This is a genomic window from Pelomonas cellulosilytica, assembly GCF_021353265.1.
GTDB lineage: Bacteria > Pseudomonadota > Gammaproteobacteria > Burkholderiales > Burkholderiaceae_C > Pelomonas > Pelomonas cellulosilytica.
The window spans coordinates 1-43,076 of record NZ_JAJTWU010000018.1 but is presented as its reverse complement, the minus strand read 5'-3'; the positions used below and the strand labels follow the sequence as shown (position 1 = coordinate 43,076).

The 43,076-nt window shown below is 68.9% G+C and carries 38 protein-coding genes; 17 read left to right on the top strand and 21 right to left on the bottom strand.

Annotation, left to right across the window (positions count from 1 at the left end; genetic code table 11):
* Window positions 1–423: 423 nt before the first annotated feature.
* The 3 genes from LXT13_RS27640 to LXT13_RS27630 form a co-directional block, all read right to left on the bottom strand.
* Window positions 424–1,572, bottom strand: a complete 1,149-nt coding sequence (locus LXT13_RS27640) for an IS110 family RNA-guided transposase (protein ID WP_233375613.1) — start codon at window positions 1,570–1,572, stop codon at window positions 424–426.
* Window positions 1,573–1,878: 306 nt separating this feature from the next.
* Window positions 1,879–2,214, bottom strand: a complete 336-nt coding sequence (locus tag LXT13_RS27635) for a hypothetical protein (RefSeq protein ID WP_233375612.1) — start codon at window positions 2,212–2,214, stop codon at window positions 1,879–1,881.
* Window positions 2,215–2,251: 37 nt separating this feature from the next.
* Entirely contained in the window at window positions 2,252–2,929 is a 678-nt protein-coding gene (locus LXT13_RS27630) for a hemerythrin domain-containing protein (protein ID WP_233375611.1), read from the bottom strand.
* Between the two features lie 222 nt (window positions 2,930–3,151).
* Here LXT13_RS27630 and LXT13_RS27625 point away from each other — a divergent pair, with 222 nt between their 5' ends.
* A complete protein-coding gene (locus LXT13_RS27625) occupies window positions 3,152–3,628 on the top strand; it encodes a hypothetical protein (protein ID WP_233375609.1) in 477 nt (158 codons plus the stop codon).
* A gap of 318 nt (window positions 3,629–3,946) precedes the next feature.
* Here LXT13_RS27625 and LXT13_RS27620 read toward each other — a convergent pair whose 3' ends face one another.
* The 11 genes from LXT13_RS27620 to LXT13_RS27570 form a co-directional block, all read right to left on the bottom strand.
* A complete protein-coding gene (locus LXT13_RS27620; RefSeq protein WP_233375608.1) occupies window positions 3,947–4,378 on the bottom strand; it encodes a copper chaperone PCu(A)C in 432 nt (143 codons plus the stop codon).
* A gap of 363 nt (window positions 4,379–4,741) precedes the next feature.
* Window positions 4,742–8,218, bottom strand: coding sequence for a hypothetical protein (locus LXT13_RS27615; RefSeq protein ID WP_233375605.1), 3,477 nt, complete (start codon window positions 8,216–8,218; stop codon window positions 4,742–4,744).
* Window positions 8,209–10,440: a TonB-dependent receptor gene (locus LXT13_RS27610; protein ID WP_233375603.1), complete on the bottom strand. Its 2,232-nt coding sequence runs from the start codon at window positions 10,438–10,440 to the stop codon at window positions 8,209–8,211. Before LXT13_RS27610 ends, LXT13_RS27615 begins: the two co-directional genes overlap by 10 nt.
* 4 nt (window positions 10,441–10,444) lie before the next feature.
* Window positions 10,445–11,185, bottom strand: a complete 741-nt coding sequence (locus LXT13_RS27605; protein WP_233375601.1) for a PEP-CTERM sorting domain-containing protein — start codon at window positions 11,183–11,185, stop codon at window positions 10,445–10,447.
* A gap of 18 nt (window positions 11,186–11,203) precedes the next feature.
* Window positions 11,204–12,064: a PEP-CTERM sorting domain-containing protein gene (locus LXT13_RS27600; RefSeq protein WP_233375600.1), complete on the bottom strand. Its 861-nt coding sequence runs from the start codon at window positions 12,062–12,064 to the stop codon at window positions 11,204–11,206.
* Between the two features lie 75 nt (window positions 12,065–12,139).
* A complete protein-coding gene (locus LXT13_RS27595; RefSeq protein WP_233375598.1) occupies window positions 12,140–12,538 on the bottom strand; it encodes a DUF2946 domain-containing protein in 399 nt (132 codons plus the stop codon).
* Between the two features lie 129 nt (window positions 12,539–12,667).
* Window positions 12,668–12,934, bottom strand: coding sequence for a hypothetical protein (locus LXT13_RS27590; protein WP_233375596.1), 267 nt, complete (start codon window positions 12,932–12,934; stop codon window positions 12,668–12,670).
* An 86-nt stretch (window positions 12,935–13,020) separates the two neighbouring features.
* Window positions 13,021–13,431 (bottom strand): DUF2946 family protein, encoded by a 411-nt coding sequence (locus LXT13_RS27585; RefSeq protein WP_233375595.1) that lies wholly within the window; start codon window positions 13,429–13,431, stop codon window positions 13,021–13,023.
* A 77-nt stretch (window positions 13,432–13,508) separates the two neighbouring features.
* On the bottom strand, window positions 13,509–14,033 hold the full coding sequence (locus tag LXT13_RS27580; protein ID WP_233375594.1) for a YcnI family copper-binding membrane protein: 525 nt from the start codon (window positions 14,031–14,033) through the stop codon (window positions 13,509–13,511).
* Between the two features lie 10 nt (window positions 14,034–14,043).
* Window positions 14,044–16,512 (bottom strand): TonB-dependent receptor, encoded by a 2,469-nt coding sequence (locus tag LXT13_RS27575; protein WP_233375592.1) that lies wholly within the window; start codon window positions 16,510–16,512, stop codon window positions 14,044–14,046.
* A gap of 84 nt (window positions 16,513–16,596) precedes the next feature.
* Window positions 16,597–16,989, bottom strand: a complete 393-nt coding sequence (locus tag LXT13_RS27570; protein WP_233375591.1) for a DUF2946 family protein — start codon at window positions 16,987–16,989, stop codon at window positions 16,597–16,599.
* 168 nt (window positions 16,990–17,157) lie between these two features.
* On the opposite strand from LXT13_RS27570, the gene LXT13_RS27565 reads away from it, so the two are divergent.
* Window positions 17,158–17,706 carry a TlpA family protein disulfide reductase gene (locus LXT13_RS27565; RefSeq protein WP_233375589.1) on the top strand — a complete coding sequence of 183 codons (549 nt, stop codon included), beginning with the start codon at window positions 17,158–17,160 and terminating at the stop codon, window positions 17,704–17,706.
* A 27-nt stretch (window positions 17,707–17,733) separates the two neighbouring features.
* Here the strand turns inward: LXT13_RS27565 and LXT13_RS27560 are convergent, their stop codons facing one another.
* Genes LXT13_RS27560 through puuE form a run of 3 tightly spaced genes read right to left on the bottom strand, consistent with a single transcriptional unit; the run spans window position 17,734 to window position 21,746 of the window.
* Window positions 17,734–18,969, bottom strand: coding sequence for a M20/M25/M40 family metallo-hydrolase (locus tag LXT13_RS27560; RefSeq protein ID WP_233375588.1), 1,236 nt, complete (start codon window positions 18,967–18,969; stop codon window positions 17,734–17,736).
* Window positions 18,970–19,004: 35 nt separating this feature from the next.
* Window positions 19,005–20,777 carry a 2-oxo-4-hydroxy-4-carboxy-5-ureidoimidazoline decarboxylase gene (gene uraD / locus LXT13_RS27555; protein WP_233375586.1) on the bottom strand — a complete coding sequence of 591 codons (1,773 nt, stop codon included), beginning with the start codon at window positions 20,775–20,777 and terminating at the stop codon, window positions 19,005–19,007.
* Between the two features lie 12 nt (window positions 20,778–20,789).
* On the bottom strand, window positions 20,790–21,746 hold the full coding sequence (gene puuE / locus LXT13_RS27550; RefSeq protein WP_233375585.1) for an allantoinase PuuE: 957 nt from the start codon (window positions 21,744–21,746) through the stop codon (window positions 20,790–20,792).
* Between the two features lie 38 nt (window positions 21,747–21,784).
* On the opposite strand from puuE, the gene uraH reads away from it, so the two are divergent.
* Genes uraH through xdhC form a run of 3 tightly spaced genes read left to right on the top strand, consistent with a single transcriptional unit; the run spans window position 21,785 to window position 23,150 of the window.
* Window positions 21,785–22,138: a hydroxyisourate hydrolase gene (gene uraH / locus LXT13_RS27545; protein ID WP_233375584.1), complete on the top strand. Its 354-nt coding sequence runs from the start codon at window positions 21,785–21,787 to the stop codon at window positions 22,136–22,138.
* 2 nt (window positions 22,139–22,140) lie between these two features.
* Entirely contained in the window at window positions 22,141–22,341 is a 201-nt protein-coding gene (locus tag LXT13_RS27540; RefSeq protein WP_233375582.1) for a hypothetical protein, read from the top strand.
* Window positions 22,342–22,373: 32 nt separating this feature from the next.
* The gene (gene xdhC, locus LXT13_RS27535) at window positions 22,374–23,150 is read left to right on the top strand and encodes a xanthine dehydrogenase accessory protein XdhC (protein WP_233375581.1); all 777 of its coding nucleotides are present in this window, start codon (window positions 22,374–22,376) and stop codon (window positions 23,148–23,150) included.
* On the opposite strand, the gene LXT13_RS27530 is transcribed toward xdhC, so the two are convergent.
* Window positions 23,095–23,925 carry a substrate-binding periplasmic protein gene (locus tag LXT13_RS27530; protein ID WP_233375579.1) on the bottom strand — a complete coding sequence of 277 codons (831 nt, stop codon included), beginning with the start codon at window positions 23,923–23,925 and terminating at the stop codon, window positions 23,095–23,097. The two genes, xdhC and LXT13_RS27530, sit on opposite strands and share 56 nt — an antisense overlap.
* Before the next feature lie 209 nt (window positions 23,926–24,134).
* Between LXT13_RS27530 and LXT13_RS27525 the strand changes: the two genes are divergently transcribed.
* From LXT13_RS27525 to LXT13_RS27495, 7 genes are all read left to right on the top strand, one after another.
* A complete protein-coding gene (locus tag LXT13_RS27525) occupies window positions 24,135–25,319 on the top strand; it encodes a urate hydroxylase PuuD (RefSeq protein ID WP_233375578.1) in 1,185 nt (394 codons plus the stop codon).
* Window positions 25,316–26,611 (top strand): glycerate kinase type-2 family protein, encoded by a 1,296-nt coding sequence (locus LXT13_RS27520; protein WP_233375577.1) that lies wholly within the window; start codon window positions 25,316–25,318, stop codon window positions 26,609–26,611. The genes LXT13_RS27525 and LXT13_RS27520 overlap by 4 nt, the downstream gene beginning before the upstream one ends.
* A gap of 69 nt (window positions 26,612–26,680) precedes the next feature.
* On the top strand, window positions 26,681–29,554 hold the full coding sequence (locus LXT13_RS27515) for a DUF3857 domain-containing protein (protein WP_233375575.1): 2,874 nt from the start codon (window positions 26,681–26,683) through the stop codon (window positions 29,552–29,554).
* An 88-nt stretch (window positions 29,555–29,642) separates the two neighbouring features.
* Window positions 29,643–30,899 (top strand): lipoprotein-releasing ABC transporter permease subunit, encoded by a 1,257-nt coding sequence (locus tag LXT13_RS27510; protein WP_233375574.1) that lies wholly within the window; start codon window positions 29,643–29,645, stop codon window positions 30,897–30,899.
* On the top strand, window positions 30,892–31,569 hold the full coding sequence (gene lolD, locus LXT13_RS27505) for a lipoprotein-releasing ABC transporter ATP-binding protein LolD (RefSeq protein ID WP_233375573.1): 678 nt from the start codon (window positions 30,892–30,894) through the stop codon (window positions 31,567–31,569). The genes LXT13_RS27510 and lolD overlap by 8 nt, the downstream gene beginning before the upstream one ends.
* A gap of 11 nt (window positions 31,570–31,580) precedes the next feature.
* The gene (purU, locus tag LXT13_RS27500) at window positions 31,581–32,435 is read left to right on the top strand and encodes a formyltetrahydrofolate deformylase (RefSeq protein WP_233375571.1); all 855 of its coding nucleotides are present in this window, start codon (window positions 31,581–31,583) and stop codon (window positions 32,433–32,435) included.
* An 11-nt stretch (window positions 32,436–32,446) separates the two neighbouring features.
* Window positions 32,447–33,271 carry a TatD family hydrolase gene (locus tag LXT13_RS27495; RefSeq protein ID WP_233375570.1) on the top strand — a complete coding sequence of 275 codons (825 nt, stop codon included), beginning with the start codon at window positions 32,447–32,449 and terminating at the stop codon, window positions 33,269–33,271.
* A gap of 174 nt (window positions 33,272–33,445) precedes the next feature.
* On the opposite strand, the gene LXT13_RS27490 is transcribed toward LXT13_RS27495, so the two are convergent.
* The 3 genes from LXT13_RS27490 to LXT13_RS27480 form a co-directional block, all read right to left on the bottom strand.
* Window positions 33,446–35,047 carry a Fic family protein gene (locus LXT13_RS27490; RefSeq protein ID WP_233375569.1) on the bottom strand — a complete coding sequence of 534 codons (1,602 nt, stop codon included), beginning with the start codon at window positions 35,045–35,047 and terminating at the stop codon, window positions 33,446–33,448.
* Window positions 35,048–35,682: 635 nt separating this feature from the next.
* Complete coding sequence (locus LXT13_RS27485) at window positions 35,683–36,504, bottom strand: MOSC domain-containing protein (RefSeq protein ID WP_233375568.1); 822 nt, start codon at window positions 36,502–36,504, stop codon at window positions 35,683–35,685.
* 4 nt (window positions 36,505–36,508) lie between these two features.
* Window positions 36,509–37,318 (bottom strand): mechanosensitive ion channel family protein, encoded by an 810-nt coding sequence (locus LXT13_RS27480; RefSeq protein WP_233375614.1) that lies wholly within the window; start codon window positions 37,316–37,318, stop codon window positions 36,509–36,511.
* 18 nt (window positions 37,319–37,336) lie between these two features.
* On the opposite strand from LXT13_RS27480, the gene LXT13_RS27475 reads away from it, so the two are divergent.
* From LXT13_RS27475 to LXT13_RS27455, 5 genes are all read left to right on the top strand, one after another.
* Complete coding sequence (locus tag LXT13_RS27475) at window positions 37,337–37,897, top strand: DNA-deoxyinosine glycosylase (RefSeq protein ID WP_233375566.1); 561 nt, start codon at window positions 37,337–37,339, stop codon at window positions 37,895–37,897.
* A 44-nt stretch (window positions 37,898–37,941) separates the two neighbouring features.
* Window positions 37,942–38,715, top strand: coding sequence for a spermine/spermidine synthase domain-containing protein (locus tag LXT13_RS27470; RefSeq protein WP_233375564.1), 774 nt, complete (start codon window positions 37,942–37,944; stop codon window positions 38,713–38,715).
* A gap of 11 nt (window positions 38,716–38,726) precedes the next feature.
* Entirely contained in the window at window positions 38,727–40,511 is a 1,785-nt protein-coding gene (tfpB, locus tag LXT13_RS27465; protein ID WP_233375563.1) for a type IV pilus assembly ATPase TfpB, read from the top strand.
* An 88-nt stretch (window positions 40,512–40,599) separates the two neighbouring features.
* Entirely contained in the window at window positions 40,600–41,064 is a 465-nt protein-coding gene (locus LXT13_RS27460) for a tripartite tricarboxylate transporter TctB family protein (RefSeq protein ID WP_233375562.1), read from the top strand.
* 12 nt (window positions 41,065–41,076) lie between these two features.
* On the top strand, window positions 41,077–42,588 hold the full coding sequence (locus tag LXT13_RS27455; RefSeq protein WP_233375560.1) for a tripartite tricarboxylate transporter permease: 1,512 nt from the start codon (window positions 41,077–41,079) through the stop codon (window positions 42,586–42,588).
* Window positions 42,589–43,076 lie beyond the last annotated feature (488 nt).

Below are 43,076 nucleotides of genomic sequence, written 5' to 3'. Positions count from 1 at the left end.
AATGCCAAGACAGCCGAAGACTACGCCGCGCTTCTGCCCTGGAACATCGACCTCAGCAACGGCTGAACCTCACCTGCTCGATTGCCTCGTGAGAGGCAAGGACGCGGTTAATTGACCGCATACGACTTGAACCCGTTGCCGGACGGGGAACGCGACGGAGCCTGAGTTGCCACCCGATGTGGATGCGCGACGGTTGATCATGCTGATATGCGAGGGTTGGCTACCTCAAGACAAGTGTTCGTCGCAGGGCTGCCTTCGGTCTAGGGTCTGAGGTCGATCCGGCCGCTTGCGCGGCGTTCACGCTCAATAACGTTTCCGGGGATTCCCTTGATGGCCGCGGCTGCGCCGCGTTCCCCGTCCGGCCGCTGGTGCAAATGCTGGTGCGTCACCTCCTTGGCGCGGTGCGCTCGTCCAGACGACCCGTCAGGCGGCCGTTGCCGTCGTCGGCTGTGGCTTGACGCCCGCCCAGCCCGAGAGCTTCACCTCACGGCCGATGGCCCACACGAACCCGGCCAGCTCGCGCGCCACGGCCACCGCGGCCTTGGTCTTCATGAGCCGGCGCGCGCTCAGGCGCTTGAACTTGTGGCACAGCCGCGTCTGTGCCTTCCACGCGATCTGCGTCACGGCCTCGGGCAGCTCGTCCTGGCGTGCCGCAATGATGGGACTGACCCGTGGGTCCATCCTGTAGTGCCAGGCCACCTCGACCAGCATGCGCCGCGCCGCGCTGTTGCCCGCCTTGGTGATGGCGCCTTGCCGGCGCTTCGATCCCGAGGAGTGCTCGTCAGGCACCAGCCCCAGATAGGCCATCAACTGGCGGGGCGACTCAAAGCGCAAGAAGTCCTGCAGTTCGGCCGCCAGTGTCATGGCGGCGATCAGCTGCACGCCGCGCAGGGCCTGCAGCGCTTGCAACAGCCCCCAGTCCGGCAGCGCGTCGCGCAACGCCTGCTCCAGCCGGGCGATGCGCTCGCCGGCCTGTGTGATGGCGTGCAGGTACTCCTGGAAGGCGATCTGCTGGGCCGTGTGGCCGAGCTTGACGTTGGCCAGCCAGCGCAGGTGCGCCGCCGTCCACGAGGACTTGCCGGCGTAGGGGATGCCGTTGCGCAGCAGCAGCGCCTTGAGCCGATGGCGGCCGTTGCGCTGCTCACGCACGGCGTCCTCGCGGGCGCGCACCAGGTCGCGCACGGACTCGTCCACCGCATCGGGCACGCGCACCGCGTGCAGGTCACCCGAGCGCGCGAGCCGGGCCAGCAGCATGGCGTCGCGCCGGTCGGTCTTGATGCGCTCGCCGGGTGGGCGGGCGATGCTGGACGGGGCCACCACTTCGCAGTGCAGGCCTTGGGCGTGCAGATGACGCTGGATGACGTACCCGCAAGGACCTGCCTCGTAGACGATGTGCAGCGGCTGACCGCGGCTGACGAGTTTGCGCAGCGCCTTGTCCAGCGAGGCGAGGTCGCCCTTGATGCTGCCGACGTGGCGGATCTCGGCGTCACGCGGCGCATCCGCCACGGCGATGTCGATGCTGTCCTTGTGCACATCCAACCCGACGAACAGGGTGCTAGATTCCTTGCCCATGGCCCGACTCCTTGCTCACTTGCAACGCCCCGGCAGACCGCCTGCCGGGTGCCTTGGTGTAGCTCTGCCGGCCTCGCGCCGGCAACCTACGGCATCGCAGGGGGCGGGCCGCCCGACGTCACGAAGCCATCTTGTCTAGCCAGCATGGCCGAGAACCCATCCAATCGCGAGTTCGCAAGCAGCGTCAGTCTGGTTGTGACGGGAAACGACCTCAACCCGGCGGACATAACCGCTGCGCTCGGAATTGAGCCCGACAGCAGTTGGCGTCGCGGCGATACCAAGCGAGCTGGCGACGACCTCGGCCCGTCAAGCCTGCCACACGCCGTAGCCGGCCTCCCGCAGGCCGATGGCCAGCTCCACCTCCATGTCGCAGGCGGCGTCGTAGGGCATCGGGTTGTAGACCTCGTAGAGCTCCGGCAGCAACCGCACGCCGTACTTCAGCACGAAGCGGTTGGCCTGCACGCCGGCCATGTGCTTGTCGAAGCGCAGGTCCGGGTCCAACCCCGTCATGCCGACGTAGACGCAGGGTTTCAGCACGTCGTGGTCCGGGTTGGCCTTGCGGAAGGCGGGCTCGTTCCACACTTGTTCGGACAGCAGTACCACGTAGACATGGTGGTGGTGGGCACGTGGGCGACGGGGCATCGCGGCGGATTGTCGGCGCCCGCCCGGCGCCGCACCATCACGCGGCGACGAGGCCCGGCACGCTCGGCCGACCCAGCGCGCCGTTGAGCTTGCGCCACGCGACGTCGTCCAGCAGCGCGCGCGCCGAATCCAGCACGGGCTGTTGCACCGGCTCGGGCAGGCCGCCAAGCACGACGGCACGCTCGGCCGGCGTCAGCGCCGGGATCATCCAGCGCAGCGTCTGGCTCATCTCCTGGGGCGGGATGCTGGACAGGATGCTGTGGTGCAGCGCCAGCAGTTCCTCATCGGTGTAAGTGGCCCACAGGGCCTCGTTGTGGACGCTCTCCTCCACGGCCATGTGCTCAAAGTTGTCGGCCACGAAGGCTGCCAGCTGCCGGTACAGCCCGTGGGCCGCGGCCGATGACGGCAGCGCGCGCAGGGCCGCGCCAGCGGCCTGCAGCGCGGCGATGGTCTCGAGGTGCTCGACATGCTCGCCCGCGATGGTCGCGCTTGTGCCGCTGCGGCGTGCTTCGATGGCGGGGTGGACGAAGCGGTTCTCCTTGTCGACGTGGTGGCGCGCGGCGTCCAGCAGCGCATCGAGTTGGGCCAGCGTGGCCCCCAGGTCGTGCGGGTCCTCCACGTCCACGCGGCCGAGCTGCTGCAGCGTGTCGGTCATGAAGAGACGCAAGGCCTTGTGGATGTGGGCATAGAGGTCGAAACGGGCGGTGGTGTTCATCGGTGTGCTTCGGTGCGGTGGATGGAAGGCCGCCAGTGTTCCGGCCGCGGCCCGGCCTGCCATCGCCCCGACGGGCCATGACCGTCGGGCCCCGGCATGACGGCGGTCATGGCTCTTTGGCAGTTTTCACACTGGCCCGTCGAGGCGATGCCCGGGCCAAGCGCGCTCGGCACAGTGCGTCCCGCCGGCTGCAACTTCGCCGCACCACCTCAGGAGACCCCGTTGAACCGCCTCACTACATCCGCCCCGCTGGGCCTGTTCACCAGCCTCGTTGCCGCATTCAGCGTCGTGGCCGCCGCCGTGCTGAGCCTGCCGGCTGACGCCGCCCCATCGTCCCAATCGCCCGGTCCGGCCACCTCACCCTGCGACGACGCGGCCGCGCTGCAGCGCCGGCTCGACGACTTCGATGCCCGCTGGAACGCCAGCGACGCCTGGGGGCTGGCGGTGCAGTTCACGACGGACGGCCGCGTGGGTACGGCCGGCGAGCCGGGCCGCGCGGCGGTCTATCGCGAGATCGTCGAGCGGCTGGGCCGGACACCGGTGCAGCGGCACACGCGCGTGCTGCGCGCCACGCCTCTGGGCGCGGCCTGCCGCGTCGACGTGCAGGTGCAGACCGTCCAGGCCAGTGGCGAGTTGCAGGAGGCGGGTGTCTTCGTGCTCGTCGCGTCGCCCGAGGGCGGCATCGCCGCCGTGCTTTGAGCCGGCCACAAAGGAAAGCCCCGGCCGGCCGGAGCCGGTCGGGGCGCAAAAGCGCTTGTCGCCGCCCGGGACACGCTCGTTCGAGCGCGTGGGGCTGCGGCGATCATCACAGCGCAGACGGCCCGTGATGCGACACCGCAGGGCGGTGACGCGGCGAGGCCGGAAGTCGTGCTCTCATGGTCGCGGGCGGTCGCGTCCCGCCTCGCCAGGGGCCGCAGCGTTGCCGGGGGCCGTGCACTGGTGACGGGCTGAATCATCGGCGCAGCCGGCCTGAACAAAGCCGCGATCAGCCAGGGGGCGGCGCGGCTTTTTGCAGCGTCAGTGCATGGCCTGGCCTGCTCGGGCCGGCGCCTGCAGCTGCAGCGTCTCGGTCTTGCCGGCGCGCTCGATCGTCAGCGTGACCGGCACCGTGTCGCCGGCTTTCACGGCGCTCCTCAGGCCCATCAACATGATGTGATAGCTCCCGGGCCTGAGGCTCACGGCCTGGCCCGCCGGCAGGTCCAGCCCGGACAGCGCACGCATGCGCATGACGCCGCCGTCCATGCGCATTTCGTGCACCTCCACGCTGGCGGCCACGGGCGAGGTGCCGCCCACCAGCCGCGCGGCGGTGGGCGACTTCAGTTCGACAAACAGGCCGGTGGCCTGCTGACCTGGCACGGTGGCGCGCACCCATGGATCGGTGGCGACGGTCTGGGCTTGGGCGGCACCAGCGGACAGGGCGAGGGCGATCAGCAGTGAGAGGCGGCGCATGGGCAGGGCTCCTGATTGGGCTTCTTGGTTGGGGTTGGGGTTGGGGGGCATGCCAGTTGTCGGCGAGGGATGAGGTGGTGGATCAGGTGGTGGATGTGGCACTCCAGTGCAGGCCATGCAAGCATCACGGGCAGGCTCCCGCCGAAGTCCGGCGTGGCCCAGGCGAGGACGAGCTTCAGCGGCCACTGCCACAGCGGCCACTGCCACGGGGGCATTGCTTCAGTTGCCGCGCGGGCGGCGTCTGCGCGCCGACCCTGCCGCGAGTGCGGTGCTGCCACCCCATCACCACGCCAGCAGGGGCGGCTGCCCACGTTGCGCAGGACAGGGCTGAATCGGAGCGTTTGCAAAGGGCTTGCCGCGGGGCTAGTGCCGCGAGATCTGCTGGGAGACGGGATAACCGCTCATCGTGCCCACGGTGCCATAGCCCGCGATGCTCGTTGCCGTCATGCACACCGCCCCCATCATCCCGCCCGGTGCGCAGTCGGCATAGGCCAGCCTGGCGATCTGGGCTGGCGTCAGTGGGGTGAACGGGTTGTCCGGTACGAAGATCAGGATCGACGAGTTCTGGATGCTGGTGGCATAGCGTGATGGAAAGCCGGCGTACACGCCACCCACGGCGACGCCTGCCTGGGGCGACCAGCCGTCGCCGCCGGCAGCGGTGGAAAACGTGCTCGTCGTGTTCTTCGCAAAACTCGCGACGAAGCTCCCGCCCAGGGCAGCGTCGCGCCACGTCTGGAGCTGGTAGGTCAGGGGCACCTGGGTCATGTCGAAGAAGGGGGCGCTGCCGATGGCGTTGCCGCTCATGGATTCGGTCAGGCGCCCGGTCAGGCCGGTGATGGCGCCCGTTGTCGAGTTCAGCATGAACGAGCCTGTGAAAATCGAGTCCCGCGGCTGCGTGTCGGGTTCGTAGAAGCGCGTCACGACATCGAACGTCGTCAGCACTTCGACGGCCGCGGAGCTGCTGCCGTTCCCTACCGCATTGCTGGCCGTCAGCGAAAACGTATAGCCAGCACAGCTGCCGGGGCAGGTCACGGCGACCGGCAGTGCGCTGGCCTGAGCCGAGAGGCCAGCCGGACTGGACGTGACGGTGTAGTGCGTGATCGCACTGCCGCCGCTGTTCACGGACGTGGCCGTGACGAGCACCTGGTTGATGCCGGTGCCCAGGCTGGCCGTGACGCCGCTGGGCACGCCGGGCGCGGACATGCCGGGAGGCAGTTGCACCGGTAGCGTCAATGTCGCCTGGGGCGCCGGGTTGTAGCTGCCGTTGCCCGCCTGGTTGGCTGCGATCAGGCAGTCCCCCAGGGTCGTGGCCGTGACGAGGCCACTGCCGGCCGCCACGCCGCAGACCGTCGGGCTCAAGCTGGCGAGGCTCACGGGGAGGCCGGAGCTGGCGGTGGCGGCCACGGTGGCGCTGCCGCCCAGCGTCAGCAGCGGCGCCGTGCCGAAGCTGATGGTCTGGTTGGGGTCGGGCGCGATGCTCAGCGATTGCGTCACGGGCGTTGCGGGGCCCCACACGCCGTTGCCTGGTTGGGTGGCGGTGACGACACAGCTGCCGGCGGCCAGGCCGGTCACCACCCCCGTTGCGGCACCCACCGAACAGGTGCTGCTCTGGCTGCCGTAGCTGACAGGCAGTCCGGAGGTGGCCACCGCACGCACGGTGCCGCTGGTGCCGACGCGCACCGCCGGGGCCGCGCCGAAGCTGATTGACTGCGGCGCCGTGCTCACGGTCAGGCTCAGCGTCGATGGCGTGGCCGCGGCCCAGATGGCGTTGCCCGGCTGGTCGGCGGCAATGCGGCAACTCCCGGGTATCGACGCGCTGACCACGCCGGTCGCCGCCACGACGCTGCACACCGACGGCGTCACGCTGCTGTAGACCACTGGCAGGCCCGAGCTGGCCGTGGCGCGAACCGTGGCACTGCTACCCGCCGTCAGCGAAGGCGGTGCCGAGAAGGTCAGGCTCTGAGGCTGGCCACTCACGTTCAGGCTCGCGATCACCTGGGCCGCGGGCGCCCAACTGCTGTCTCCAGGCTGGCTGGCGGCCACGGTACAGGTGCCGGTCATCAGGCCGGTCACGAGGCCGGTGGTGCCGCCGACGCTGCAGATGGCGCTACTCAAGCTGGCATAGACGGCCGGCAGACCGGAGCTGGCCATGGCGCGCACCGTGGTCTGGCCGTTGACGACGATGTCGGCGGCCGGGGCGAACACGAGCGACTGCGGCGCGACCGTGCTGCTGAGGGTCTGGACCACCTGGGGCGCCGCGGCCCAGAGGGTGTTGCCCGGCTGACTGGCGGCGATGGTGCAGGCGCCCACGGCGAGGCTCGTCACCAGCCCCGAGGCGGCATCGACGGTGCAGGCCGCCGGGGTCAGGCTGTTGTAGGCCACCGCCAGGCCGGAACTGGCCGTCGCGCGCACGGTCGCCGCGCCGCCCATGGCCAGCGCTGGTGCGGCGGCAAAGCTGATCGTCTGGGCCTGGCCGGCCACGGCGACGGTGAGGCTGGCCTGCGGCGCGGCTGCCCAACTGCTGTTGCCGGCCTGGTTGAGCGCCAGCGTGCAGTTGCCGATGCGCAGGCCGGTGACCGTCCCCGCCGGTGTGGTGGAGCAGGTCTGTGGCGAGGTGCTCGTGAACGTGACGGACAGCCCGGAGCTCGACGTGGCGCGTGCCACGGCCATCGCGTTCACGGTCAGGGCAGGGGCGGCAGTCAGGCTGATGGACTGCGGCATGCCGACCACGGGCAGGCTCAAGCTGGCAGGTGACGCGGCGAGCCAGGTGGCGTCGCCGGCCTGGCTGGCCTGCAGCACGCACTGGCCGGCACCGAGCGACGCGATGCTGCCGCTGGCGGCGTCGACGCCGCAGATCGCCGGGGTCAGCGAGGAGAGCGTCACGGGCAGCCCGGAGCTGGCCGTGGCCCGTGCCGTGGCCGGGCTGCCCACGGTCAAGCTGGCGGGTGTGGCGTTGAGTGTGACGGTCTGCGTTGCACGGCTGACCGACGTGGACGTCTGCGCCTGCACGGCCGCAGCCCAGCGGGTGTCCCCGGGCTGGTCGGCCGCCACGGTGCAGGTGCCGGCTGTCAGCGCCAGCAGGGCACCAGCCGTCGAGATGCTGCAGACCTCCGGCGTCAGGCTGCTCCAGTGCGGGGCCAGGCCGGAACTGGCGCTGGCCTGGGCCGAGGTGCCGGCGCCGACCAGCAGTGGCGGCAATGCGGCGAGGCTGATGCGCTGCGGCTGGCCCGAGACCGCGGTAGCCTGCATGACCATCGCGGCCGCGCTCCACTGGCCGTTGCCGGGTTGCTCCGCGGCGACGGTGCAGGTGCCCGCGGCCAGGGCCGCGATGCTGCCGCGGTCCGGGTCCACACTGCACAGGTCGGGTGTCTGGCTCGTGAAGCGCACTGTCAGACCCGAGCTGGCACTGGCCGAGGCGGTCACCGCGTCGCCGACGATGAGGGGCGGCAGGGGATCGAAGCTCAGGCTTTGGGCCCGGCCGGTCACGGGCACCACCAGCGTGGCCTGCGGCGCGGGCGCGAAACGGTCGTTGCCGCCCTGGTTGGCGGCGATGGTGCAGTCGCCGATGCTCAGCCCGCGGATCTGCCCGGTGACCGCGTCGAGCGTGCAAATGGCCGGGGTCAGGCTGCCGAGGCCGACCGGCAGACCGGAGGAGGCCGTCGCGGCCAGCGTGGCGGTGCCGCCGACCTGCAGGGTGGGGACATCGCCGAGGCGGATGCTCTGCGCGTCGTCGTGCACGCGCGGGCCGTCATCGCCGGCCGCGCCGCCACCGCAGGCCGCCAGCACGAGCGCGCAGGACAGCGCGGCACCGGTCGTGCGCATCAGGGGAATCAGAACCATAGGCTCACCGAGGTGTTGAAGGAGCGACCGGTGCCCGGCACCACCGCGCCCCATGGGATGCCGGCCGAGGTCATTGAACGGCCCTGGCCGAGGTAGGCGCCTCCCAGCGGCGACGCATAGAGCCGGTTGAAGAGGTTGTCGACAGCAAGGTCGAGTCGAGCGCGCGGCCATTCATGGCTTGCGCGCAGGTGGACCAGCGCGTAACCCGGCGTCGTCATCTCGTTGCGCACACGTGAGATGCGCTGCTTGGCCGTCACGGCCTGCAGTTCCAGCGAGCCGGTCCAGCCGCCCCGCTGGTGGGTCAGCGACAGCTTGAGGTTGTCCGGCATCAGGTTGTAGAGCCCATCGCCGGTGGCAAGGTTGTGGCCGCGAAGCACGGCCAGCACGAATGCCGTGTCCCACGTGCCGCTGTCGCCGCTTGCCAGCCGTTTGCTGCCCGACAGGTCCAGTCCGTGCATGCGTACCGGCGCGTTGGCGTACTGCAGCAGCACGAAGCCTTCAGGGGCCGTGACGTTGGCGGCGCTGCATTGCCCGAAGTCGCAACGCCTCGCGTCCATGAAGTCGCGGACGTGCGTGGCGTAGGCCGCGAGCTTGAGCGTCCAGTCTTCAGCAGCGGCGTCCTGCCACGCGACATTGGCGGCGAACGTGTGCGCGATTTCTGGACGCAGCCCCGGCTGGCCGACGTAGCCGTTGCCGTCGCCGACGAAGTTGTTCATCAACGCGGCCATCGGCTGTGTCGACCACGGATAGCGCTGGTAGAGGTTGGGCGCGTGGCCCTTGCGGGCCAGGCCGACCTCGTACGTCTGCCCGGCATTCGGGTGGTAGCGAGCGGTGAGTGCGAGGTCCAGCAACGTGTCCTGGCGGCGGTGGCGCGCGGCATTGAACGCGGCAGCCTCGCGACCCCAGATGGCGCCCAGGCCGTTGTCGTAGCCCTGCACGGTGGCCGCGTCGGTCACGACCCGATCACCCCGCAGGCCGGCCAGCGTGGTCCAGTCACTGCTCCAGCGGCCTTCCCATTCGGCAAACGCGGCCGAGCGCAGGCGCCGACCATCGTCGATGTTCCAGAACGCGTTGGGCCCCATGGAGCCGCCCACCGGCGGCCACCAGTCGTACAGCACATACGTCTGACGCTCCAGACCCACGCGCAGCACGTCGGTGTCGCTCACGTCGACGTCGGCCTCGGCCTGCGCGCCACGCGTCGTCGCCTCGGTGAGCATGGGCATGCCGTAACCATAGAAATAGCGGTCCGGTCCCATGTCCATCGCATGATTCACCCGCTGCTGCCACAGCCGGGCTTTCAGGCGGCCCCAGTCGAACTGACCGGTGTAGCGCAGGTTGGTCTGGCGGCTCTGGTTGTCCGTCATGTCCATGCGCTGGTTCGGGAAGCCTTCGAAGCCAATGTGCTGGCGACCCAGCGTGAGCTGCAGGAGGTGACCGGCATTGCGCCAGGCCAACCGCACCTCGTCGTTGCGGCCCTCGTAGGCGCTGGAGGCGACCTCGTCGCCCGGGATGACGCGGCCGTTCTCCGAGCCCGGCGCTGCGGGCTTGAAGGCCGTCGCGGCGTGGTAGTTCTGCTGGCGGGATGTCGAGGTCGAGGCGCCGAGGCTCAATTGCTCCGTTGCGAGGCTGGCCGAGACTGTCGTCCCGTGGGCGTGGCCATTGCTGCGCCAGAAGCTGGTCAGCCGGCCCTGGGTGAGCGGCGCCTCCCCGTCGCCCGCAAAGGGCGGCGGGGCGGCTTCGATCTGCACCGTGCCACCAATGCTGTCGCCGCCGACGCTGACCGGGCTGATGCCGGCATACACCGTCACACGGCCCACGCTGGAGGGGTCGATGTAGGACAGCCCCGGATTCATGTGGTTGGGGCATGCCGCCACCAGGTCCATGCCGTCGACCTGGGTCCGCAGGCGGTCGTCCGCCAGGCCGTGCACCGCCGGCAGGCTGGAGACGCCGCCGGCGCTGTAGAGGCTGACGCCAGGCAGCTCCTGAAGCAGGCGCGCGGTATCGCCCGTGGCCGAACGGCTGCGGGCGAGCTGTGCAGCGCTGCTGCGTGACGCGAAGAGGCCATCCTCCTGGGACGTGCCAATGATGACCTGGCGAGGCAGCGGCTGGACCTGCGGCGCACTGGCCGCCGCAGGAGGCGCTTCAGGCGCCGCTGCTGTCCGCAGCGACGTGGCGGCCAGGGCCAGGGCCACGGCCAGCAGCCGACAAAGAGGACGGCTCATCACGTCAGGCGCTGCGGGCGCGGCGTCGTGCCAAGGTGCCCAGCACGCCCAGGCCGGCCAGCATCAGCGCGTAGGTTTCGGGTTCCGGCACGGCAGCTGCGATGGTCTGAGACAGGGGATACCCATCCATCGTGCCGGTGGCGCCATAGCCTGCCAGGCTGGTGCCGGTCATGCAGACTGCGCCCATCATGCCGCCGCCCATCATCATGCCGCCGGGAGCGGTGGGAGTGCAGTCGGCGTAGGCCAGCTTGCTGATCTGGGCCTGGGTGAGCGCGGCCGTCGGCGTCTCAGGGACAAAGATCAGCGCATAGGCGTTGCCGGGATTCTTCGCCGGCTTGGGGAACCCGGCATAGATGCCGCCCACGTCGACGCCCGTCTGCGGCGACCAGTCGTCGGCCGGGCTGCCGCACAGCGCGGTCGAGCAGAAGGTGGTCGTCGTGCTGTTCTTGAACACGGCTGCGAAGGTGCCCCCCAGGGAGGCGTCGTACCAGCTCTGCAGCTGGTAGGTCAGCGGCAGCCACACCATGGAGGCCACGTCGTCGCCAGTCATGGACTCGCTCAACTGGCCCGTCAGGCCCGTGATGGTGTGCGTGTGCTCGTCGTAGGTGAAGCTGCCCTGGAAGATCGTGTTCTTCGGTTGGGTCTGCGGTTCGAACCACGTCGTGGTCACGGTGTAGTCGGTCTCATGGGCCTGCGCGGCGCCCAGCACGGCGAGCAGAGAGGCGGCAAATGCAATGTGTTTCATCGATGACTCCTGAGGTGATCAAAGGGAAGCGCCGAGGTGGCGGCGCAGGACCAGCAGGCCGGCGCCGACGCCCATCAGCAGCCAGGTCTGGGGTTCGGGGACGGGGGTGACCGCCGACACGCCCAGCGTCAGGGCGTAGCTCTTCGTCGAATCGGCCAGGCTCTTGCCGGCCAGGTTGTTGCCGCCGACGAAGATGGTGTAGTCGCCGGCACCCAGCGTGAACGTGCCCGACACCGTGCCGTTCGCGGTCGTGCTGGCCGCCGAGCCCTTGTAGGTGAAGGTGCTCAGCGCCGAGGGCACACCGGCCGGCTCGCCGTCGCCGCCAACCGCCCAGTTGCCCAGCGCGTTCCAGCTGCCATTGGTGGTCAGATAGCTGTAGCCGGCACCGGCCACCGCCTGGGCGAAGCTGGTGCGCCAGGCCTCGGAAGCGACGGCGAAGTCGTGGTCGGCGCTGGTCTGTGGTGGCGTGAAGGGCGACACGGCAGCCAGCCCCTGGTACACCGAGAAGGCCGGGGTCAGGCCGCTGCCGTTGCGTGCGGCTTCGGTGATGGTGACCGTCATTGCACTGTCGAGATGGAAGCGGAAGGCCTTGCCCTTGTGGCTGTCGCCCAGGTAGAGGTCGTCCGTGCCGGTGCCGCTGACGAAAGCGGCCTCGTCCGTGCGCGGCAGGGTGGCCAGCGCGCTGTTGAACACCAGGTTCAGGTCCGACGCATCGGCCCAGCCGTAGTTGCTGGTGACCGTCTGCGTGGCGATGGCAGCGGCGCTGCCGTCGGTGAGCGTGCCGAAGTTGCGGCCGCTGTAGCTGATGTGGGCGAAGCTGCAGGCCGAAGCGGCGAGCAGCGCGGCGCCTGCGACCGCCTTTGATATGCGTGTCTGCATGAGTTCTCCTGACAGGAAGTGGAGGGACGTCCGGGTGCTTGGTCATGCCGGAGGTCCGCGTGTCGAGCGATGGCGTCAAAGGACGACCCATCCGGGCCGCCTTTGGTCCACCGGAGGCGCTCGTGGCTGCGCTCGGGACCAAGGCGACACGGGCATCGCCGGCCGATCGGGCAGGGGCAGCTCCGCGGAGCGGGCCGTGGCAGCGAAGGACACGCCTGGCGTGCGCGGCAGCGACTGCATGGGCAGCTGCAATGCGCAGTACCCGCAGTGCTGGAATGCGTGGACCCACCGCGCGTCGTCCCGCGGCGCCTGCGTGTCGGTGCCCGCCTCGCGAGCGAGCGGCGAGACGCACAGGTCGGCCCAGCGCCATCCGCGGTGCAGCTCGATGGCATGCGAAATGGCAGGCGCCAGCGCCACGGCCATCAAGGTGGCGATGACCAGCCAGACTGCAGGCGTCCAGGGGCGGCGGCGCATGGTCAGCGTTGGTGCGGTGTACAGCGCGGCATGGGGGCGGGTCGTGTCGTCACCGGATCAGGGGTGTTCCGCCGCTGCAAGCACAGCGGCTGCGGTTGGCCTGCGAGGAGGCTTGCACACGCGTGCTGCTCATGCGACCCCCTCGGGCGTGGTCGCACGGACCTGCAGCTCGTCGCGGCGAGGGCGGCAGTTACAGGCCGGCAAACCGGTGTGCAGCGGCGCTGACTCGGCGGCGGGCGCTGTGCGTGCGGGGGGTGGGGTTGGGGTGGGGCGGATCTGGCCCGTGGCCACGAGATGGCCGGTCCAGGCGGTCCACAGCACCATTGCAGCAGCGGTGGCGAGATTGAGGTGAAAGGCGAACGCCATCAGGCGAGCCAGGCGGGCAGGCGTGTTCATGTCAAGTCCTGATCGGGCCGACCGAGCGGGGCGCGGTTGGCCGTGTCCAAAGAGCGCGCTGGCTGGGGGCCAGGCGGCAGCGCGGATCAGGCGTCTTGAGGGGGCGCGCGTGGCCTGCCGGGCCCCGTGACGGGCCGCAGGACCGCGCTGCGCACACGTGCTGCCGTGGTGCGGCTGAGCGTCCCGAGCGGCAGGTGCGGCGGCTGCACCACCGGCGGCGGAGCGATGCCCTGGGCGGTCAGCAGGCAGGCCCAGCACGCAGCATGGCTACCCGCTGAAGCCGGATCGGCGGGCCCGCGCCTGCTGCTGTCGTCTTCGGCGTTCGCGCGCGAAGAACCAGCCGCGCTGCAGATGTCGGCGAAGCCGCCACCCAGCCCGGCGAGCGCCATGCGCGCTGACGCAAAGGTCGCTGTTGCCTGCACACACAGCACGCACAGCACGAGCATCGCCAGCAGCAGGGGCTGGCGCTTGCGCAGGCGGTCGAAGGCGATGCTCATGCGGGGCGGAGTCAGCAACTCAGTGGCCTGGGCGGAGCCGGGAGGAGGCAAGGCCGGGTCAACGCAGCCGATGGCGTTCAGTGCGCGTGTGTCTCCGCAGAGCGGGCGGAGACGACCTTGAGCCGCACTGCCGGTGCTTTCGGTGTTTGTCCCGGCGTCGGTACGTCGGCCCAGTTCCACTCGCCTTTCACGCAGACTTGACGCACCTTGAACCAGAGGTCGCCAGGATCGGCGACAACGGTGGCGCGTACGGTGAACTCGTCGTACCAGGCATCCTGCAGGAAGTCCGCTTCGGCGTTGGCCGTCCAGCTCACCTCGGCCAATTCGTCTGCGATGGTCTTGCCGTGACTGTCATAGGGTTTGGCCAGCGGGGCGCGGGTGGTGGTCAGCGTCCAGCCAGGTTTGGGCATGGGCTTGGCGCCGCGCAGGCCATTGGGCAGCGTGACGATGATCTGCCGCGTGGCCGAGCCGTCGCAGCCGTGGCCGACGCGCAGCACGGCCTTGTACGGCTTGCCGGTTTCGGTCTCCGGGGTCTCCAGCGTGACATGGGCCTGGGTGGCGCCGGCGAGCGCGACCAGTGCGGTGGCGAAGAGGGCTTTCATGCGGATCTCCTTACAGGTCGAACTTGAGCTCAGCCGAGTAGCTGCGCTGCGGGTAGTTGTGGAAGTTCCAGTACTGGTAGTTGTTCAGGTTGTCGACGCCGAACGCGGCGCTCCACTCGCGGGTGATCTTCCACAACACGCGCACGTCGGCGGTGGCGTACTTGCTGACGCCCATGTAGGCAAAGCCGTTCACGTCGGCGTTGTTCAGCGTGCGGTACTGGTGGCCGCTGTAGCGGGCCGCGAGGCTGGCGCTCCACTGTTCGTTGAAGCGGTAGGCCGCCAGCGCCGTGGCGCGCCAGCGCGGGATGTTGGGCTGCCACTTGCCGATCGTGTCGCCCGCCGTCGAGACGAAGCCGCGGTTGGCCTTGATCTTGGAGTCGGTGTAGGTGAGGCTGGCCGACAAGTCCAAGCCCTTGAGCGCCCAGTCGGTCGTGGCGAGCGTGCCCTCCAGTCCCGTCGTGCCGATCCTGTCGATGTTCTGCACGCGGCTGATGTTCTTGTTGTTGGCGACCGGGTCGACGACGGTCTGGGAGTACAGCGAATCGCGCGTCGTCTCGGCGAACAGCGTCAATCGGGACTGCAGCGCACCCCAGGTCTGGTCGGCCGTGAGTTCGGCGGTCCAGGACTTCTCAGGCTTGAGGTTGGGGTCGTTGATGTACTCCGAGTTCGTCGTCGACGTGGCACCGTACAGCTCGCTGACGGTGGGCATGCGCACCGCGCGGCCGACCGAAGCCTTCAGGACCGTCTCCGGCGCAGCCTGCCACGACAGCGCGGCCTTGGGCGACAGGAAGTTCTCGCTGCGTGCGGCGTAGATGCGCGGCTTGGGGGTGCCGGTGGGCGAGAAGTCGGTGCGGCCATCGCGGGCCTGCCAGTGCTCGGCGCGCAGGCCCAGCACGGCCTTCCAGTCCGTGCCGATCAGCCAGGCATCCTGCGCGTAGGCAGCCTGCAGCCGGGTCTTGCCGGTCACGTTGTTGACCATGTCTCCTGGCCCGTCCGTCAGGTAGTTGCCGGTGATCCCCGAGGTCAGGTAGCTGAGCTTGTAGCTGTCCTGCTGCAGGCCGGCCTCCACCACATGATCGGTGCCCGCCGGGCGCCAGATGCCCTTGGCGGCCAGCGTGTTCCAGCCCGTGCCGTTGCCGTCGGCCAGCGTGCCGGCGCCGCCAGTCAACGCCCCCGGCTGCGGGTTGTCCGTGAAGACGCCGTTCACGGTCAGCCCGTTCTGGCGCTTTTTGTCCTTCTGATAGTCATAGAGGCTGGCGGCGACTTCCCAGTCCCATTCGCCGCCACTGTGGCTCTTGACCGAGAGACCGTGCATGACGTGTTGCAGCTTCTCGCGTGTGACGGCGAAGTCCGATGCGGTCAGCTTGGCGAACTGCTTTCCGTCAATGGCGATGACGCCCGAGTACACCGGCTTGCCGGCCGCATCGCGCAGCCAGCTCTCGGAGTTTCCCTCGGAGTCGTTGCGCCACACGCCCATCACGTAGCTGGCGCGCACCGTGGCGCTGAGGTCGTAGGCCAGCTTCAGCCTGAGATGGTCCTGCGTGGTGTTGTACTGCGTGCCGGCGCCGAGCAGGTACCACGGCGTGTTGCTGCTGTTGGGCACGAGGACGGCACCGTTGACCGGGGTGCCCGTCGTGACCGCCGTGCCCGTGCTCGCCACGCGGTTGGCGAAGGTCAGCGGCTGGCCGTCGCTGTCGGTGTGGTTGACGTTGATCCACCAGCTGAAGGCGCCGTCGCGGCTGCCCACGGACGCGCTGGCTGCCCAGGCGCGGTAGGTGTTGCTGTGGCCGTAGATCTCCGAGGACTGGCTGCTGAAGCCGACCTTGGCGTGGGCCTCGAACTTCGTCGGCATGCGGGTCTGGTAGTCCACCACCGCGCCGACCGAGTTGCCTGGGTAGGCGGCCGAGAACGGCCCGTACATGACGTCCACGCGGGCGATCTCTTCGGGGCTCACGAGCCCCCAGCGTGGCGGGAAGGACAGGCCGCCCACGCCGTTGCCGAGGTAGTTGGACAGCAGGATGCCGTCGGCGTAGACGGCCGAGCGAGCGCTGTTGCCGGTGCCGGACGCGCGACTGGACAGGATGGCGTGGTTGTAGTCGCCGATGTAGCGCTTGCGGACCAAGAGGCTCGGCAGGTATTTCAGCGCGTCTTCCGAGTCGGTCGCGTTGATGTTGCGCTCGATGTCCTCGCGTGTGACGGTCTCGCGGGTCGTCGGGATGTTGGTGGGCAGCGACGTCGGCGAGGCACCCTGCATGCGCACGAGGCCGAGCTTCGTGCGTGGGGCATTGAGGGGCGCAGCGGCGTCGATGGACGCTGCCTTGACGCTGGCGGTGGAGGTGGTAGTCGCGGTGTCGACGAGCGCCACGGGGGCATCGTCGCAGTCGCAGTCTTCACAGGCGAGGGCGGGGGCAGGGGCCAGCGCGAGGCTGGACAGGGCGGCGCAAGCGGCAGCCGCGCGCGCAAGGGCAGTCTTCTTCATGAAAGGGCAGGATCCGAGTGCACCGTCGACGGCCAGCGGCGCGACGGCAGGCGCCGGGCCTATCGGCCGCGGCGGCGTGATGACTCAGATCAGCCGGGGTGGCGCACGGGCACTGGCCGGCCGCCAGGCGTGGGCCGTGACGGGCGCCGTCCAGAAGCGCTCGGGCGCTTGCAGCGCGAGGTCGTTGCGCAACGTGGGCTCTGCCGTGGCAGGCGGGCCTGCCAGGTCGCCCAGGTGGATGTGACAAGCGGCGCAATGCCCGTTGGCCAGCAGGTCCAGCGCCTTGTCGACGGGGCTGGGATCAGCCGCCTGGGAGCTGAGCGTCGGGGCGCGGCAGATGTCCTGCCAGGTCGAGAAATCACCCCGCGCATGCGCCAGCGCGGCGCTGATGCCCGGCGCCAGCAAGCCCAGCAGGAACACGGCCAGCAGCCACGCGGCAAAGGCGCGGGGATGGCGGCGTGGGTGGGCGGCGTGCATGGGGACGGAACCTGGGGTGAACGCATTGTGCCGCCTGCCGGTACCGTCCGGGCGGTCCTAGGGGCACCGTGCGTGGCCTCGGAGGGCTCGCAGTTGCGCGAGATCAAGCTTGCCTGGCGGCCGCGGCCCTGTGTCACAGTGCACGCAGACAGTCGACAGGGAGAACCGATGCATCACGACAAGCACCGACGCGGCCTGCTGGCCTGGGGCGGGCTCATGGCGTTGACCGGCATGGGCAGCGCCCGGGCCGAGCCCGACCAGCCGGCCCCGCCGCAGAGCCTCGCGCCCGACACCCCGCTGGGCCAGACGCTGGATGGCAAGCCGCTGCGCCTGGCCGACTTCGACGGCCGGCCGGTGATCGTCTTCTTCTGGGCATCCTGGTGCCCGTACTGCCGCAATGAACTGCCGGTGCTGGAACGGCTGCAGAGCAAGACGGGTGAACGCCTGCCCATCATTGCCATCAACATTGAGGAGAAGGCGGTCTTCAAGAGGGTGCAGCGCGCGCTGGCGGAAAGCACCCGGATTACGCACACCTACGACCCCAATGAGGCGGCCGCCAAGGCCTTCGCCAAGCCCGCGTCGCTGCCCTACACGCTGCTGCTGCGCGGCGACGGCTCGGTGGCCGCCCGACAGAGCGGCTGGGACGAGAACAGCGTCAACTTCATCGTCAAGCACGTCAACGCCGTGCTGGCCGAAGCCAAGGCCGCCGAGGGCTGACGTCAGCCCGCCGGCCCGGAGCCGGCCTCAGGCGCCGGAGCGACGTTCCAGCAACTCGGCGAGCGCGCGGGCCACGACCTGCGTCGCGCGCTTCAGGTCTGCCAGCACGAGATGCTCGTCGGCCCGCTTGGCGTTGCTCTCCAGCACCGTGCGCGGGCCGGCGCCGTACAGCGCAGCCGGGATGCCCATGGCGGTGTACAGGCGCGCGTCCGTGTAGAGCGGCGTGCCGGATGTGGGAATGGGTTCGCCGAACACCGCCTCGCCGTGCTTGCGGAGCGCGGCCACCAGACGCTCGGCGCCGGCCATGGGCTTCATCGGCTGGGCCAGCAACAGGCGTTTGATGTCCACACGGATGCTCGGGCAGCGGGCCACGGCGCCCTCGATGAGCGCGCGCACCTCGGCCTCGACGACGGCCGGCTGCTCCTCGGGGATCATGCGGCGGTCCAGCTTCAGCACCACCTTGCCGGGCACGACGTTGGTGTTCGTGCCGCCATCGATGCGGCCGACGTTCAGGTAGGGGTGCGTGATGCCGGGCACGTCGGAGCGGCGCGTCTTCAGCACGTCGTTGTGGGCGTACAGCGCCGTCAGCAGCTGGTTGGCGGCCTGCAGCGCATCCACGCCGGTCTCCGGGTAGGCCGCGTGCGAGGCCTGGCCGTGCAGCGTGACCTCCAGCTGCAGGCAGCCGTTGTGGGCCGTGACGACCTGGTAGCTGAAGCCGGCGGCCAGCACGAGGTCCGGCCGCGTGACGCCCTGGCGCAGCAGCCAGCCCGGGCCCAGTTCGCCGCCGAACTCCTCGTCGTACGTGAAGTGCAGCTCCACCGCACCGCGCAGCGGCAGGCCTGAGTTCTTCAGCGCCTGCACGGCGAAGGCGTAGGTCGCGAAGTCGCTCTTGCTCACCGCGGCGGCGCGGCCGTACAGCTTGCCGTCAACGATTTCAGCGCCGTAGGGGTCATGCGTCCAGCCCTCGCCGGGAGGCACCACGTCGCCGTGGGCATTCAGCGCGATCTTGGGGCCGTACGTGCCGAAGCGCTGGCGCACGATGAGATTGGTGATGGACTGCAACCCGCCGCGCTTGACGACCGGCGCGGGCACGGCGTGCTGCTCCACTTTGAAGCCCATCTGCGTGAGCAGCTCGGCGGTGCGCTCCGCATGCGGGGCGTTGTTGCCGGGCGGGGTGTCGGTCGGGATGCGGACGAGGTCCTGCAGGAAGCGGACTTGCTCGTCGAAGTGGGCGTCGATCCAGGTGTCGGTGGGAAAGGTCATGCTGTCAGGGTCTCGCGATAGGACAAGGCGCGGCATCAGTGGCAGCGGGCCAACAACGCTTCAAACGCCCGCACCGCCAACTCCGCATCATCCACCGTCACCGACTCGAGCGGGTTGTGACTGATGCCGCCATTGCCGCCGCGCACGAACAGCATCGCCTGCGGCAGCAACTCGTGGATCTTCATCGCGTCGTGGCCGGCGCCGGAGGGCAGGCGGTGGACGGGCAGACCCAGCGTCGTGACGGCGGCTTCCCAACGGGCCTGCCACTCGGGGTCGCTCGGCGCGGCGCTGGCGGCCATCGTGGGCTTGAGCTGGTAGGTCAGGCCGCGTCGCTGGCAAATGGCATCGAGCTGGTGGTGCACGTCGACGTCCAGCGCGTCACGTGCCGCGTCGGTGGTGGCGCGCAGGTCCAGGCTGAAACGGCAGCGGCCGGGGATGACGTTGATGGAGCCGGACGGCACTTCCAGCATGCCCACCGTCGCGACGACATCCGGTGTCGAGGCCGCGCGCTGCTCGGCGAACAGGATCAGCTCCGCGACGCCGGCCGCCGCGTCGCGGCGCTGGCCCATGGGTGTCGTGCCGGCATGGCTGGCCAGCCCTATGATCTCGCCCGTGTAGCGCCGGCTGCCGTTGATGCTGGTGACGATGCCCAGCGGCAGGTCCAGGCTGTCCAGCACCGGGCCTTGCTCGATGTGCACCTCGACGAAGCCAAGGTAGCGGCTGCGGTCTCGCGTCAGCCCCGTGATGGCGGCCACCTTGCCCGGCAGGCCGGCGTTGCGCATCGCGTCGCGCAGCGACACGCCATTGGCGTCCTGCTGGTCCAGCCACGCGGGGTCGAAGCCGCCGGTCAACGCGCTGGAGGCCAGGAAGGTGGCCGGGAATCGCTGGCCTTCCTCCTCGGCAAAGCCGACCACCTCGATGCCGAACGGCAGCCGGCGGCCGGCCCGGTGCAGCTCGCGCACGGCCAGCATCGGTACGAAGATGCCCAGCCGCCCATCGAAGCGGCCGGCACGGCGCACCGTGTCGTAGTGACTGCCGGTCAGCAGGCGCTGCGCGTCGGCGGGGGCGGCGGTGCCGTGGTAGACGCCCACGACGTTGCCCACCGCGTCGCGGCCGACCTCGTCGAAGCCGCAGTCGTCCATCCACAGCATCAGCTGCTCGGCCACGGTGGTGTGTGCCGGCGTGGCGTAGGTGCAGGTGAGGTGGTCATCGTCGTCGCTGTGCATCGCCAGGCTTTCGGCCCAGTCCCACAGCTGCTGGCCCAGGTGGGGCTCGATGCCGAACCTGTCATTCAGGCGGATTTCGGCGATGCGGTGGATCTGCCGAAGGCATTCGGCGCGCTCCACGTCCGGGTGGGCGCGCAGCCGGCGTTCGAAGCTGGCGATGATTTCCTGTCGGGTCAGGCCCGTGCCGCGCGGGCCGCGCACGGCCAGGATGAAGGGCCAGCCGAAGCGCAGGTTGTAGTCGGCATTGAGCTGCTGCAGCCGGGCGAATTCGTCGGGCGTGCAGGCGGTGAGGCCGGCGGCCTGCTGCTCGTTCGTCGATTCGGCCGTCAGCTCGCCCGCCACGGCGGCCTTGCCGGCCAGCTCGGGGTGGGCGCGGATCAGCGCCAGCTGCTCGTCGACGGGCGCCTCGCGCACTGCGCGCGCCAGCGCCACCTTCAATGCCGCCAGCGTGGCAAACGGCCGGGCCGCGGCGGCGCGTTCGGCGATCCACGGCGAATGCTCGTAGATGCCGTCGAGCAGGCGGGTGAACTCGGCGGGCGGCGCCTCGTTGAGCTGCGCCAGGAAATTGGACTCTGACCCCATATGTTTATTCATTCATTCCCAGACAAAGGCCGTCCTGGCGTCAAAGGGATGTGTGGCTTTCCAGTGCCGCGCGATGTCGAGCCGGCGGCATACCCACACGCGGTCGTGTGCCTCGATGTGGTCGAGGAAGCGTTGCAGCGCGCGCATGCGCCCCGGGCGGCCGAGCAGCCGGCAGTGCACGCCGATGCTCATCATCTTCGGATGCTCGGCGCCTTCGGCGTACAGCACGTCGAAGCTGTCGCGCAGGTATTCGAAGAAGGGCTCGCCGTGGCTGAAGCCCTGCGGCAGCGCGAAGCGCATGTCGTTGCAGTCCAGCGTGTACGGCACGACGAGATGCGGGGCGAGTTCGCCGTCGGTCCGGCGCACCTGCAGCCAGAACGGCAGGTCGTCGCCGTAGTAGTCGCTGTCGTACTCGAAGCCGCCGAAGTCGGCCACGAGACGTCGTGTGGCGGGACTGTCACGGCCGGTGTACCAGCCCAGGCCGTGCGGGTCGCGGCCGAGCGTCAGGCGTTGCAGTGACGCCATCGCCTGGGCCATGTGCGCGCGTTCGGTGTCCTCGTCCACTCCCTGGTAGTGGATCCAGCGCCAACCGTGCGAGGCGATCTCGTGGTTCAGCTCGACAAAGGCCTGCGTCACGTCCGGGTGGCGCTCCAGTGCCATGCCCACGCCGAAGACGGTCAGCGGCAGCGCACGCTGCTCGAATTCCTTCAGCAGCCGCCAGACGCCCACGCGCGAGCCGTATTCGTAGATGCTCTCCATGCTGAGATGACGCGCCGGATAACTGGCCGGGTTGAACATCTCCGACAGGAACTGCTCGCTGCCGGCATCGCCGTGCAGCACGGAGTTCTCGCCGCCTTCCTCGTAGTTCAGCACGAACTGCACGGCGACGCGCGCACCGCCTGGCCACTGCGCCTGAGGTGGGGTTTCGCCGTAGCCGATCAGGTCGCGCGGGTAGCGGGGTGTGCTCATCCCTACACTTTGCATCAATCCACGCCGCCGTCACTCCCATGGGCCAACTCACCACACATGTGCTCGACACCGCCAACGGCTGCCCCGCGGCCGGCATGGGCGTTCGCCTCTACCGCTTCGATGCCGAAGGCCCCCAGTGGTTGCGCAGCCTGCAGCTGAACGCCGATGGTCGCGCCGACGGCCCGCTGCTGTCGGGGGCGGAGTTCCTGACCGGCCGCTACCGGCTGGTCTTCGAGGTGGCGGCCTACTTCGCTGCACGCGGCCAGGCGCTGCCGCAGCCGGCCTTCCTGGTCGAAGTGCCGCTGGACTTCGGCATTGCCGACGCGGCGTCGCACTACCACGTGCCGCTGCTGGTCTCGCCGTGGAGTTACTCCACCTACCGCGGAAGCTGACCGTGGCAGCGCCCGTGCACAAGCCGATTAAAGAACGCGCCCGAGGCACGCTGCTCGACGGCATCGATGTGCTGGGCATCGCCGCGTTCGGCGGCGGTGCTGCCGTGGGCGTGGCGACGGCGAAGTTCATGCTTGGGGGCTTCCTGGCCGTGCTGGCGCTGGGCGTGTTCGTGCGCCTCACACGGCGGCGTAGCTCCCGATAAGCCCGATGAGCCCGATGAGCCCGATAAGTCCAATGAGCCCGCCGCTGATCCTCGTCATCGTCGCCCGCACCAGCGGCAGCGTGCCGCGCGAGGAGGGGGCGTGGATGGCCGTGACGGCCGATGGTTTCACGGGCACGGTGGGGGGCGGTCAGTTGGAGTTCGACGCCATCGCACGCGCCCGCGCCGCGCTCGCCGGCGGCGAGCTGACAGCCGAGGTGCGCTATCCGCTCGGCCCCAGCCTCGGCCAGTGCTGCGGCGGCGTCGTGTGGCTACGTTTCGAGCACATCGACGCGGGTGAAGACCTGCAAGCCCGCCTGCCCGTGCCGCCCGCGCTGCCGGTGGCCTTGTTCGGTGCCGGTCATGTGGGACATGCCATCGCGCGCATCGCCCGAGACCTGCCGATCGCGCTGCACTGGATCGACAGCCGGTCGGACGCCTTCCCCGCGGAGCCGCCCGGTGCGGGCTGGCGCCGAGAGGCCGTGGCCCCCATTGCCGACGCCGTACCCGACCTCCCGGCCGGCGTGGCCGTCCTCATCATGACCTACAGCCACGCCGAGGACTTCGATGTCGTCGCCGCCTGCCTCAGGCGCCAGCGTGAACGCGGGGACCTGCGCTTCATCGGTCTGATAGGCAGCCGCACCAAATGGGCGAGCTTCAGGCACCGGCTGGAGGCACGCGGCTTCACCGTGGGTGAGCTGGATCAGGTCGTCTGCCCGATCGGTGTGCCCGGTGTGGCCGGCAAGCAGCCGGGCGTCATCGCCGTGGCGGTGCTGGCGCAACTGCTGACGCTGCGGGCGGCGACAGCTTGAGACTGCGCCCGCGCTGGGCTTGCAGCTGTGCGTTCTGCGAGGTGACCTCGCGTTCATAGGCGGCCCAGGCCTGCTGGATCTCGCCACGCTCGCGCATGCCGCGCAGCGCCTGCTCGAGCGCCGGCACGAGATCGGCGTGCGATTCATGGACGCCGTGGTACAGCACCGCCTGGCCCAGCGGCGTGGCGACGCGGCACAGCGTGCCTTGCGGCGTCTGCACCGGCACCTCGGACGTGCCTGGCACCGTCAACATCAGCGCGTAGTCCGCCGATCCCATGCCGACATACAGGAAGGCATCGGTGGGCGTGTTGGCGGGCAGCCTCGCGGCCTGCGGCACCAGCGCCTCTGTCGCCACCATGCCCCGCTGGTAGCTGATGCGGTGCCGGCCCAGCGACTCCGGCGGCAGCAGTGCCGGGCAGGGCGGTCGGCCGAAGGCATAGATGTCCAGCTGCAGCAGGGGTACGTCGATCTTGCGGACGATCGGCGTCTGCGAGAAGAAGGCGTCCACCCGCATCGCGACACCGTCCAGCCGGCCTGCGTTCAGCTCGACCAGCGTGCGCGTCAGCGGCCAGGGCACGAACTCCACCTGCCGGCCCAGGCCCGCATAGGCCCTGCGCAGCAGTGCCTCGGCCGGCGGGAAGGAGCTGCGTTCCACGTTGGTGGCCAGCCGGATGACGGGCGCTTCCTGCGCCGGGGTGCCAGTCGCCGCGAACAGCGTCATCAGCAGCGCAAGGGCCTGCCGGGTCGGCCTCAGGCAGCGGGGTGTTGTGGACATGGGCGCATTGTGAGCACGTGGCGCCTGTAGCGGTGGCGGCGCGGCCCCCTTCGCGTGATGCCGTGCATACCGGGGGCGGCTGGCACGGCGGCTGCATACACTCCCTCGCCAGTCGCAGCGGTGTCGGGAGACCAACTCCTGCAGACGCGACGCTTGTGAGGCCCCACAGCACCCGCCGTGGTGGGGCCGCCAGAGACCACCACCGCTTCATGGACACCTACCTGCTCGACTGGGCCAACCTGCTGCTGAGGGCGCTGCACGTCATCACCGTCATCGCGTGGATCGGCGCGTCGTTCTACTTCGTCTGGCTCGACAACCACCTCGTCCAACCTTCCGCCGACGACCTGAAGGCCAAGGGCGTGGACGGCGAGCTGTGGGCCGTGCACGGCGGCGGCTTCTACAACCCGCAGAAGTACCTCGTGGCGCCGGCCAACCTGCCGGAGAACCTCCATTGGTTCTACTGGGAGAGCTACTGGACCTGGATGAGCGGCTTCGCGCTGTTCGTCGTGCTCTACCTCGCCAACGCCAGCCAGATGCTGGTCGACCCGCGCGTGTTCGCCTGGGGTGCGCCGTGGCAGGCGGTGTGCGCGGCGCTGGCCTTCCTCCTCGTCGGCACGGCGGTGTACGACCTGGCCTGCAAGACGCTGGGCCGCACACGTGAGGGCGCTATCGGCAACGACGGCCGCGTGCTGGCCGTGGTGGCGGTGTTTGTCGTCGCGGCGAGCTGGCTGGCCTGCCACCTGTTCGCCGGGCGCGCCGCCTTCCTGATCGTCGGTGCGACGCTCGCGACGATGATGACCGCCAACGTCGCGCACTGGATCATCCCGGGCCAGCGCAAGGTCATCGCGCAGATGCGCGCCGGCCAGAAGCCCGACCCCATCCACGGCCAGCGCGGCAAGCAGCGCAGCGTGCACAACACGTATTTCGGCCTGCCTGTGCTCGCCGCGATGCTGAGCAACCACTACGGCATGCTCTACCAGCACCCGCACAACTGGGTCGTGCTGTGCGTGCTGATGGCGGCGGGCGTGGCCGTCCGCGTGTTTTTCGTCAAACGCCACAAGGGCGTGAACGACTGGCGGGCCGTGGCCGTGGCGGTGGTGCTGATGGCCGGGCTGATCACCTGGCTGGCGCCCAGCCCGCCGACGACCGCTGCCGCGACGGCGCCGGTCTCGGCGGCGCAGGTGCAGGCCGTCGTGGCCGAGCGCTGCCTGATGTGCCACCAGGGCGCGGCCGCGCAGAAGGGCGTGCGCCTGGACTCGGCCGAGGGCCTGGCGGCGCACCGGGCGCAGGTCTACCAGCAGGTCGTCGTGCAACGCGCCATGCCGATGAACAACGCCACCGGCATCACCGACGACGAGCGCGCGCTGATCGGCCGCTGGGCCAGCCAGCCATGAGCGTCGACCCGCGCGCGCTGCTGCGCCAGCTCTACGACGTGGCCGTGGCGCGCGCGCTGCCTGGCCGCGTGCTGGCGTCTCGGCTGCCGCCGCCGCCCGACCCCGCGCGGGGGCGCACGCTGGTGGTCGGCGCCGGCAAGGCGGGTGGCGCGATGGTGCAGGCGCTGGAGGCCGCCTGGCCGACGGAGGCGCCGCTGTCGGGCCTCGTCATCACCCGCTACGGCCATGTGCCGCCGGGCTTCAAGCCGCGGCGCGTCGAGCTGGTCGAGGCGGCGCATCCGGTGCCGGATGCCGCGGGCCTGGCCGCCAGCGAGAAGCTGCTGGGCCTGACGCGCGGTTTGACCGCCGACGACCTCGTCCTGTGCCTGATCTCAGGCGGCGGCTCGGCGCTGCTGAGTCTGCCGGCGCTCGGCCTGACGCTGGCCGACAAGCAGGCCGTCAACCGTGCGTTGCTGGCCAGCGGTGCGGGCATCGGCGAGATGAACAGCGTGCGCAAGCACCTGTCGGCCGTGAAGGGCGGCCGGCTCGCCGCTGCCTGTGCGCCGGCGCGCGTGGTGACGTTGATGATCAGCGACGTGCCGGGCGACGACCCGGCCGTCATCGCCTCCGGCCCGACGGCGGCCGACCCCAGCACCTGCGCCGACGCGCTGGCCGTCTGCCGACGCTACGGCATCCAGCTGCCGGCCGCGGCGCGCGAAGGCCTGGCCAGCGGAGCCTTCGAGACGCCCAAGCCCGGCGACGAGCGCCTGGCGGGGCATGAGCTGGTGATGCTGGCCACGCCGCAAATGAGCCTGGAGGCGGCCGCCGAGGCGGCTCGGGCGCAGGGTATTGACGCCCACATCCTCAGCGATGAGATGGAGGGCGAGTCGCGCGTCGTCGGCGGCGTGCACGCGGCGCTGGCCCGCGCCGCTGCCCGGCGCGGCCAGCCGTTCGCAAAGCCGTGCGTCATCTTGTCCGGCGGCGAGACGACGGTGACCGTCGACGCCCGCCGGCCCGCCGGGCGCGGCGGCCGGGCGACGGAATTCCTGCTCGGCTGTGCGCTGGCGCTGCAGGGGGAGCCCGGCGTCTATGGTTTGGCGGCCGACACTGACGGCATCGACGGCGTGGGCCCGCATGCCGGCGCGCTGCTCACACCCACCAGCCTCGGCCGTGCGCGCGCGTTGGGCCTCAACCCGCAGGCACTGCTGGACGCCCACGACAGTGCCAGCTTCTTTGCGCCGCTGGGCGACCTGCTCACGCCGGGCCCGAGTTTCACGAACGTCAACGACTTCCGCGCGCTGCTGGTGCTGTAGGCACGGCCCTGCCGGGCCAGCCCGCACAACCAGCCCGCACAATGGGGCCGTCATGCGGGGAGGATGTGGATGAGTGTGAAGTCATGGGCCGCTGCCGTGCTGGCCCTGTCGGCGGCGTTGTCGCTGGCCTGGCCGGCCGTTGCGCAGACGCCGGCGCCCAAGCCCGCCGCCGCCAAGTCGGCGGCCCGTCCCGCGGCCGCCAAGGCCGCAGCCGCCTACCCCGCCGTGCCGGCGGGTGCGGGCTACCGGTTCGGGCCCGCGCCGGCCTGGGTCAAGCCGCTGCCCGCGCTGGCGGCGCAGGCCGCGGCACCGGCCGCACCCGGCGCCAAGGCGCGGCGCGAGGTGTTGGTGGACATCCAGACCCAGCTCGCGCCCAAGTCCGCCACCGCGAGCTGGGTGCATCTGCAGCATGTCGCGCTGGAGGCGTCGACGCTGCGCGAGGTTTCCGAGCCTCAGATCAGCTTCAACCCCGCTTACCAGCAACTGGTCATCCACCAGGTGGGCGTCATCCGCGACGGCCAGCGGCTGGACCGGCTGAAAGACGCCCGCATCGAGCTGATGCGCCGCGAGCAGCAGCTGGAGCGCCAGATGATCGACGGCGTGCGCACGGCGCTGGTCGTCATCAGCGATGTGCGCGTGGGCGACATAGTCGACCTGGCCTACACCATCGAGGGGGAGAACCCGATCTTCGAAGGCCGCTTCGCAGCGCTGCTGGCGCTGGCCAGCGACGTGCCGGTGGACCGGCTGCACATCCGCATCGAGGCGCCGGCCGAGCGCAAGCTGCAGGTGCGCGGCATCGCAACGGACCTGGAGCCCGAGCGCTTCGAGGAAGGCGGGCGGCAGGTGTTGCGCATCCAGCGCGAACATGTGCCGGCTGTCGTCGAGGAGTCCGCCACGCCGCCGTGGTTCAAGGTCTACCCGGCACTGCACGTCAGCGAGTACGCCAGTTGGGCCGAGGTGGACCAGTGGGCCCAGCGCCTGTTCCAGGCCGAGCCGCCCGGTGCCGCGCTGGCTGAGCGCATCGCGGCGATCAAGGCCGAGGGCGGCTCGCCCGAGCAGCAGGTGGCCGCCGCGCTGCGCTTCGTGCAGGACGAGGTGCGCTACTTCTCCGTGAGCCTCGGCGAGAGCTCGCACCGCCCCAAGCCTGCATCGCGCACGCTGTCCGAGCGGCTGGGCGACTGCAAGGACAAGGTCGTGCTGCTCAATGCACTGCTGGGCGGCCTCGGTTTCGACGCGCGGCCGACGCTGGTCTCGATGTACCGCAACCGTGGTATCACCAACTACTTGCCGTCCCACGACCTGTTCGACCACGTCATCAGCCGTGTGCAGGTGGGTGGCAAGACGTACTTCCTCGATCCGACGATCAGTGGCCAAGGCCTGTCGCTGGAGAAGCGCGGCTACGTCGCCTATGGCGCCGGGCTCGTCGTGGCACCGGGCACGGAGGCGCCAACGCCCATCCAGCCGCCGGCGTTCGCGGTGGACAGCGTCAGCTTCCGCCAGCACTGGGACCTGAGCCAGTTGGCCAAGCCGCCTCATCTCGTCACGACGTTCACGGCCAGCGGCCTGGCGGCCGAGCGCTGGCGCGGCTATCTCGCCACAGCGGGCCTGGAGCGGCTGTCCAGCGCCATTGGCGGCTCCTACGTGAAGCTCATGCCGGGCCTCGTGAATGTCGGCCAGCCCGAGGTCAGCGATGACCGTGATGCCAACGAGTGGGTGCTGAAGATGCATTTCGACCACCCCGCCCTCGGCCGCTACCAGCGCGGTTCGCTGGAGCTGGACTTCCCGGCGGCCGAGCTGGCCGATGCGCTGCCGCTGCCCCCCGAGGCGCGGCGCCGCCAGCCCTTCATGCTGGACCCGACCCGCTCGGCCGAGCTGCGCGTCAGCGTCACCGGGCCTCGGCCCTTCACGCAGCCGCTGCCGCCGCCCCAGCAACTGGCGGACAAGCATTTCTCGTTCGCCAGCCGCGTCGAGTCCAACGGCAGCACGGTGCAGTTCGTCAACCGCGTCGAGCGGCGCGCCGACGAGGTGTTGCCGGCCGACATGGACGTCTACCGCGACCGCGTGGGGCGTGCCAGGCTGCTGCTGAACAACCTGCGCCTGCGCATCAATCTGCTGGACTTCAAGGCGCTCGAAGGCGGCTATGCCGACGTGGAGCGCCGCATGGAGCGCTACCGCGCGGGAGGCAAGCCCGACGCCTTGTGGCAGCTGGTGCAGTTCAACGAGTTCCTCCGGCTGGCTGACACGCAGCTCATCACCGCCGCCGACCCCCAGGGCCGCCTGGCGGCCCGTGCGCTGGCCGAGCGCGCCCAGGCCAACAACCAGCTGGGCGATTTCGACCGCGCGCTGGCCGACGCCGACGCCGTGCTGGCCATCACCGCCGACGGCGAGGAAGCCACGGCGGCGCTGGAAGCCCGCGGCGTGGCGTTGCTGGGCCTGGCGCGCACGGACGAAGCGCTCGCCGCGTTTAACCAGCAGGCCCAGGCCGGCCAGGCCACCGGCGCGTGGCTCGGTACCGTGCACTACCTACTGGGCGACTACGCCCGCGCCGAGGCGGCACTGCGCGACAGTGCCGCCAGCGCAAGCGGCGAGGCGCGCCTGGGGCCACTGCTGTGGCTGTACTTGGCGGCCGAGCGCCAGGGCGGGCGTGGCAAGGCTGCCATCGCCAGCGACCTCGCCAGTGCCGACGGCAGCGCCTGGAACGGCGCGCTGCTGCGTTACCTGGCCGGCACGCTGGACCGCGACGCACTGCTGCGCCTGGCGAAGGAAAAGCCCGAGCAGGAGCGGCTGCGCCTGGCCGAGGCCTATTTCTTCATCGGCCAGCAGCTCGCCGCGCAGGGCCGTCGCAACGAGGCGCTGCCCTGGTTCGAGCGCACGGTGGCGACAAAGGCCGTGCCCTACCGCGAGTACATGCTGGCGCAGTGGGAGCTCAAACAGGGCCGGTGACGCCGCCGGCCAGGTTGCCGTCCGACAGCGGCCTGCGGGGCCCCCAGTTACCATCGCCGCCCCATGACGACGCTTGCCCCACCGCCCCATGCCCTCGCCGTATGAACTCCAGGTCGGCTGGCGCTACGTGCGCGCCGGCCGCGGCGGGCGGCGCAACCGCTTCATCAGCTTCATCTCCGGTGCGTCCGTGGTGGGCATCGCGCTGGGCGTGATGGCGCTGATCGTCGTGCTGTCGGTCATGAACGGCTTCCAGAAGGAAGTGCGCGACCGCATGCTCAACGTCATCGCCCACGTCGAGCTGCTGGACTATGCCGGCCAGGCCCTGCCCGACTGGCAGGCCACCGCGGCCAAGGCGCGTGAGAACCCCGAGGTCATCGGGGCGGCGCCGTTCGTAGCCAGCCAGAGCCTCATCGCCCGCGGCGAGGACATGCGCGGCGCCGTCATCCGCGGCATCTCGCCGGCCGAGGAAGCCACCGTCACGGGCCTGGGCGCGCAGCTCAAGGACACGGCGTTCGCCAGGCTGACACCCGGCGCCTGGAACATCGTGCTCGGCGCCGAGCTGGCCCGGCAGCTGGCGGTGGGCGAAGGCGACAAGATCACCATCGTCGCGCCCGGCGGCCAGGTCACGCCGGCCGGTGTCGTGCCGCGGCTGAAAAGCTTCAACGTCGTCGGCACCTTCAACTCCGGCCACTATGAGTACGACTCCAGCCTGGCGCTGGTGCACGTCGACGACGCGGCCAAGCTGTTCCGTACCGGCGGCCCGACCGGCGTGCAGCTGAAGCTGCGCGACGTGCACGAGGCGCGCCGCGTGGCCGGCGAGCTGGCCGGCGTCATGGGCCCCGAGATTCGTGTGCGCGACTGGACGCGCGCCAACGCCGTCTGGTTCGACGCGGTGCAGATCGAGAAACGCATGATGAGCATCGTGCTGACGCTGATCGTCGCCGTGGCCGCGTTCAACCTGCTGTCCACGCTGATCATGACGGTCACCGACAAGCAGAGCGACATCGCCATCCTGCGCACGCTGGGTGCCAGCCCGCGCTCCATCATGGGGATCTTCATCGTGCAGGGCGCGGTGTCGGGTGTCATCGGCACGCTGGCCGGTGTCGTCATCGGGCTGCTGATCGCCTTCAACATCGACGTCATCGTGCCGGCCATCGAGCACCTGCTGAATACCAGCTTCCTGCCGGGCAGCGTCTACCTGATCAGCCAGATGCCCAGCGACCCGCAGTGGGGCGACATCGCACCCATCGTCGTCGTGTCGTTGCTGCTGTCGCTCGTGTTCACGCTCTACCCGAGCTGGCGCGCGAGCCGCGTGCAGCCGGCGGAGGCGCTGCGTTATGAGTGAGTTCATTCTCCAGGCCACAGGCCTGACTCGCCGCTTCGAGGAAGGCGGCCTGGACGTTACCGTACTGCGCGGCGTGGACCTGGCCGTGAAGCGCGGCGAGACGCTGGCCATCGTTGGCGCGTCGGGCTCGGGCAAGTCCACGCTGCTGCACCTGCTGGGGGGGCTCGATTCGCCGACGCAGGGCGGGGTGACGCTGATGGGCCAGTCCTTCGCGTCGATGGACGAGGCCCAGCGCGGCCGCTGGCGCAACCAGCACTTGGGCTTCGTCTACCAGTTCCACCACCTGCTACCCGAGTTCTCGGCGCTGGACAACGTCGCGATGCCGCTGCGCATCCGCCGGCAGACGCCCGCGCAGGCGCGCGAGGTGGCCGCCGAGATGCTGGCCCGCGTGGGCCTGAAGGACCGCATGCAGCACCGCCCGGCTGAGCTGTCCGGCGGCGAGCGCCAGCGCGTGGCCATTGCGCGGGCGCTCGTCACGCGGCCGGCCTGCGTGCTGGCCGATGAACCCACCGGCAACCTCGACCGCGATACGTCCGACGCTGTCTTCGCGCTGATGCTGGAGCGGGCCCGCGAACAGGGCACGGCCTTCATCCTCGTCACCCATGACCGCGACCTGGCGGCGCGCTGCGATCGGCAGCTGCGCCTGGTCGCGGGTCAGTTCCAAGCCTGAATCCCGACGCCATGAACTCGCGCTTCATCCTCAAGCTCTCCTGCCCCGACCGCGCCGGCATCGTGCATGCCGTTACCGGCGTGCTGCTGCGCGAAGGCGGCAACATCATCACGTCTCACCAGCATGGCGATGCGGACCATTCCCGCTTCTTCATGCGTATCGAGTTCGAGGCGCAGGCGCAAGAGGCGGCGCTGCAGGCCGCGTTCCAGCCGCTGGCCAGCGAGTTCGGCATGGACTGGGAGCTGGTCTCGCGGGCCCGCAAGACCCGCGTGCTGCTGCTGGTGTCCAAGCTGGGCCACTGCCTGAACGACTTGCTGTTCCGCGTGCAGACGGGGCACCTGCCGATCGAGATCCCGGCCATCGTGTCAAACCACCGCGACTTCTACCAGCTTGCGGCGTCGCACAACATCCCGTTCCACCACTTCCCGCTGCTGGGCGGCACCGACGAGCAGAAGGCTGCCCAGGAAGCCAAGGTCCGCGAAGTCATCGCCGACAACCAGATCGACCTCGTCGTGCTGGCGCGCTACATGCAGATCCTGTCGCCCGCGCTGTGCGAGCACCTGAGCGGCCGAGCCATCAACATCCACCACAGCTTCCTGCCGAGCTTCAAGGGCGCCAAGCCTTACCACCAGGCCTACGAGCGTGGCGTGAAGCTCATCGGCGCGACCGCCCACTACGTGACCAGCGACCTCGACGAGGGCCCGATCATTGAGCAGGAGGTCGCCCGCATCGACCACAGCATGCCGCCGGAGCAACTGGTGGGTATCGGCCGCGACATGGAATGCGTCGCGCTGGCGCGGGCCATCCAGTGGCATGCGGAGCACCGCGTGCTGCTGAACGGCAACCGGACGGTGGTGTTCCGCTGAAAGGCGCGGCAGTGTGGATCGACACGCACTGCCACCTCGACGCGGCCGAGTTCGACGCCGACCGTGACGCCGTCGTGGCGCGTGCCAGGGCCGCCGGCGTCACGCAAATCGTCATCCCGGCCGTCGATACGCACAACCTGGAGCGCGTGCGTGAGCTGGCTCACCAGCACGACTTCAGCTACGCGCTGGGCATCCATCCGCTGTACGTGATGAACGCGGCGCCCGACGCGCTGGACCGCCTGGCCGAGGCGCTCGCGCGGCATGCCGGTGACGAGCGGCTGGTGGCCGTCGGCGAGATCGGGTTGGACTTCTTCGTGCCCGGCCTGGACCCCGACGTGCAGCAACAGTTCTATGTCGGGCAGCTCAAGCTCGCACAGCGCGCCGGCCTGCCGGTGCTGCTGCATGTGCGCCGCAGCGCCGACAAGCTGCTGGCGGGCCTGCGCCGCGTTGGCTTCACGCACGGCGGCATCGCCCACGCGTTCAACGGCAGCGAGCAGCAGGCGCAGGCCTTCATAGAGCTGGGTTTCAAGCTCGGTTTTGGCGGCACGCTGACTTTCGAACGCTCGCAGCAGATCCGTCGCCTCGCCGCCAGCGTGCCGGACAACGCGCTGGTGCTGGAGACCGACGCGCCGGACATCCCGCCCCAGTGGCTCTACAAGACGGCCCAGCAGCGAGGGGCCGAACCGGGTCAGGGGCGCAACGAGTCGGCCGAGCTGCCCCGCATCGCCGAGAGCCTGGCGGCGGTGCGCGGGTGGACGCTGGCTCGGACCGCGGAAGTCACACGGGCGAATGCCTGCGCTGCGTTGCCCAGGTTGGCCAAGCTGGAGTCGGCGTGACGAGTCGAGGAAACGTTTGGCGCATTCGCTCTGCAGGTCGTGAGCGTCAACAGGTGGCTGCTCTTCAGCAGAGTCGCCGTCCGTCAAACCAGGTTTCCGGTTTCACGCTGAAGGGCACGAAGCCGTCATCGGTCGTCTCCAGCTGCAGCACTAGGGGACGGCTTCGCACCACCTCTATCGGGGCGCCACATCCAGGCGCGGCTCCGCGTCATCGCCTTCATCCTCGTCATCGGGCAGCAACTCAAAGGCTTTGAAGACTGCGCATTCGACGCGCTGAGCCAGATGCTCGTCGGTGAACACCCGCGGGTAAGTCCTGCGCAGCTTGCCGCTGACCTTCATATTTGTCACCAGAGAGCGGATGATCGCGGCGTAGTCTTCGTCACGACCCTCGATGATCTCCTTGAGGTTATTGCGCGCAGCCTCATAGCGCACCAGATAGACAGCTTCGTCCTTGAGACCATGCAGGATCGAATGTCGGATGACGTCGATTAGGTACTCAGACTGGACCGTGAGGTCGGCGTAACGCCAAGTAGGCTGACCTCGATTCCAGTCAACGACGTGCAGATTGGATTCGACGCCGTCCTCGTATCGCACGCCTGTGCCGAACGTGCACACCGGATTCATCGTGGCCATCAACGGCCGTGACAGTCGCTCCAGTGCAGTGTCGTAAGCAGCCCGCCGGACGGCGTTCTCACTGATGACTGCCGAGACCGGCAGTATCACGGGCGCCGGCAGGAAGCCATCGCGTCGAAGGATGTCGTTGATCAGAAAGCGCGATAGCCGGCCATTGCCATCGCCCAGCGGATGGATGTAGACAAAGCCGAAGGACAGAGCAGCCGAACGCAGCAGTGGGTTTCTCCCGCGGGTGCGGGACTCGAAGGCTCGCAGCCCATCCATCATCTCGGCCAGCCATTCATGGTGAGGCGCCAAATAGTCGATCACGGGCTCGTAGATCGAGTTGGTGTGCCCGACAAAGACCGGGGAATGGCGGATGCCTAGCTGGGCGCCTACCATCTTGTCGCCCATGATTGCCTGCTGGATCATCAGCAGGCCGTCTTCGGTGAGGGCGGACTCCAGCTTGCCGCAGTGCAAGCTCATCGCGCGCGCAAGGCGACGGATGCGGTCTTCCTCCTTGGCCTCGGACTCGATGGCGAAGCTGGCCTTGCTCTCTTTGATGGTCAGCCAATTGACCGCTCGCTCAACCGTCTCGAGCCCGAACTGGTTCACCATCTTGTCGATCTCATCGCGCAGGGGCACCGGATCTGCTCCGCCGAGCTTTCCCAGGTCGACCATCGGGCAGAAGGTGCGAGTGCCGGGCAGGTTGTTGTTGACCCGCCAGCGACGCACTTTGTCCGGTACCGTGGCGGTGAGGTATTGGGACTCGTTGAGAAGATCGACGTAGTTTCCGCCAGCATCGCCCACGCCCTCCAGCATGGAATCGGTGAGCCATTCGTACAGGAAGCCGCAACGCCGCGCGTACGCGCCGGTGGGTTCCGTGAGCGCCCATTGGGCGATGGGCGCGGGGCCGGTGACGTCGAAGAGCCGCTTCAGAAAATCCAGTTCGACGCCCTCATACTTGAGCGCGAACGTCAGGTGCCCGATCAGAGTGGCGTCTGGCTGGTAGTGTGCGGGATAGGTCTCGACCGCAAATCCGTTCGACGCAGCGCTGGAGCGCGCTGTGCCGATGACGCTTCGGACGCGAAAGGGCTGGACCGGCGCGACGCCGTACTGCTCAGACAGCCACTTATATCCGGCGTGTCCTTCTACATTTGGCATGCGGCGCCCTTAAAACAATTATTGTTGATATCTTCCGCCACAAAACGATTACGATCAACTGTGGTGCTGACACGCCGCCAAGGCCGTCCCATTCAGGGGCTGACACGGTTTAGGCATGACGCCACCGTCGCTGGGGCAATCGCGGCCGATGGTGCCGGACCCAACCACCCCTCCGGATGAGCGCCCCTGTCGGTGAACGACAGCGCCTGAGGCTTTCCCGGCGAATCCCGCCCGGCGCCAACCGAACGCGCTCAACCAACAGGGCCTCTTATCTGCTCGCCAATACGGCGTGGAGCCAGTCGCCTCGCGGACCAAGGCTGACCTGACATGTTCAGACAAAGCAGCGTCGGCAGCCCATCAACAATCGCCTGGCCGGGGGAGCCGGCTCGCGAATCGGTACTGCGGACAGGGTTGCAGAAGTTAGAGAGGGTAAGCGTCGCTGACTCGAAGCCGGGTCTCCTCGCCCAGGATGTCCGGCACCGGGGGCAAGCAGCAGTCGATCAGCGGGCCGCCGACAAGAGCCGGCCATCTGATCCGATAAGGGTCGTCTTGGCACGATGGCGTTCATGATCGGCCTTCCATCAAGAAGGCACCCGAGTTGTCACTGGAGTGCGGCCACCAGGATTGGCGGGCTTTCAACCTGCGCCGAAATCCAGACTCAGCTCGACCCGGTCGCCCACGTTGAGCCGCCCCTGGCCGCTGCCGCGCGCATAGACCCCGAATTGAACCGGTGCTCCCGGTGCCCGTTCCGCGCTGAGTTGTGTCAGTGCGTCCAGAGCAAGCGGTTGCGGCACGCCGGTCATTGGATCCACGGTGGGGACCACGCAACGCACACAGACCGATGTGCGGCTCAGCGTCAGCTCGCCGATGCGGGCCTCGGTGAGGAGGTCTTCGATGAAGGGGGGCAGGTCGTCGCCGTCCTCCGCCTGCAGCACGATATTAGGCCGGGCGCGCTCGACGAGGCCAGTCAGTGGCTGAGCAATCGCTTCCCGCCAGGCCTGCAGCGAGGCATCGCTCACGATGTGCAGCGCGTTCAGAACGGGGCGCCGCTGCGCTGCATGGCTCAGCCGCACCAGTCGAAGAAGCTCGCCGGTTGTCGCGTGCAACAGGGCCGCGGCATCGTTGCCGGCATCCCAGCAGCGCAGCGCATCGAAGTCCTGGCGCTCGCCGTTCCAGCCACGCGCGCTGATCTCCTCGCCGCCGTCCAGCGGCACCGTCAGCGAGCGGTCGCCGGCTCGCAACGTCAGCCCGCCCGGCGTGAAGGCAGCGTTGACCAGCGCCAGCCGCGGGTGCGCACCCATCCATGTCAGCTCGCCACGGGCGTCGACGATGCCCCAGGCGCGGTCGCCCGCGGGCCAGCCGTCGGTGTCCAGCGTGAGCGTGTCGGTGGCTTCGCCAGCGCAGGACTTGACGGGGTAGCGCCAGAGCGCGGCAATGCGGGCGACGAGGTCGGCCATGGCTTCAGCGGTTGCGCGGCGCGATGGGTGTCTCCGGCACAGGGTAGCCGGCGGCGCCGAAGGTGGTGACGACGGCCTTGTGCACGTCGAAGTAGACCTGCCAGTAGTGGTCGGTGTGGCAATAGGGGCGCACGCACAGCAGCGGGCCTTCGGGCGTGAATTGCAGGATCTCGATGTCCGGTGGCGGCGTGGTCAGCACGTTGGGTATGGCGGCGATGGCTGGGCGCAGCTTCTCGATGGCCTCGTGCGGGTCCACGCCGTTGGCGACTTTGGCGGTGCAATCGACGCGGCGATGCGGCAGGGCGGAGTAGTTCTGGATGCTGCCGCTGAAGACGGCGTTGTTGCCGACCAGCGTGTGCACGTTGTCCGGCGTGACGATGCTGGTGCCGAACAGGCCGATCTCCACGACGGTGCCGGTGACGCCGCCGGCCTGCACGAAATCGCCCACCTTGAAGGGCCGCAGCACCTGCATGAACACGCCGGCGGCAAAGTGCGTCAGCAGCCCGCCCCAGGCCGTGCCAATGGCCAGGCCCGCGCCGGCCAGCAGTGCGGCGAAGGAGGTGGTCTTGACGCCGAAGATGTCCAGGATGGCCAGGATCAGCACCAGGTTCAGCAGCACGCCCACGATGGAGCGCAGGTAGGTGGCCAGCGTGAAGTCGATGCGCTTGCCGCGCTCCAGCGCCGCCGAGAAGACGCGCAGCGCCAGGCCGATGAGCCAGCGGCCGACGACCCAGGCGGCGATGGCCGCCAGCACCTTCAGGCCGAAGTCCGCCCCCTGGGTGCTGAGAAACTGCCAGATCGCTTCCGTGTTCAACATGATGTGCCTCCCTTGATGACGCGTCGATCCTCGCAGGCCGCCGGTGCGCCGGCCAACCCCGCAAACCCCGAGGGCGGCCGGCTCGTCGGGCTGGCGCCGGTGTTCCGTGCCGATGCGCGGCTGCTGGTGCTGGGCAGCTTCCCTGGCGCGGCCTCGCTGCAGGCGGCGCAGTACTACGCCCATCCGCGCAATGCGTTCTGGCCGGTGATGGCGGCCCTGACTGAAGAGAGGGATCTCCCCGCGCTGCCTTACGCCGAACGGCTGCAGGTCTTGCGGCAGCATCGCATCGCACTGTGGGACGCCGTCGCCGCCTGCCGCCGCGAAGGCAGCCTGGACGCTGCCATCGAAGATGCCGAGCCGAGCGATCTGCCCGAGCTCGTGGCGCGGCTGCCTGCACTGCGCGCCATCGCCTGCAATGGCGCGCTGGCGCACAAGCAGACGTTGCTGGCCCTGCCGAGCGTCGAGCTGCCGGTGTTGCGCCTGCCATCGACGAGTCCCGCCCACGCGGGTGCGAGCCTGGCGACGAAGATCGACGCTTGGTGCGCTGCCGTGCAGTTCTATCTGGCCGGTGACTGATGGAAACGGGTGCGCCACCGCCCTTGGCCTAGGATGCGCGGCCAATGAAGAACAAGACACCGACTTGGGGCCCCGCGACGCTGAGCGAGTTCGACGGCGTGCGTTTTCTGCACCTGGACTCGATCTGGGTGCAGGGGGCAATGCGCATCCGCAAGCCCGACCAGCTGGAGCTGGAGTACATCCAGCGCATGTGCGCCTGGATGTTGTGGCGCGACACGGCAGAGCTGGGCCAGGGCCATGCGGTTCAGCTGGGACTCGGCGCCGCGGCGCTGACGCGCTTCTGCCACGGACAGCTGCGCATGCGCACGACGGCGGTGGAGATCAACCCCGAAGTCATCGCCGCCTGCCGCCAGTGGTTCCGCCTGCCGGCCAACGACGCACGTCTGAACGTCGTCAACGAGGACGCCGCCCGCTGGGTGGCCGACGACGCCCACCTGCAGACGGTGGACGTGCTCAACGTGGACCTCTACGACCATGACGCCGCGTCGCCGGTGCTGGACGACGAGGCCTTCTATGCGTCCTGCCGCGGCGTGCTCGCCGACGGCGGGCTGATGACGGTCAACCTCTTTGGCCGCAGCGCCAGTTTTGCCCGCAGTGCCGCCCGCATCGCCCGTGCGTTCGGCTCGGAACAGGTCTGGAGCTTGGCGCCGACGAAAGAGGGCAATACTGTGGTCGTTGCCGCACGTGGCGTGCAGGTACCGGTGCGCGAGGTGCTGGAGCAGCGAGCGGCCGAGATCGAATCGCGATTCAAGCTCCCCGCCCGCAAGTGGCTGCGGCTCGTCCGGCCGTTGCCGACGACCGTTCTGCAAGCGCTTTGAAGCCGACCACGATGAGCACCACCACCAAGACCAAGCCCGCAGCGTCCAGCAAGCCCGAAGGTCGCCTGGAGTGGCGGCAGTTGCTGAAATGGTTGTTGAGGGACGGGCTCATCGACGAGGCCCAGGCCATCCGCACCGAGCAGCGCCTGGGCGCGGGCGACAGCTCGCTGCACCCGCTGGTGCGGCTGGGTCATGCCAACCTTGTGCACCTGGCGACCGGCAAACCGCTGGACGTGGAGGCATTGTCCGAATGGCTGGCGGTGCGCGCTGGGCTGCCCTATCTGCGCATCGACCCGCTGAAGGTGGACGTGGGCCGCGTGGCCGACGTCATGTCGGTAGGCTATGCCGAGGCCAAGCGCTGCCTGCCCGTGCAGTTCGGCATCATGGACGTGACCATCGCGACCTCCGAGCCCTTCGACACGGGCTGGGTCGCCCAGATCGAGTCGCATGTGCGCAAGCCGGTGAAGTTGGTCGTCGCCAGCCCGCTGGAGATTGCCCGCTACACGACCGAGTTCTTCACGCTCGCCCGCTCGGTGCGCGCCGCGACCAAGGCTGGCGAGCAGAGCCAGGTGGCCAGCTTCGAACAGCTGGTGGAGCTGGGCAAGAACAACAAGCAGCTCGACGCCAACGATCAGGGCGTCGTGCAGGTGGTGGATTGGCTGTGGCAATACGCCTTCGACCAGCGCGCGTCGGACATCCACCTCGAGCCGCGCCGCGACATGGGCGTCATCCGCTTCCGCATCGACGGCGTGCTGCACACGGTCTACCAGTTGCCGCCGACGGTCATGAGCGCGATGACCTCGCGCATCAAGCTGCTGGGCCGCATGGACGTCGTCGAGAAGCGGCGCCCGCTGGACGGCCGCATCAAGACGCGCAATCCGGCCGGCGACGAGGTTGAAATGCGGCTGTCGACATTGCCGACGGCCTTCGGCGAGAAGATGGTCATGCGCATCTTCGACCCGGATACGGCCGTCAAGGATCTCGCGTCCCTTGGCTTCGGCCAGCATGACTCCGAGCGCTGGGAAGGTCTCGTCAAGCAGCCGCACGGCATCATCCTCGTGACGGGGCCTACGGGCTCCGGCAAGACGACGACGCTCTACTCGACGCTCAAGCGGCTGGCGACCGACGAGGTCAACGTGACGACGATCGAGGACCCGATCGAGATGATCGAGCCCACGTTCAACCAGACGCAGGTGCAGAACCAGCTGGACTTCGGCTTCGCCGAGGGCCTGCGCGCGCTGATGCGGCAGGACCCGGACATCATCATGGTCGGCGAGATCCGTGACCTGGAGACGGCCGAGATGGCCATCCAGGCGGCGCTGACGGGTCACCTCGTCTTCAGTACGCTGCACACCAACGATTCGGTCTCGGCCATCACCCGGCTGCAGGACCTGGGCGTGCCGAGCTACCTGCTCAGCGCCACCATCATCGGCGTGCTGGCCCAGCGCCTGGTGCGCACGCTGTGTCCGCACTGCAAGCAGCCGGACCCGCTCGTTACGCGTGAGAGCCTCAATGAACTGGTGCGGTATTGGCGGCTGGGCGGTGGCGTCAAGCCCTTCAAGCCGGTCGGCTGCCTGGAATGTCGCAACACCGGTTTCCGCGGCCGTGCGGGCCTGTATGAGCTGCTGACCGTCTCCGAAGGTGTCAAGTCCGCGCTGGGCGATCTGACGGCGCTGCGCCGCCAGGCCATGCAGGAGGGCCTACGCCCGCTGCGGCTGGCGGGTGCGATGAAGGTGGCCGAAGGCGTGACGACCGTGGAAGAAGTGCTGCGCAGCACGCCGGCCTGGGAGGGCTAATCCGGGGCGGGCCGTTTGGGGCCCGCTGACAGAATCCAGGCGGTCATTGGCCGCCCGCCTTGCGGTCCGCCGCGGAGTTGGAACACGAATGAAGATCAAGAGCCAGCGGGACTTCTGGTCCGGCCTGATGTTCCTGGGCGTCGGCGTGGCCTTCGCCTGGGGTGCCACGTCGTACACGTTCGGTGATTCGGCCCGCCCGGGGCCGGGCTACTTCCCGTTCGGCCTCGGCGTGCTGCTGGCGTTGCTGGGCGGCTTCGTGCTCTTCAAGGCGCTGACGCTGGAGTCGGAAGGGGGCGATCCGGTCGGGCCGATCGCCTGGCGGCCGTTGCTGCTGGTCGTTGCGGCCGTTGTCGTGTTCGGCCTCGCGTTGCCGCGCCTGGGGCTGGCCTGCACGCTGCCGCTGACCATCCTGGTGGCATCGCTGGCCAGCGACGAGTTCCGCTGGCGCGACGTACTGGTCAGCAGCTTGGTGCTGACCGTCGGGAGCTGGGCGCTGTTCATCCTCGGGCTGAAGCTGAACATTCCGCTCTGGCCCATCTATCTCGCGGTTTGAGGACGCGCCGACATGGATCTGCTGAACAACCTCGCGCTGGGCTTCCAGACGGCCCTCAGTGTCCAGAATCTGTTGTACGCCCTCTTCGGCGCGGTGCTGGGCACGTTGATCGGCGTGCTTCCGGGGCTCGGCCCGGTGGCGACGATCGCGATGCTGCTGCCGACGGTCTACACGCTGGATGCCACGCCGGCGCTGATCATGCTGGCCGGCATCTATTACGGCGCGCAATACGGAGGCTCGACGACGGCCATCCTCATCAACGTGCCGGGCGAGTCCAGTTCGGTCGTCACGGCCATCGACGGTTATCAGATGGCTCGCCAGGGGCGAGCCGGGGCCGCGCTGGCTGCGGCAGGCCTGGGCAGCTTCTTCGCCGGTTGCGTCGGCACGGTCGTCATCGCTGCCTTTGCGCCGCCGTTGACGGAGATGGCGTTCAAGTTCGGCGCCGCCGAGTACTTCTCGCTGATGGTGTTGGGCCTGGTTGGCGCGGTGGTGCTGGCGTCAGGCTCGCTGGTCAAGGCGATCGCGATGATCGTGCTGGGCATCCTGCTCGGTCAGATGAGCACCGACGTGGATTCCGGCATCGCGCGCTTTTCGTTCGACTTCCCGGAGATGAGCGACGGGATCGGCTTCGTCGTCATCGCGATGGGTGTATTCGGTTTCGGGGAGATCATCGCCAACCTTGGTCAGCCGGAGGAGCACCGCGAGGTGTTCACCAAGGACGTCAAGGGGCTGTGGCCGACACGGCAGGACTTCATGGAAGCCTGGCCGTCGGTACTGCGTGGCACGGCGTTGGGATCGGTGCTCGGCGTGCTGCCTGGGGGCGGCGCGCTGCTCGCGTCGTTCGCAGCCTACACACTGGAGAAGAAGGCGGTGCGAAATCCGCGTGTGCCGTTCGGCAAGGGCGCCATCCAGGGCGTGGCCGGTCCGGAGAGCGCCAACAACGCCGGCGCGCAGACCAGCTTCATCCCGATGCTGACGCTGGGCATTCCGCCCAATGCGGTGATGGCGCTGATGATCGGTGCGATGACGATCAAGGGCATCCAGCCCGGTCCGCAGGTCATGACGAACAACCCGCAGCTGTTCTGGGGGCTGATCGCGTCGATGTGGATCGGCAACCTGATGCTCATCGTGCTGAACCTGCCGCTGATCGGTATCTGGATCAAGTTGCTGACGGTGCCCTACCGCTTCCTGTTCCCGGCCATCGTCGTCTTCTGCTGCATCGGCACCTACACGCTGAACAGCAATACCTTCGATGTCTTCATGACAGCCGGGTTCGCGTTTGTTGGCTACGTCTTCTACAAGCTCAGTTGCGAGCCGGCGCCCTTGCTGCTGGGCTTCATCCTTGGGCCACTGATGGAAGAGTACTTGCGGCGAGCGCTACGCCTGGCGCATGGCGACTGGAGCACCTTCGTCACCCGTCCGTTGTCTGCGGGCCTGCTGGCCGCCGCGGCGCTGATGATCATTCTGGTGATGCTGCCGTCTATCAAGAGCAAGCGCGAGGAGGCCTTCCAGGAAGAATCTTGAGAGAACGGTTGCGCTGGCCGAAAACCTTGTGCTACAGTCGTGGGCTTCGCTGATGACAGCACTGCCGGAGACGGCGGGGTTGAAGTTGGCGGAGGGTGAGGCTGAAAAGCCTTGCTGGAGAGCTTGAGAGAGCTGGCGGGTGCTGAAAGAGAGTTCGAAAGAATTTTTGAAAAGCGCTTGACAGTGAATGCGAAAGTAGTTCAAAATCTCGCCTCCTTGCTGCTGACACCAAATTGCGAAAGCAAATTGTTGAGAGCGGCAAAGCCAAGTCGATAAGCAGTTTGAAATTAATTTTTAAAACTGTTTGACGACAAAGCAAAAAGCGGATTAGAATCTCGCCTCTTTGCTGCTGACGACAGATTGCTAAAGCAAGATGTTGAATGCGACGAAGAAAGCCAAGTTGATAAGCGGTTTGAAATTAATTTTTAAAACTGCTTGACGACGAAGCAAAAAGCAGATTAGAATCTCGCTTCTTTGCTGCTGACGAC

Coding starts and splice junctions, on each gene's coding strand:
- LXT13_RS27640 (WP_233375613.1), bottom strand. CDS start 1,572: ATGGGCAAGGAATCTAGCACCCTGTTCGTCGGGTTGGATGTGCACAAG.
- LXT13_RS27635 (WP_233375612.1), bottom strand. CDS start 2,214: ATGCCCCGTCGCCCACGTGCCCACCACCACCATGTCTACGTGGTACTG.
- LXT13_RS27630 (WP_233375611.1), bottom strand. CDS start 2,929: ATGAACACCACCGCCCGTTTCGACCTCTATGCCCACATCCACAAGGCC.
- LXT13_RS27620 (WP_233375608.1), bottom strand. CDS start 4,378: ATGCGCCGCCTCTCACTGCTGATCGCCCTCGCCCTGTCCGCTGGTGCC.
- LXT13_RS27615 (WP_233375605.1), bottom strand. CDS start 8,218: ATGGTTCTGATTCCCCTGATGCGCACGACCGGTGCCGCGCTGTCCTGC.
- LXT13_RS27610 (WP_233375603.1), bottom strand. CDS start 10,440: ATGAGCCGTCCTCTTTGTCGGCTGCTGGCCGTGGCCCTGGCCCTGGCC.
- LXT13_RS27605 (WP_233375601.1), bottom strand. CDS start 11,185: ATGAAACACATTGCATTTGCCGCCTCTCTGCTCGCCGTGCTGGGCGCC.
- LXT13_RS27600 (WP_233375600.1), bottom strand. CDS start 12,064: ATGCAGACACGCATATCAAAGGCGGTCGCAGGCGCCGCGCTGCTCGCC.
- LXT13_RS27595 (WP_233375598.1), bottom strand. CDS start 12,538: ATGCGCCGCCGCCCCTGGACGCCTGCAGTCTGGCTGGTCATCGCCACC.
- LXT13_RS27590 (WP_233375596.1), bottom strand. CDS start 12,934: ATGAACACGCCTGCCCGCCTGGCTCGCCTGATGGCGTTCGCCTTTCAC.
- LXT13_RS27585 (WP_233375595.1), bottom strand. CDS start 13,431: ATGAGCATCGCCTTCGACCGCCTGCGCAAGCGCCAGCCCCTGCTGCTG.
- LXT13_RS27580 (WP_233375594.1), bottom strand. CDS start 14,033: ATGAAAGCCCTCTTCGCCACCGCACTGGTCGCGCTCGCCGGCGCCACC.
- LXT13_RS27575 (WP_233375592.1), bottom strand. CDS start 16,512: ATGAAGAAGACTGCCCTTGCGCGCGCGGCTGCCGCTTGCGCCGCCCTG.
- LXT13_RS27570 (WP_233375591.1), bottom strand. CDS start 16,989: ATGCACGCCGCCCACCCACGCCGCCATCCCCGCGCCTTTGCCGCGTGG.
- LXT13_RS27565 (WP_233375589.1), top strand. CDS start 17,158: ATGCATCACGACAAGCACCGACGCGGCCTGCTGGCCTGGGGCGGGCTC.
- LXT13_RS27560 (WP_233375588.1), bottom strand. CDS start 18,969: ATGACCTTTCCCACCGACACCTGGATCGACGCCCACTTCGACGAGCAA.
- uraD (WP_233375586.1), bottom strand. CDS start 20,777: ATGGGGTCAGAGTCCAATTTCCTGGCGCAGCTCAACGAGGCGCCGCCC.
- puuE (WP_233375585.1), bottom strand. CDS start 21,746: ATGAGCACACCCCGCTACCCGCGCGACCTGATCGGCTACGGCGAAACC.
- uraH (WP_233375584.1), top strand. CDS start 21,785: ATGGGCCAACTCACCACACATGTGCTCGACACCGCCAACGGCTGCCCC.
- xdhC (WP_233375581.1), top strand. CDS start 22,374: ATGAGCCCGCCGCTGATCCTCGTCATCGTCGCCCGCACCAGCGGCAGC.
- LXT13_RS27530 (WP_233375579.1), bottom strand. CDS start 23,925: ATGTCCACAACACCCCGCTGCCTGAGGCCGACCCGGCAGGCCCTTGCG.
- LXT13_RS27525 (WP_233375578.1), top strand. CDS start 24,135: ATGGACACCTACCTGCTCGACTGGGCCAACCTGCTGCTGAGGGCGCTG.
- LXT13_RS27520 (WP_233375577.1), top strand. CDS start 25,316: ATGAGCGTCGACCCGCGCGCGCTGCTGCGCCAGCTCTACGACGTGGCC.
- LXT13_RS27515 (WP_233375575.1), top strand. CDS start 26,681: ATGAGTGTGAAGTCATGGGCCGCTGCCGTGCTGGCCCTGTCGGCGGCG.
- LXT13_RS27510 (WP_233375574.1), top strand. CDS start 29,643: ATGCCCTCGCCGTATGAACTCCAGGTCGGCTGGCGCTACGTGCGCGCC.
- lolD (WP_233375573.1), top strand. CDS start 30,892: ATGAGTGAGTTCATTCTCCAGGCCACAGGCCTGACTCGCCGCTTCGAG.
- purU (WP_233375571.1), top strand. CDS start 31,581: ATGAACTCGCGCTTCATCCTCAAGCTCTCCTGCCCCGACCGCGCCGGC.
- LXT13_RS27490 (WP_233375569.1), bottom strand. CDS start 35,047: ATGCCAAATGTAGAAGGACACGCCGGATATAAGTGGCTGTCTGAGCAG.
- LXT13_RS27485 (WP_233375568.1), bottom strand. CDS start 36,504: ATGGCCGACCTCGTCGCCCGCATTGCCGCGCTCTGGCGCTACCCCGTC.
- LXT13_RS27475 (WP_233375566.1), top strand. CDS start 37,337: ATGACGCGTCGATCCTCGCAGGCCGCCGGTGCGCCGGCCAACCCCGCA.
- LXT13_RS27470 (WP_233375564.1), top strand. CDS start 37,942: ATGAAGAACAAGACACCGACTTGGGGCCCCGCGACGCTGAGCGAGTTC.
- tfpB (WP_233375563.1), top strand. CDS start 38,727: ATGAGCACCACCACCAAGACCAAGCCCGCAGCGTCCAGCAAGCCCGAA.
- LXT13_RS27460 (WP_233375562.1), top strand. CDS start 40,600: ATGAAGATCAAGAGCCAGCGGGACTTCTGGTCCGGCCTGATGTTCCTG.
- LXT13_RS27455 (WP_233375560.1), top strand. CDS start 41,077: ATGGATCTGCTGAACAACCTCGCGCTGGGCTTCCAGACGGCCCTCAGT.